At 64.7% G+C, this 57,671-nt stretch carries 49 protein-coding genes (2 of these 49 cut by a window edge); 25 read left to right on the forward strand and 24 right to left on the reverse strand.

Annotation, left to right across the window (positions count from 1 at the left end; genetic code table 11):
- From BN2476_RS12555 to BN2476_RS12580, 6 genes are all read right to left on the reverse strand, one after another.
- Window positions 1-1,414: the 5' portion of a bifunctional diguanylate cyclase/phosphodiesterase gene (locus tag BN2476_RS12555; RefSeq protein WP_087734479.1), read on the reverse strand. 956 nt of this gene lie to the left of the window's left edge; only the first 1,414 of its 2,370 coding nucleotides appear in the window; it begins with the start codon at window positions 1,412-1,414; its stop codon lies beyond the left edge, outside the window.
- Between the two features lie 517 nt (window positions 1,415-1,931).
- Window positions 1,932-2,822, reverse strand: a complete 891-nt coding sequence (locus tag BN2476_RS12560) for a PhzF family phenazine biosynthesis protein (protein ID WP_087734480.1) — start codon at window positions 2,820-2,822, stop codon at window positions 1,932-1,934.
- Window positions 2,823-3,002: 180 nt separating this feature from the next.
- Entirely contained in the window at window positions 3,003-3,467 is a 465-nt protein-coding gene (locus tag BN2476_RS12565; protein ID WP_087734481.1) for a RidA family protein, read from the reverse strand.
- Window positions 3,468-3,511: 44 nt separating this feature from the next.
- Complete coding sequence (locus BN2476_RS12570) at window positions 3,512-4,708, reverse strand: aminotransferase-like domain-containing protein (RefSeq protein ID WP_087734482.1); 1,197 nt, start codon at window positions 4,706-4,708, stop codon at window positions 3,512-3,514.
- Between the two features lie 65 nt (window positions 4,709-4,773).
- Window positions 4,774-5,679, reverse strand: a complete 906-nt coding sequence (locus BN2476_RS12575) for a DMT family transporter (protein ID WP_087734483.1) — start codon at window positions 5,677-5,679, stop codon at window positions 4,774-4,776.
- A 25-nt stretch (window positions 5,680-5,704) separates the two neighbouring features.
- Window positions 5,705-6,385, reverse strand: a complete 681-nt coding sequence (locus tag BN2476_RS12580; protein ID WP_087734484.1) for a VOC family protein — start codon at window positions 6,383-6,385, stop codon at window positions 5,705-5,707.
- A gap of 402 nt (window positions 6,386-6,787) precedes the next feature.
- Here BN2476_RS12580 and BN2476_RS12585 point away from each other — a divergent pair, with 402 nt between their 5' ends.
- Both BN2476_RS12585 and htpG read left to right on the forward strand, forming a co-directional pair.
- The gene (locus BN2476_RS12585; RefSeq protein WP_087734485.1) at window positions 6,788-8,254 is read left to right on the forward strand and encodes an aminotransferase-like domain-containing protein; all 1,467 of its coding nucleotides are present in this window, start codon (window positions 6,788-6,790) and stop codon (window positions 8,252-8,254) included.
- 116 nt (window positions 8,255-8,370) lie between these two features.
- Window positions 8,371-10,263, forward strand: a complete 1,893-nt coding sequence (htpG, locus tag BN2476_RS12590) for a molecular chaperone HtpG (protein WP_087734486.1) — start codon at window positions 8,371-8,373, stop codon at window positions 10,261-10,263.
- Between the two features lie 89 nt (window positions 10,264-10,352).
- Here the strand turns inward: htpG and BN2476_RS12595 are convergent, their stop codons facing one another.
- Complete coding sequence (locus BN2476_RS12595) at window positions 10,353-10,619, reverse strand: hypothetical protein (protein WP_087734487.1); 267 nt, start codon at window positions 10,617-10,619, stop codon at window positions 10,353-10,355.
- Between the two features lie 184 nt (window positions 10,620-10,803).
- Here BN2476_RS12595 and BN2476_RS12600 point away from each other — a divergent pair, with 184 nt between their 5' ends.
- The 6 genes from BN2476_RS12600 to BN2476_RS12625 all read left to right on the forward strand — a co-directional run bounded on the left by BN2476_RS12600 (window position 10,804) and on the right by BN2476_RS12625 (window position 16,454).
- Complete coding sequence (locus BN2476_RS12600; RefSeq protein ID WP_087734578.1) at window positions 10,804-11,502, forward strand: chorismate--pyruvate lyase family protein; 699 nt, start codon at window positions 10,804-10,806, stop codon at window positions 11,500-11,502.
- On the forward strand, window positions 11,502-11,975 hold the full coding sequence (locus tag BN2476_RS12605; protein ID WP_087734488.1) for a DNA-deoxyinosine glycosylase: 474 nt from the start codon (window positions 11,502-11,504) through the stop codon (window positions 11,973-11,975). The genes BN2476_RS12600 and BN2476_RS12605 overlap by 1 nt, the downstream gene beginning before the upstream one ends.
- Complete coding sequence (locus BN2476_RS12610; RefSeq protein ID WP_087734489.1) at window positions 11,972-12,889, forward strand: class I SAM-dependent methyltransferase; 918 nt, start codon at window positions 11,972-11,974, stop codon at window positions 12,887-12,889. Before BN2476_RS12605 ends, BN2476_RS12610 begins: the two co-directional genes overlap by 4 nt.
- Before the next feature lie 406 nt (window positions 12,890-13,295).
- On the forward strand, window positions 13,296-13,523 hold the full coding sequence (locus BN2476_RS12615) for a DUF3311 domain-containing protein (protein ID WP_087734490.1): 228 nt from the start codon (window positions 13,296-13,298) through the stop codon (window positions 13,521-13,523).
- Window positions 13,520-15,073, forward strand: a complete 1,554-nt coding sequence (gene mctP, locus BN2476_RS12620) for a monocarboxylate uptake permease MctP (RefSeq protein ID WP_087734491.1) — start codon at window positions 13,520-13,522, stop codon at window positions 15,071-15,073. Before BN2476_RS12615 ends, mctP begins: the two co-directional genes overlap by 4 nt.
- 151 nt (window positions 15,074-15,224) lie before the next feature.
- Window positions 15,225-16,454, forward strand: a complete 1,230-nt coding sequence (locus BN2476_RS12625; RefSeq protein WP_087734492.1) for an FUSC family protein — start codon at window positions 15,225-15,227, stop codon at window positions 16,452-16,454.
- A gap of 32 nt (window positions 16,455-16,486) precedes the next feature.
- Here the strand turns inward: BN2476_RS12625 and BN2476_RS12630 are convergent, their stop codons facing one another.
- The 5 genes from BN2476_RS12630 to BN2476_RS12650 all read right to left on the reverse strand — a co-directional run bounded on the left by BN2476_RS12630 (window position 16,487) and on the right by BN2476_RS12650 (window position 21,851).
- On the reverse strand, window positions 16,487-16,921 hold the full coding sequence (locus BN2476_RS12630) for a VOC family protein (RefSeq protein WP_087734493.1): 435 nt from the start codon (window positions 16,919-16,921) through the stop codon (window positions 16,487-16,489).
- A gap of 237 nt (window positions 16,922-17,158) precedes the next feature.
- Window positions 17,159-18,112: a transaldolase gene (gene tal / locus BN2476_RS12635; RefSeq protein WP_087734494.1), complete on the reverse strand. Its 954-nt coding sequence runs from the start codon at window positions 18,110-18,112 to the stop codon at window positions 17,159-17,161.
- A 305-nt stretch (window positions 18,113-18,417) separates the two neighbouring features.
- Complete coding sequence (locus tag BN2476_RS12640) at window positions 18,418-19,632, reverse strand: benzoate/H(+) symporter BenE family transporter (protein WP_087734495.1); 1,215 nt, start codon at window positions 19,630-19,632, stop codon at window positions 18,418-18,420.
- A gap of 162 nt (window positions 19,633-19,794) precedes the next feature.
- Window positions 19,795-20,970 (reverse strand): vWA domain-containing protein, encoded by a 1,176-nt coding sequence (locus BN2476_RS12645; protein ID WP_087734496.1) that lies wholly within the window; start codon window positions 20,968-20,970, stop codon window positions 19,795-19,797.
- A gap of 38 nt (window positions 20,971-21,008) precedes the next feature.
- Window positions 21,009-21,851, reverse strand: a complete 843-nt coding sequence (locus tag BN2476_RS12650) for an AAA family ATPase (protein WP_087734497.1) — start codon at window positions 21,849-21,851, stop codon at window positions 21,009-21,011.
- 496 nt (window positions 21,852-22,347) lie between these two features.
- On the opposite strand from BN2476_RS12650, the gene BN2476_RS12655 reads away from it, so the two are divergent.
- On the forward strand, window positions 22,348-22,716 hold the full coding sequence (locus BN2476_RS12655; protein WP_087734498.1) for a c-type cytochrome: 369 nt from the start codon (window positions 22,348-22,350) through the stop codon (window positions 22,714-22,716).
- Window positions 22,717-22,825: 109 nt separating this feature from the next.
- Entirely contained in the window at window positions 22,826-23,212 is a 387-nt protein-coding gene (locus BN2476_RS12660) for a c-type cytochrome (RefSeq protein WP_087734499.1), read from the forward strand.
- A gap of 111 nt (window positions 23,213-23,323) precedes the next feature.
- Here the strand turns inward: BN2476_RS12660 and BN2476_RS12665 are convergent, their stop codons facing one another.
- The 3 genes from BN2476_RS12665 to rsxB form a co-directional block, all read right to left on the reverse strand.
- Window positions 23,324-23,758 (reverse strand): DUF1841 family protein, encoded by a 435-nt coding sequence (locus tag BN2476_RS12665; protein WP_087734500.1) that lies wholly within the window; start codon window positions 23,756-23,758, stop codon window positions 23,324-23,326.
- A 190-nt stretch (window positions 23,759-23,948) separates the two neighbouring features.
- The gene (nth, locus tag BN2476_RS12675) at window positions 23,949-24,593 is read right to left on the reverse strand and encodes an endonuclease III (RefSeq protein WP_087734502.1); all 645 of its coding nucleotides are present in this window, start codon (window positions 24,591-24,593) and stop codon (window positions 23,949-23,951) included.
- Window positions 24,594-24,602: 9 nt separating this feature from the next.
- Window positions 24,603-25,499 carry an electron transport complex subunit RsxB gene (gene rsxB / locus BN2476_RS12680; protein WP_087734503.1) on the reverse strand — a complete coding sequence of 299 codons (897 nt, stop codon included), beginning with the start codon at window positions 25,497-25,499 and terminating at the stop codon, window positions 24,603-24,605.
- Between the two features lie 404 nt (window positions 25,500-25,903).
- Between rsxB and BN2476_RS12685 the strand changes: the two genes are divergently transcribed.
- Window positions 25,904-26,536, forward strand: a complete 633-nt coding sequence (locus BN2476_RS12685) for a TetR/AcrR family transcriptional regulator (RefSeq protein ID WP_087734504.1) — start codon at window positions 25,904-25,906, stop codon at window positions 26,534-26,536.
- Between the two features lie 91 nt (window positions 26,537-26,627).
- Here BN2476_RS12685 and BN2476_RS12690 read toward each other — a convergent pair whose 3' ends face one another.
- Window positions 26,628-27,908, reverse strand: a complete 1,281-nt coding sequence (locus BN2476_RS12690) for a polyhydroxyalkanoate depolymerase (RefSeq protein ID WP_087734505.1) — start codon at window positions 27,906-27,908, stop codon at window positions 26,628-26,630.
- Window positions 27,909-28,138: 230 nt separating this feature from the next.
- Complete coding sequence (locus tag BN2476_RS12695) at window positions 28,139-30,283, reverse strand: glycoside hydrolase family 15 protein (protein ID WP_235850803.1); 2,145 nt, start codon at window positions 30,281-30,283, stop codon at window positions 28,139-28,141.
- A 250-nt stretch (window positions 30,284-30,533) separates the two neighbouring features.
- Here BN2476_RS12695 and BN2476_RS12700 point away from each other — a divergent pair, with 250 nt between their 5' ends.
- Window positions 30,534-30,779 (forward strand): hypothetical protein, encoded by a 246-nt coding sequence (locus BN2476_RS12700; protein ID WP_087734507.1) that lies wholly within the window; start codon window positions 30,534-30,536, stop codon window positions 30,777-30,779.
- A gap of 243 nt (window positions 30,780-31,022) precedes the next feature.
- Here the strand turns inward: BN2476_RS12700 and BN2476_RS12705 are convergent, their stop codons facing one another.
- Entirely contained in the window at window positions 31,023-31,178 is a 156-nt protein-coding gene (locus BN2476_RS12705; RefSeq protein WP_087734508.1) for a DUF3096 domain-containing protein, read from the reverse strand.
- 251 nt (window positions 31,179-31,429) lie between these two features.
- On the opposite strand from BN2476_RS12705, the gene BN2476_RS12710 reads away from it, so the two are divergent.
- Entirely contained in the window at window positions 31,430-32,749 is a 1,320-nt protein-coding gene (locus tag BN2476_RS12710; RefSeq protein ID WP_438942874.1) for a lactonase family protein, read from the forward strand.
- A gap of 54 nt (window positions 32,750-32,803) precedes the next feature.
- Here the strand turns inward: BN2476_RS12710 and BN2476_RS47015 are convergent, their stop codons facing one another.
- On the reverse strand, window positions 32,804-32,959 hold the full coding sequence (locus BN2476_RS47015; protein WP_162497873.1) for a hypothetical protein: 156 nt from the start codon (window positions 32,957-32,959) through the stop codon (window positions 32,804-32,806).
- Between BN2476_RS47015 and BN2476_RS12715 the strand changes: the two genes are divergently transcribed.
- A complete protein-coding gene (locus BN2476_RS12715; RefSeq protein ID WP_235850804.1) occupies window positions 32,958-33,473 on the forward strand; it encodes an antimicrobial peptide resistance and lipid A acylation PagP in 516 nt (171 codons plus the stop codon). The two genes, BN2476_RS47015 and BN2476_RS12715, sit on opposite strands and share 2 nt — an antisense overlap.
- Before the next feature lie 41 nt (window positions 33,474-33,514).
- Here BN2476_RS12715 and BN2476_RS12720 read toward each other — a convergent pair whose 3' ends face one another.
- Entirely contained in the window at window positions 33,515-37,735 is a 4,221-nt protein-coding gene (locus BN2476_RS12720; RefSeq protein WP_087734511.1) for a DNA translocase FtsK, read from the reverse strand.
- Between the two features lie 186 nt (window positions 37,736-37,921).
- Window positions 37,922-38,536, reverse strand: coding sequence for an META domain-containing protein (locus BN2476_RS12725; protein ID WP_087734512.1), 615 nt, complete (start codon window positions 38,534-38,536; stop codon window positions 37,922-37,924).
- Window positions 38,537-38,839: 303 nt separating this feature from the next.
- Between BN2476_RS12725 and purT the strand changes: the two genes are divergently transcribed.
- From purT to BN2476_RS12755, 6 genes are all read left to right on the forward strand, one after another.
- Window positions 38,840-40,054 (forward strand): formate-dependent phosphoribosylglycinamide formyltransferase, encoded by a 1,215-nt coding sequence (gene purT, locus BN2476_RS12730; RefSeq protein WP_087734513.1) that lies wholly within the window; start codon window positions 38,840-38,842, stop codon window positions 40,052-40,054.
- Between the two features lie 61 nt (window positions 40,055-40,115).
- A complete protein-coding gene (locus tag BN2476_RS12735; RefSeq protein ID WP_087734514.1) occupies window positions 40,116-40,307 on the forward strand; it encodes a DUF6726 family protein in 192 nt (63 codons plus the stop codon).
- Window positions 40,308-40,390: 83 nt separating this feature from the next.
- A complete protein-coding gene (locus BN2476_RS12740; RefSeq protein WP_087734515.1) occupies window positions 40,391-40,762 on the forward strand; it encodes an MliC family protein in 372 nt (123 codons plus the stop codon).
- 311 nt (window positions 40,763-41,073) lie between these two features.
- Window positions 41,074-42,726 carry an acetolactate synthase large subunit gene (locus tag BN2476_RS12745; protein WP_087734516.1) on the forward strand — a complete coding sequence of 551 codons (1,653 nt, stop codon included), beginning with the start codon at window positions 41,074-41,076 and terminating at the stop codon, window positions 42,724-42,726.
- Between the two features lie 88 nt (window positions 42,727-42,814).
- Window positions 42,815-44,251 carry an aldehyde dehydrogenase family protein gene (locus BN2476_RS12750; protein WP_087734517.1) on the forward strand — a complete coding sequence of 479 codons (1,437 nt, stop codon included), beginning with the start codon at window positions 42,815-42,817 and terminating at the stop codon, window positions 44,249-44,251.
- A gap of 470 nt (window positions 44,252-44,721) precedes the next feature.
- A complete protein-coding gene (locus BN2476_RS12755; RefSeq protein WP_087734518.1) occupies window positions 44,722-46,179 on the forward strand; it encodes a DEAD/DEAH box helicase in 1,458 nt (485 codons plus the stop codon).
- Window positions 46,180-46,285: 106 nt separating this feature from the next.
- Here the strand turns inward: BN2476_RS12755 and gluQRS are convergent, their stop codons facing one another.
- Both gluQRS and BN2476_RS12765 read right to left on the reverse strand, forming a co-directional pair.
- Window positions 46,286-47,167: a tRNA glutamyl-Q(34) synthetase GluQRS gene (gluQRS, locus tag BN2476_RS12760; protein WP_087734519.1), complete on the reverse strand. Its 882-nt coding sequence runs from the start codon at window positions 47,165-47,167 to the stop codon at window positions 46,286-46,288.
- Window positions 47,168-47,207: 40 nt separating this feature from the next.
- Window positions 47,208-48,080: a sulfurtransferase gene (locus BN2476_RS12765; protein ID WP_087734520.1), complete on the reverse strand. Its 873-nt coding sequence runs from the start codon at window positions 48,078-48,080 to the stop codon at window positions 47,208-47,210.
- A gap of 282 nt (window positions 48,081-48,362) precedes the next feature.
- On the opposite strand from BN2476_RS12765, the gene dnaE reads away from it, so the two are divergent.
- The gene (gene dnaE, locus BN2476_RS12770) at window positions 48,363-51,941 is read left to right on the forward strand and encodes a DNA polymerase III subunit alpha (protein WP_087734521.1); all 3,579 of its coding nucleotides are present in this window, start codon (window positions 48,363-48,365) and stop codon (window positions 51,939-51,941) included.
- Between the two features lie 68 nt (window positions 51,942-52,009).
- Here the strand turns inward: dnaE and BN2476_RS12775 are convergent, their stop codons facing one another.
- The gene (locus BN2476_RS12775; RefSeq protein WP_087734522.1) at window positions 52,010-52,777 is read right to left on the reverse strand and encodes a glycosyltransferase family 2 protein; all 768 of its coding nucleotides are present in this window, start codon (window positions 52,775-52,777) and stop codon (window positions 52,010-52,012) included.
- A gap of 323 nt (window positions 52,778-53,100) precedes the next feature.
- Between BN2476_RS12775 and msbA the strand changes: the two genes are divergently transcribed.
- The 4 genes from msbA to BN2476_RS12795 all read left to right on the forward strand — a co-directional run.
- Window positions 53,101-54,894, forward strand: coding sequence for a lipid A export permease/ATP-binding protein MsbA (gene msbA / locus BN2476_RS12780; RefSeq protein WP_087734523.1), 1,794 nt, complete (start codon window positions 53,101-53,103; stop codon window positions 54,892-54,894).
- 135 nt (window positions 54,895-55,029) lie between these two features.
- On the forward strand, window positions 55,030-56,109 hold the full coding sequence (locus tag BN2476_RS12785; RefSeq protein WP_087734524.1) for a glycosyltransferase family 4 protein: 1,080 nt from the start codon (window positions 55,030-55,032) through the stop codon (window positions 56,107-56,109).
- 265 nt (window positions 56,110-56,374) lie between these two features.
- Complete coding sequence (locus BN2476_RS12790; protein WP_087734525.1) at window positions 56,375-57,502, forward strand: glycosyltransferase family 9 protein; 1,128 nt, start codon at window positions 56,375-56,377, stop codon at window positions 57,500-57,502.
- Window positions 57,499-57,671 carry the 5' portion of an O-antigen ligase family protein gene (locus BN2476_RS12795; RefSeq protein WP_087734526.1) on the forward strand. Its footprint extends 1,096 nt past the window's final position, so the window shows 173 of its 1,269 coding nt (coding positions 1-173); its start codon is at window positions 57,499-57,501; its stop codon lies beyond the right edge, outside the window. The genes BN2476_RS12790 and BN2476_RS12795 overlap by 4 nt, the downstream gene beginning before the upstream one ends.

Raw genomic sequence — 57,671 nt, forward strand, 5'->3', positions numbered from 1 at the left:
CGATTTCGCTTTCGTTCGCCACCGAGTAGAGCGCGATGCCGATGCTCGCATGCAGCACGAACGAACTGCCGCGCACTTCGAACGGCTTCGCGAACACCTCGGAGATCACTTCCGCGAGCATCACGGAGCGCTTCTCGACATCGTCGCCCTTGAGCACGACGACGAACTCGTCACCGCCGATCCGCGAGAGGGCGCCTGCATCGGCGACGGCATCGGCGAGGCGCGCGGCTGTCATTTGCAGCACGATGTCGCCGGCGTTGTGGCCGAGCGTATCGTTGACGGTCTTGAAGTTGTCGAGGTCGATGAAGAGGATCGCGAGGCGGCCGACGTTCATCGTCTGCGCCACGTCGTGACGCAGGCTTTGCAGCGTCGAGTAGCGGTTGCGCAGGCCCGTGAGCAGATCGAACTCGACGAGATGCGTCATCTCGCGCTCGCGTCCGAGCAGCTTGCCGATCAGACCCGTCGCGACCGCGAAGAAGCCGAGCATCGCGAGCGAGATGAAGCTCGCCATCAGCAGATAGACGTTGCGCGTGTGGTTGTAGTCGGCGAACTCTTCGGCCTGCGACAGACCGACTAGCACGCCGAGCGGATAGCCGTCGATATGCCGGTACGACACGATGCGCGTGACGTTGTCGATCGAATCGACGTAGGTGCCCGACACGTGTTCCGAAGTCGGATAGACGCCCGTCGCCGTGAACACGCCCGGCGAGCTTTCTGTGTTGCCTGTGCGGCGCGCGAGCACGGCGCCGCTGTCGGAGATCACGGCGATCACGCCTTCGCGTCCGATGGCTGCGTTGTTGTAGAAGTCGCTCGTGAAGTAGCTCGGATCTTCCGAAACGACCACGACACCCGCGAACGTGCCGTCGGGATGATTCAGGCGGCGCGTCATCTGCAAGGTCCAGTGGCCCGATACGCGTCCGAGCACGGGCTTGCTGATGAAAAGCTGATCGTCGTTCTCGTGCTCGTGAACCTTGAAGTGCTCGCGGTCGGACAGATCGATCGGCTTCGGATTGGTTTCCGATGTGTTCGCGATGAGCTTGCCGTGCTCGTCGATCAGCGACACCTGCACGAGCGTTTCGCTTTGCACGACGCCTTTTTCGACCGTGCTCGAGAGATCGAAACGGCCCGGCGATTTTTCGAATTCGTATTTGACGAAGCGCGTAATCTGATCGACCTGGTGAATGGCCTTCACCGTGTGCTGTTCGAGCGCCGCCGACAAAATAGCGGCCGACGCCATCGCCTCGCGATAAGTCGTTTCCTTCTCAACCGACAGACGCGCGAAAATCACCGTCCACAGCAGCACGAGCACCAGCACGCCGAGCGCGGGAATCGCGAGCAGCGCGCGTCGGCGCGTACCGGCCGGATCGAGACGGTGCCTGACGTCGCGCGCGGAAGAGAGGCGGAGCTGATTCATCGGATAGACCGTGACCCTGTGCGTTGCGGCTGTGCTTGCGTTTCGGTGCTTGCGTTGCGAACGACTGCGCGAATGTTAAAACCGGCTGCATCGAATGGTTGATATGCCGTAACTGCTGCGAGAAGCAGGGGCGTGGTGGCGAGCCAGACCACCCGGTTGGTCATCGGTTACGATTTTGATATTACTGAATGACCAATAATTAAGAAAGGTTTCGCGCATCGGGTATACGCTGGGCTCCGCGGGCATGCGAACGAATCATGTGCGCGTTGCCGCTGCTGGCCTGACAGGCGCGCCGGGCGCGCGTTTGAAAGATTGAGTCGAAAATATCCGGGGTGTCAGGAATCGCGTGAATGGATCGGCAACAGCCATTTTGGCAACGAGGCCATTCATGCAGGCTGCATGAATGGCCTCGAATGCGTGGAAGGGCTTTCTTGTGTCGGCGGGTCCGACCAACGCTTAGAACATCCAGGTGACGCGCGAATGTCAGTTCCGCCAACAACGCGAACGCTTGCGGCGTTTACGGCAGCCTGAAGGTGCCGTCGACGATCGTCATGGATGCGCCGCCAATCCAGGTCTTTCCCACAGCATCGTCGTAGCGAACGTAGACATCGCCTGCACGGCCAAGCGCCGTGCCCTGGCGCACCGTGTATTGCGCGCCGGGCCGGCGGTTCTGCTGCGTGAGCAGGCCTGCCAGCGCAGCGTTCGCGCTTCCCGTCACAGGGTCTTCCCCAATGCCGAGGCCGCCGCCAATCATCAGGCAGCGCAACTCGAAGGTCGCGGAACCGTTCGGATCGTGCGGGCCGTAGGCCGCGATGCCATGCGCGCCGACCGTCTTCGCGACACGCTCGAACAGCGCGGCATCCGGCTCTAGCGCGAGACACGCACGCGCGGAATTCATACGGACGACGAGCCATTGCGGGCCGTTGTCGACGCCGCAGGGCTGTGCCGTGTAATCGATTGCATCGCTGCGCAACGCTTGAGCGAGCGCCGGGTATTCGCTTTCGGCGAGCGGCGTCACGCGTGCGGGCGGCGCGGCGAAAGCCCACACGTTGTGTTGGCTGTCTTCTTCCGTCAATTCGATCAGGCCCGCAGCGCATTGCTGGACCATGCGTCCCGGCTGCTTCGGCCGGTTGCCGGCCTCGCGCCACGCGTGTGCGGTGCCGAGCGTCGGATGGCCGGCGAACGGCAACTCGCCGCGCGTCGTGAAGATGCGCACGCGATAATCGGCCGACGGGTCGGTCGGCTTTAACAGGAACGTTGTCTCCGACAGATTCGTCCAGCGCGCGATTGCCTGCATCTGTTCGGCGTCGAGTCCGTCCGCGTCGAAAACCACGGCGAGCGGATTGCCTTTGAACGGCACCGACGTGAACACATCGACCTGCTTGAAGCGAACGGTTTTTTCTTGCATCGTCTGTTTCCTGTTCGGTGTTTTGCCTGGTTGCTTGTGCAGCGATGTGCACCGTTCCATGTTGTGAGGGCACAACGTCAACTGCACGCAGCCCGCGCGACGGCGAAGGCACAAAAAAACGCCGCCGAACCGGCGATGAAGGCGCTCGCAACGAGCGCCTATACATGCAGTACGCGCCGCTTATTGCACCTCGGCGATCAGCTCGATCTCGACACACGCGCCGAGCGGAATCTGCGCGACACCGAACGCCGAGCGCGCATGCTTGCCGCGCTCGCCGAACACATCGGCGATCAGTTCCGATGCGCCGTTCGTCACGATGTGCTGCTCGGTGAAATCGAGCGTCGAGTTGACGAGGCTCATCAGCTTGACGATGCGCGTCACGCGGTTCAGATCGCCGACATGCGCGTGCAGCGTCGCGAGCAGATCGATCGCGATCGAGCGCGCCGCGGCCTTGCCTTCTTCGGTGCCCAGCGTGTCGCCGAGCTTGCCCGCCCACACCTTGCCGTCCTTCTTCGCGATGTGTCCGGACAGATACACCGTGTTGCCGCTTTGCGCGCTCATCACGTAAGCGGCGGCGGGCGCGCCTGCTACGGGCAGTTCGATGCCCAGTTCCTTCAGCTTGTCATACACATTCGATTGAGCCATGACGTGTCCTCGTCGGTGAATGGAAAGAGTGGTTCGCGATGCGCTTACATGCGCGCGCGAATCAGTTCAGCGAGACGCGCAATGCCTTCGTCGATCTTCGCGGGCGGCACGGTCACGAACGACAGGCGCAGCGTGTTGTGCTGCGCCTCGTTCGCGAAGAACGGACCGCCCGGCACGAACGCGACATTTTGCGCGACGGCTTCTTCGAGCAGCTTCATCGTGTCGATATGCTTCGGCAGCGACACCCAGACGAACATGCCGCCCTCCGGGCGGTTCCACGTAACGCCTTCGGGCATGTAGCGTTCGAGCGAACCGAGCATCGCCTCGCACTGGTCGCGATACAGCGCGCGAATCTTCGGCACGTGCGTATCGAGGAAGCCGTCCTTCACGACTTCGTGCACGATGCGCTGCGTGAAGCTCGGCGTATGCAGGTCGGTGGCCTGCTTGGCCTGCACGAGCTTGAAGTGCAGTTCTTCGGGCGCAATGATGTAACCGATGCGCAGACCCGGCGCGAGCACCTTCGAGAACGAACCGAGATGCACGATGTGATCGGGCGCCATCGACAGCATCGTCGGCAGCGGCTCGCCCTTGTAGTCGAGCGCGCCGTACGGATCGTCTTCGATGACGGGGAAGGGCGCTGACTTCGCGAACTCCGCGAGCGCGCGGCGGCGCTCGACGGGCAGGCGGCGTCCCGTCGGATTCTGGAAGTTCGGCTGCGCGTACAGAAGGCGCGCGCCCTTCGTCAGTTCAGGCGTGAGACCTTCGGGGATCAGGCCGTCGGCGTCGGTCGGCACTTGCACGTAGCGCGGCTCGTACATCGAGAACGATTGCAGCGCGCCGAGGTACGTCGGCGTTTCGACGAGCACGGGGCTTTCCGGGCACACCAGCACCTTGCCGAGCAGATCGAGCGCCTGTTGCGAGCCTGTCGTGATCAACACCTGCGACGGACGGATTTGCGCGCCGTTCACCGAGTAGCGTTGCGCGACCCATTCGCGCAGCGGCATGTAGCCTTCCGTCGCGCTGTACTGAAGCGCGGCGGCGGGCGAGTCGCGCAGGATGCGGTCGGCGGCCGCGCGCATTTCCTCGGCCGGGAACGTGGCCGGCGAAGGCAGACCGCCCGCGAACGAAATGACCTCGGGCCGCTCGGTGACCTTCAGGATTTCGCGGATCGCCGAGCTGGTCAGCTTGCGAGCGCGTTCGGACAATTGCCAGGTCGGGGCATTGAGGTCGCTTTGATTCATGGGTCTCCTCGTCGGTATGGCTTGAACAGGTGGTCGGTCAAAAAAAGGATTATCGCGCGAACTCGTCAGGCGGCGCGAACGGGCCGCGCGGCCGTGCGCACGGCAGTCTTGCGGCCGAGCATCACAGTGGCGATCACGGCGGCAGCGAAGATCCACGTGATGGGCGCGACATCCTCGCCGAAGAAGAGCGCGGAAAAGGCCATCGTGAAGAAGATCTGCATCAGCTGAACCTGGCCCACGCGCGCGATGCCGCCCATCGCGAGGCCCGCGTACCACGCGAAGAAACCGATGAACTGCGAGAACAGCGTCACGTAGCCGAACGCGAGCCACGTCTTCAACGCGACGGGGCCGGGATGCGTGACGTGCTGCTCCCAGCCGAGCCACGCAACGGGAATCAGCAGGAACGGCGCGGACACGACGAGCGCCCAGCAGATCACCTGCCAGCCGCCCATCTGCCGCGCGAGCCGTGCGCCTTCTGCGTAGCCGAGCGCGCCGATGCCGACGGCGACGAGCATCAGCAGGTCGCCCGCCTGGAATGCGCCGCCGCCCGCCTGCAACGCAAACGCGACGACGATCGCGCTGCCCGCGACGGCGCTCGCCCAGAACGCCTTCGACGGCCGCTCGTGCGACAGCCACGCCGCGTAGATCGCGACGCACAGCGGCTGCAAGCCGTTGACGACGGCGCCATGCGACGCGGGCACGCTCTTCATCGCCCACGCCGAGAACACGGGAAACGCGATGATCACGCCGAGCGACACGACGGCGAGAGCCTTGAGCTGCGGCCAGGTCGGCAGCTTTTCGCGGCGGATCGCGAGCAGCACGGCGGCGGGAACGGAAGCGGCGAGCGCGCGCCCCAGGCCGTTCAGCAGCGGGCTGAATTCGGCGACGACGATGCGGGTCATCGGCAGTGTCAGGCTGAAGATCATCACGCCGATCAGGCCGAGCAGCATGCCTTGGGTTTCGCGCTTCATTGTTTCCGTCTCTCCATGCGTGTGGTTATTTGAGCGTGCGCAGGCCGCTCGGGGTTTCGATTTCGGCGCCGAGCGCAGGTGCGCCGTCCGTGCTTTCGAGCGCGATCAGCGCTTCCGCGCCGAGCCACTGCAGCTGCTGCGCGACCAGATCCACTCGCGGATGCCAGCCCTTCAGCGACTTGAGCAGCAAGCCTGTTTCCGGCAGCACCGTCGACGGATGGCGCGGCGTGTCCCATTGAATCAGCGACGGCACGATGCCATCGCCCGCGCCTTGCCATGCGGGGAACGCACCGTCGTCGGCGACGGTGAGGCTCCACGTGAAATCGCCGCGCGTCATCGGCACGACGGTCGGGATGCGCTGCGGATACTGCTGTTGCCACAGCGCGAGATTCTTCGGCCGCTCGACGCGCGCGACCCAGTGCGACAGATACGGACCGTTCGCGAGCCGCGCGTGCGTCGCGGGATCGTCGAGTGCGAACAGGCGTGGCCGCGCGTTCGCGGTGTCCTGCGCGTCGGGATCGATCGCGATGACTTCCAGATACGCGCCGCCCCACAGATTGAGCAGCCGGTTGTGCGTGCGCATCGACGGATGCGCGCCGCCGCCCGATGGCGCGATGCCGAGCGTATCGGCGACGTATTGCGTGCCTTCGTCGAGCGTGCGGGCGGAAACAACGAGATGGTCGAGTCGTAGCGTGTGTGCGGTCATGGGTGCAAGGGGACGGTCGGTCGGCTGGAAGCCGCTACGGCAGGCAACTGTCTGCCGGATGCCGGGCCACCAGGGTTAATCGGTAAGAATAACCATTCGGCGCGGCCGGACCATGCGCAGTGCGGCAGGGCCGGTATCGGCGGGCTTTGCGCCGCCGTCGGGTGAAGCGGGCAATGGGAAAACAGCAGCAGCGTCGATTCAAATGTACCGGCAGTGACCGGCACAGTAACGGTACAATCGGCTCGATACTGTTCGGTACAGTTGTTCGGTCACATCGCCATCCGTTCGACCGTGCATGCCGTTCAGCGGCGGCGGCCTCGCTCGCGTCGCCACGCCGGCCGTCGTGCCTGTTTCCGTTGCCGTTTCCGACGTTGCCCTTGCAGCGCATAGCTGGAGTCCGCCATGTCCGTCCCGCTCGATCTGATTCCCGCACCTCACGACGCGTCGGCGCTTACGCTCGTCGATCAGCTTGTCCAGTGGGCGCGCCGTCGCATCGAAGAGCGCGTGTTCCGTCCCGGCATGCGCATGCCGTCGATCCGCAAGCTTGCGCTCGACAAGGGCGTGTCGCGCTTTACGGTCGTCGAGGCGTACGAGCGGCTCGTCGCGCAGGGCTATCTGGATTCGCGCCGCGGCTCCGGCTTCTACGTGCGCGAGCGTCTTGCGGGGCCCGCGCCCGTCGAGCGCCGTCTCTCTTCCAATGCCGCGTCCGATGCGGCGCCCGCGCCGAGCACGATCGACGTCGTCTGGCTGTTGCGCAACATGCTGCACACATCGACGCGGCCCGAGCGCGGACCGGGCCTCGGTTATCTGCCGTCGCGCTGGCTCGACGGCGAGCTGATCACGGGCGCGCTGCGCACGCTCGGCCGGCAAAGCGGCGCGCAGATGCTCGGCTTCGGCACGCCGCAAGGCTTCCTGCCGCTGCGCCAGCAGTTGCAGACGCGGCTCGAAGAGCTGGAGATCGGCGCGTCGCCGGAACAGATCGTGCTCGTGTCCGGCATCACGCAGGCGATCGACCTGATCGCGCGGCTCTACGTGCAGCCGGGCGATTCCGTGATCGTCGGCGATCCGGCGTGGTTCCAGATGTTCGGGCGCTTCGCTTCGCAGGGCGCGCGTCTTGTCGGCATGCCGTACACGCCGGACGGCCCCGATCTCGACGCGCTCGAAACGCTCGTGCAGACCTGGCGCCCGAAAATGCTCGTGATCAACTCGGTGCTGCAAAACCCGACAGGCACGTCGCTGACGGCGGCGCAGGCCTTCCGCATTTTGCGGCTCGCGGAAGAGCACGACTTCATCGTCGTCGAGGACGACATCTACGGCGACCTGTGCCCGCCGGGCTTTGCGGCGACGCGCCTCGCGAGCCTCGACCAACTGCGGCGCGTCATTTACCTTGGCAGCTTCTCGAAGACGCTCGCGGCGAATCTGCGGGTCGGCTTCATGGCGTCGTCGCTGGATGTGGCGAAGGCCGTCACGGACCAGAAAATGCTCGTCGGCATGACGACGCCAGAACTGAACGAGCGCGTTTTGTACAAGATCCTGACGGAAGGGCACTACCGGCGGCACGTCGAGCGGCTGCGCGCGCGGCTCGACGGCGTGCGCGACAAGTCCGTGCGGATGCTCGAAAAAACGGGGCTGCGCATGTTTCAGACACCGGCGGCGGGCATGTTCGTGTGGGCGGATACGGGCGTCGACGCCGATGCGCTTGCGGCCGCCGGCCACGAGGAAGGCTTTTTGCTCACACCGGGAAGCCTGTTCTCGCCGCAGCAGTCGCCGACCACGTGGATGCGCTTCAACGTCGCGAATTGCGGCGATCCCGCGCTGCCGGCATTTTTGTGCCGCTATCTGGACAGCGTCGCGCGCCGCGCTTCATGACGCCTCTTGAATCGGCGGCGCGCGACCCCATCTGAGCGCGCAACGTCCGTGTCGCGCGCCGCCGGCACGGACATCGTCTGCTTCGAATCAACCTGCAACAGAAAGGGAAACCGACCATGGCACAAGAAACCATGAGCTTCCAGGCAGAAGTGAAACAGCTTCTGCACCTGATGATCCACTCGCTGTACAGCAACAAGGAAATCTTCCTGCGCGAGCTGATCTCGAACGCCTCGGACGCCTCGGACAAGCTGCGCTTCGAAGCGATCGCGAACAACGCGCTGTATGAGAGCGATCCGAACCTGCGTATCCGCGTGTCGTTCGACAAGGCGGCGCGCACCATCAGCATCGACGACAACGGCATCGGCATGAGCCGCGACGAAACGATCTCGCACCTGGGCACGATCGCGCGCTCGGGCACGAAGGAATTCTTCGGCAAGTTGTCGGGCGATCAGCAGAAGGATGCGGCGCTGATCGGCCAGTTCGGCGTGGGCTTCTACTCGGGCTTCATCGTCGCGGACAAGATCACGGTGGAGACGCGCCGCGCCGGCCTGCCGGCCTCGGAAGGCGTGCGCTGGGTGAGTTCGGGCGAAGGCGATTTCTCGGTCGAAGCGATCGAGCGCGCGCAACGCGGCACGACGATCACGCTGCATCTGCGCGCCGACGAAGACGAACTGCTGTCCACGTGGAAGCTGAAGTCGATCATCCAGAAGTACTCGGATCACGTCGCGCTGCCGATCCTGATGCAGAAGGAAGAGTGGGACGCCGAGAAGAGCGAGATGGTCGCGAAGGACGAGGACGAGACCGTCAACCAGGCGAGCGCGCTGTGGACGCGCGCGAAGAGCGACATCAGCGACGAGCAGTACAAGCAGTTCTATCAGCACCTGTCGCACGATCACCAGGACCCGCTGACGTGGACGCACAACCGCGTCGAAGGCCGCAGCGAGTACATTCAGTTGCTGTACGTGCCGGCGCATGCGCCGTTCGATCTGTGGAACCGCGATCATCGCGGCGGCCTGAAGCTGTACGTGAAGCGCGTCTTCATCATGGACGACGCCGAGCAACTGCTGCCCGCGTATCTGCGTTTCGTGAAAGGCGTCGTCGATTCGAGCGATTTGCCGCTGAACGTGTCGCGCGAACTGCTGCAGGAAAGCCGCGACGTGAAGGCGATCCGCGAAGGCGTGACCAAGCGCGCGCTGTCGATGCTCGAAGAGCTCGCCAATTCGGAAGAAGCCGCCGGCAAGGAAAAGTACGCGACGTTCTGGACGGAATTCGGCCAGGTGCTGAAGGAAGGCATCGGCGAGGACTTCTCGAACAAGGAGCGCATCGCGAAGCTCGCGCGTTTTGCGTCGACGCATAACGACTCGCCGGAGCAGAACGTGTCGCTGACGGACTACGTCGCGCGCATGAAGCCGGAGCAGACGAAGATCTACTACGTGACGGCGGATACGTATCAGGCCGCGAAGAACAGCCCGCATCTCGAAGTGTTTCGCAAGAAGGGCGTCGAAGTGCTGCTGCTGACGGATCGCGTCGACGAATGGATGCTGTCGTTCCTTCAGGAATTCGACGGCAAGCCGCTTCAAAGCGTCGCGCGCGGCGACCTCGATCTCGGCCAGCTGAACGACGAAGAAAAGCAGGCGCAGGAGAAGGTCGGCGAAGAGCTGAAGCCGCTCGTCGAGCGCATGAAGGAGACGCTCAAGGACAAGGCGAAGGACGTGCGTCTGACATTCCGCCTGACCGATTCGCCGTCGTGCCTCGTCGCCGACGAAGGCGAGATGAGCGGCTACCTGCAGCGCATGCTGAAGGCCGCGGGTCAGAACGCGCCAGCGTTCCATCCGATTCTCGAAGTGAATCCGGAGCATGCGCTCGTGAAGAACCTCAGCGCCGACAACGCGAACTTCGACGACTGGTGCCATCTGTTGTTCGATCAGGCGTTGCTGGCCGAAGGCGGTTCGCTCGAAGACCCGGCTAGCTTCGTGAAGCGAACGAACACGCTGTTGCTGGCGCGCTGATGCGCGTTGCCTGATAAGGGGCGGAAAGAGGAAATGCGCTGCTTCGGCAGCGCATTTTTTTTGTGTGGCTGTCGTGTGTCGATTGACTGTCAGCGCTGTGGCGACCCGCCATTCAGCTTGCGCACCTGAGCGAGCACCGACCCCTCGAGTTCCTTCGATTCGGCGCATGCATGCGCGTCGCCGAGTACATGCGCGGCGGCCTTGCCGATGGCCGCGCTCGTGTGCTTCGTCGTGTGATGCTGCGCGAGCGCGGAGGCGGCGAGTTCCTTTTCGATCTTCGATGCGGCGGAACGCTTGAGAACGATCGCGGCGAGATGCGCGACGCGGTCCGACGTGGCTTTGTCATGAGCGGTCAATTGAAGCTCCCTGGTTTGTGGATAAAAGGCCGCGCAAGTGCGCGGCGCTCGCCGGCTATCTTCATCGTTCGGCCGGCACTTTGAACGGTGAACGGTCCGAACCGAGTGCCGGAATGGTCGGCGAATTCATGCGGACATGCCGCCTCGAAGGCCTGCTTTTTCTGGCGACCCTATAATGCCGCCCATGTCTATTCGTTTCGATGCTGTCGACGCCCATTGGCGCGTCGCGCCCCTTCCAGGTTTCTCGACCGATCAAAAAGACTGGCTCACGCGTGGTGGCTCGCTGACTGCGCATCTGCGCACGCTCGGCGCGGTGGTCGTGCGCGTGACGCGCGAAGCTGTCGATCTGCCCTATGAAGACGAGTACGCCGCGCTCGGCATCGCGTCGCGCACGCCCGTGTGGGTGCGCGAAGTGGCGTTATCGGTGGACGGCACGCCTTTCGTCGCCGCGCACAGCATCGTGCCGCTCACGGCGAGCACGGGCGTCTGGCAGGCGATGCGGCGTCTGCGCACGCGGCCGCTCGCGGAGCTGTTGTATAGCGACAGCAGCGTGTCGCGTTCGTCGCTGGTGAGCCGGCGCGTGACGGCGCGGCATCCGCTGTATCGGCTCGCGTCGAAAGAAACGGGCGATGCGCGCGCACATGCGCTCGTCGCGCGGCGCTCGGTGTTCGAGCGCTATGGCGAGCCGCTGATGGTCACCGAATGCATGCTGCCCGCGCTGTGGGCGAAGCTCGCGATGCGCGGCGACGGGCGCGCGCGCGGGCAGATCGCGCAGCCCGTGCCGCGCGATCATGGCCAGGCGCTCGATCACACGGCGTCGCGTGCCGACGCCAACGCAAAACGCGTCGACAGGCGCGTCGACAAACGCGAGGCGGCACGCTGATGTTGCGCGGCTTTCCTCCCGTCGTCGCCGAGAGCACACATACGCTGATACTCGGCAGCTTTCCAGGCGAGGCATCGCTCGCGGCGACGCAGTACTACGCGCATCCGCGCAATCAGTTCTGGCGATTGCTCGGCGCAGTGATCGGCGAACCGCTGGCCGAGCTCGATTACCCCACGCGTCTCGAGCACGTGTTGAAGCATGGCGTCGGCGTGTGGGACGTGCTTGCCGCGTGCACGCGCGAGGGCAGTCTCGATGTGGCGATCCGCAATGCGACGCCCAACGATTTCGCGTCGCTGCGCGAGTACGCACCGAAGCTCGCGAAGGTCTGCTTCAACGGCAAGACGGCGGGCCGCTTTGCGACCGTGATCGCCGCAGCCGGCTACGAAACCCTCGTGCTGCCGTCGTCGAGCCCCGCGAATGCTATGCTCTCGTTCGACCAAAAATTGCGCCTGTGGCGCGACATCCTTACATGACGAAACTGATCAAGCGCGCTTCGGCCGAGGCGCGTGCTTTCCGCAACAAAGAATCCGCAGTCTCGAAGCAAAGAATCTCGCGCGCGAAAACACGTGCCGCGCGTGACGAAGACGACTTCGCCGATGTCGCGAAGGCCTCGATGATCGAAGCGCCGCGCAAGCCGCGTTTTGCGCCCGTCACGTTCTCGGAAGAGGGCGGCGTGCGCTATCTGCACTTCGGCACGGAATGGGTGCAGGGCGCGATGCGCTTGTCGAAGCCCGATCACATCGAACTCGAATACGCGCAGCAGATGATGGCCTGGCTGCTGTTCCTCGAAACGCCGAAGCGCATCGTGCAGCTCGGACTCGGCACCGGCTCGCTGACGAAGTTCGCGCACCGCTTCCTGAAGCGCGCGCAGGTCGAAGCCGTCGAATTGAATCCCGCTGTCGTGATCGCGGCGCGCACGATGTTCGGCCTGCCCGCCGACGACGCGCGTCTCAGCGTGCGCGAGACGGACGCATGGGAGTTCGTCAACGATCGCGCGAATCACGGCACCGTCGGCGCGTTGCAGATCGATCTGTACGATGCGACGGCGCGCGGTCCCGTGCTCGACAGCGTCGCGTTCTATCGCGCCGCGCGCGCATGTCTCGCGCAAGCGGGCATCGTCACGGTCAACCTGTTCGGCGATCATCCGAGCTTCGTGCGCAACATGAAGCGGCTGAACGAAGCCTTCGACGGACGCGTCGTCGCATTGCCGGAAGTGCACGACGGCAACCGCATCGCGATCGCGTTCTCGGGGCCCGCCATCGACGTGCCGTTCACGCAGTTGCAGGCGCGCGCGAAGCTGCTCGAAGCGCGGCTCGCGTTGCCGGCGCGCAAGTGGGTCAAGGGCTTGCAGGAGTCGACGGGCCAGAACGGCACATTCGCGGTCTGACGCGCGTCGGCAATCGAACGCAAGTAGGGACGCGGCAGGCGAAGCGACATGCGACGCTTTCACGAACCACACACATGCCTCGCGCTGGTGCAACGCCAGCGCGCAACCGCTGTGCCATGGACTGCACGGCGGAATCGAATCGACCACAGCCCGTTCTGATCGAAAGGGCATAACGCAGCCCGTCCGACGAAGCGGCAAAATTCTCCGCTTTAGTCTCCCGTCCCACACTCCCGACGATTCTCCTATTGACAACACCGTTGCGTTTAGGGTCAGCCCTGCTTGACCGGTCGTTCGCCACTCCGATACTCTTTCGATGCTTTCGGGGAGCCCAAGCTGTTATCCGCAGCCGGGTCCATCTGCCCGCCCAACGCGGGCCACAATTCAATAAAAGGAAAGAGGAGACGTCATGGCTCACGACGCCGCCGCCAACAAGGCCAGCAAGCACTGGCTCTGGCTGTTGCTGCTGCCCTGGATCGCGATGATCTGGGTGCCGTCATACAACAAGGTCGAACCGCAACTGTTCGACTTCCCGTTCTTCTACTGGTATCAGCTACTGTGGGTGCTGATCAGCGCCGTGATCACCGCGCTGGTGTACTTCAAGACGAAGACCCGCTCGAAGGGAGGCGCACGATGAATGCAATCGCAACCTTCGTCTTCGTGCTGTTCTTCATTGGCGTCACGATTCTCGGCTTCGTCGCGGCCCACTGGCGGCGCGGCGACCTCGCGCATCTGGAAGAGTGGGGCCTCGGCGGCCGGCGCTTCGGCACGGTCGTCACGTGGTTCCTGCTGGGCGGCGACCTTTACACTGCCTACACGTTCATCGCCGTGCCGGCGCTCGTGTTCGGCGCGGGCGCGACGGGTTTCTTCGCGCTGCCCTATACGATCCTGATCTATCCGTTCGCGTTCGTCGTGTTCCCGAAGCTGTGGAGCATTGCGAAGCGTCATGGCTATGTCACGTCCGCTGACTTCGTCAACGCGCGTTACGGCAGCCGCACGCTGGCGCTCGTCGTCGCCGTGACGGGCATCGTCGCGACGATGCCGTACATCGCGCTGCAACTGGTCGGCATCGAAGTGGTGATCGGCGCGCTCGGCTTCGACACGACGGGCTTCGTCGGCGATCTGCCGCTGATCATCGCCTTCGCGATCCTCGCGGCTTACACGTACACGTCGGGCCTGCGCGCGCCGGCGATGATCGCCGTCGTCAAGGACGTGCTGATCTACATCACGATCGCCGCCGCGATCATCGTGATTCCGCCGCAACTCGGCGGCTTCGGCCACATCTTCGGCGCGGTGCCGCCCGCCAAGCTGCTGCTGAAGGCGCCGGACGTGGCGAGCCTCAACGGCTATAGCGCATACGCGACACTGGCAGTGGGATCGGCGCTCGCGCTCTTCCTGTATCCGCACTCGGTGACGGCGATTCTGTCGTCGTCGTCGGGCAATACGATCCGCCGCAACATGGCGATGCTGCCTGCGTACTCGCTCGTGCTCGGCCTGCTCGCGCTGCTCGGCTTCATGGCGCTCGCAGCGGGCGTGAAGGACATGCCTGAGTTCGCGCCGTACTTCAAGGCCTTTGGCCCGAACTTCGCGGTGCCGGCGCTGTTCCTGCACTTCTTCCCGTCGTGGTTCGTCGGCGTCGCGTTTGCGGCCATCGGCATCGGCGCGCTGGTGCCCGCCGCGATCATGTCGATTGCAGCGGCGAACCTGTACACGCGCAACATCCACAAGGAGTTCGTCAACCGCAACATGACGCACGAGCAGGAAACGAACATCGCGAAGCTGGTCTCGCTGATCGTGAAAGTGGGCGCGGTCGCGTTCATTCTCGGCCTGCCGCTGACGTACGCGATCCAGCTGCAACTGCTCGGCGGCATCTGGATCATCCAGACGCTGCCCGCGATCGTGCTCGGCCTCTATACGCGTGTGCTCGACTATCGCGGTCTGCTGCTCGGCTGGGCGGCGGGCATTGCCGTCGGCACGTGGATGGCGATCTCGCTGAAACTCGCGGGCTCGATCTATACGATCCACATCGGCGGAATGGCGATTCCGGGTTACGCGGCCGTGTGGTCGCTGGTCGTCAACCTCGTCGTGTCGATCGTCGTCAGCTTCGCCGTGCGCGCAGCGGGCATGAAGCACGCGGAAGACCGCACGAATCCGGAAGATTATCTGGACCACCCGGTCGAAAGCTGATCGCGCCGTTTGCGCGGTCCGCATCACACGAAGCCCGCAGCAGATGCTGCGGGCTTTTTTGTTGGCGCGGCGCGGCCTGGCCGTCTCCGTGCCGACGCCGCTCACATCGTTTATGCTCATCCGGTGGCTTCGACCCAACGTGAGATAACCGATGGCTTTAGCCGACCCGCATTCGAATCCGCCACGCAAGCGCAGCGGCACGCCGCCCGTCTCGAACGACGCCGTCGCCGCGCGCCTCGCGCCGCGCCGCACGCGCGTCGGACGGATCGCGCACGCGATCACGTCGCCGTACTATCGCTACCGGCACGCGAAGTTCTTCCATAGCCTGCGCGTCGGCCTCGCAATGCTCGTGTCGATTCTCGCGACGACGGGCATCGACATTCCGCATGGCATCTGGGCGTCGGTGACGCTGCTGGTGGTGATCGGTGGACTGCAGCATCACGGCAATATCCGCAAGAAGGCGGCGGAGCGCGCGGCGGGCACGCTGCTCGGCGCGGCGCTCGGGCTTGCGCTGATCCTTCAGCAGAACCTGTTCGATTCGCTGCCGCTCACGTATGTGCTGATGTCGGTGATTGCCGCCGTCTGCGCGTGGTTCGCGATCGGCACGGCCGGTTACGTCGCGCTGCTGACGGCCATCACGATGTGCATCGTCGCGGGCCACGGCGACAACATGATCGACACGGGCCTGTGGCGCACGCTTAACGTGCTGATCGGCATCGTGATCGCGCTCGCGTTTTCGTTCGCGCTGCCGTTGCACGCAACCTATTCGTGGCGCTATCTGCTCGCCGACAATCTGCGCGAGTGCGCGCGCCTCTACACGCGGATGATGACGGGCGTGCCCGTCGGCAGCGACGAGCAGGTGGCCGCGTTCATCCGCATGGGCAAGCGGCTCGTGCAACTGCGCTCGCTGATGCCGTCGGTGGCGAAGGAAATCGACTTGCCGATCGCGCGGCTCGACGACATCCAGCGTCTGCATCGCTCGATGCTGAGCGCGCTGGAAATGCTGTCGACGGGCACGCTCGCGCACGCTGAAATACGCGAAGCGTTTGCGCACGAGTGCGGCGAGGAGACGAACGCGGTGCGCATGACGCTGCTTGCGAGCGCACGTGCGTTGCGCTTCGCGGGCGCGATGCAGTTCAGGATGCCGGAGGAGGTTTCGGCTGAGACGCTCGCTTGCCCGCCTGCTGACGCGACGGCACAAAGCGAAGAAGATTCGACGGGCGCGCAGGCTTCGCGCAAAGAAATGGCCCCTGAATTGCAGGGGCCATATTGGCTTGCACAGCGCTTCACGGAACAGGTCGAGCGCATGCGCACGTTGCTGGCTGCTGCCGAGCCGAACTGGAACATCGAAGGCGGAGATCGCGAGCAAGCTGCGCGCTGATCCGCTTGCCGGCTCGATATTCGGGGTTGGTATCAGCTCGGGTGCTTGTCGCCTTCGTGCGGGTTCGTGACCATCCACATCACGCCGAACTTGTCGATGGCCATACCGAAGCCGCTGCTCCAGAACGTCGCCTGCCACGGCATCACGACGTTGCCGCCTTCCGAAATCGCCTTGAACGTCTTTTCGCCCTGCGACGGATCGTCGACGGTGATCGACAGGCTGTAGCCCGAGTGCGTAACAGGCGTTCCATCGCAATTGCCATCCGACGCCATCAGTTCCGTCGAACCGATCTTGATCGTCGAATGCATGATCTTTTCTTCCGTGCCAGGGCGGATAGGCTGCTCGGGGCTCGGCGGCGCGTCTTTGAAACGCATCTGGAACAGCACCTGCGCGCCGAGCTTCTCGCCGTAGAACTTCAGCGCTTCTTCACAGCGGCCATTGAAAAACAGATAGGGTTGGACTTGCATCGATGTCTCCACTCAATTGACATGTCGTTCCATGCGAACGCGCAGCGACGCATTCGTGTCAACGATTGTAGTCGTCGCAGGAGCGTCGGATGTGAAACTGTGTTGACGATGGCAACGTGCGTGACGCGCTGACGGCGTGAGAGGAACTCGCAAGAAAGCAGGCGCAAAAAGCACATAAAAAAAGCGCGCAGCCTTGCGGGCCGCGCGCTCTTGCACAGAGAAGAAATACGGAGCAGATCAGCGCAGCGCGTCGATCACCTTTTCGAGCTTGATCGCGTCCGCTGCGAACACGCGGATGCCTTCCGAAAGCTTTTCGGTCGCCATCGCATCTTCGTTGACGAGGAAGCGGAACGACGGCTCATCCGTCGGCACGCGCGCGATCTCGGCGTTCTTGCTGGCTTCCGGCGACAGCTTGCGCTCGAGCTTGTCGGTGCTGTCGTGCAGCTTTTGCAGCAGATCCGGGCTGATCGTCAGCAGATCGCAGCCTGCCAGTTCGGTAATCTGGCTCGTCGTGCGGAAGCTCGCGCCCATCACTTCCGTCGGGTAGCCGAACTTCTTGTAGTACGCATAGATGCGGCGCACCGACTGCACGCCCGGATCGTTCGCGCCGCCGTCGCGCGCTTCGTCCCAGTTGCTGCCGGCGCTCTTCTTGTACCAGTCGTAGATGCGGCCGACGAACGGCGAGATCAGTTGCGCGCCCGCTTCCGCGCACGCGACGGCTTGCGGCAGCGAGAAGAGCAGCGTCATGTTGCACTTGACGCCTTCCTTCTGCAGCACTTCGGCTGCGCGGATGCCTTCCCACGTCGACGCGAGCTTGATCAGCACGCGCTCGCGGCCGATGCCTTGCGCTTCGTACAGCTTGATGAGTTCATGCGCCTTGTCGATCGACGCTTTCGTGTCGAACGACAGGCGCGCGTCGACTTCCGTCGATACGCGGCCCGGGACGATCTTCAGGATTTCGGTGCCGAAGGCGATCAACAGGTGGTCGATGATTGCGCTGACGGGCTTCGATGCGTGGTCGCGTACCGTCTTTTCGAGCAGCGGCTTGTATTCGTCCTTCTGCACGGCCTTCAGGACCAGCGACGGATTCGTCGTCGCGTCCTGCGGCTTGTATTGCGCGAGTTGCTGGAAGTCGCCGGTATCCGCGACGACCTTGGTGTATTGCTTGAGTTGATCGAGTGCAGTAGTCATGTCGAGCCTTCGCTTCGGGGCGCACGCGCGCCATGGTCCAGGGAAATAATGACGCCGCGCGGAGCCTCCGTCAGCACGCAAACGGCCACGCATCAGCGCGTCATCGGCAGTGTCCACGTTGCAAGCCGGGAATGTTACCGTGGAACGCCACCCGATACTTCTATTCTATGGCGGATTGGGTGATGCTGGTTTGACAGGTACACCCCTCCGTCCGTTCGCGCCATGGCGCCAGGCACATTCCGCCTTTGGAACTGGCTGTCGTCCGACCACGCGGTCTTTCGTGTCCGCGCATCGGGCGGGCGCCGTCATGCGCGCCGCGCGTTCAGCACGAATTGCGTGAACAGGCCCGCGACGAGCCCCCAGAACGCCGAACCGATCGACAGCAGCGTGAGACCCGAGGCGGTCACCATGAACGTGACGAGCGCGGCTTCACGCTGTCGCGTGTCCTGCATCGCGTTCGTGAGCCCGCTCATGATCGAGCCGAACAGCGCGAGCGCCGCGACGGACACCACGAGCGCTTTCGGCAGTGAGCCGAAGAGGGCCGCGATCGTCGCGCCGAAGATCCCCGCGATCAGATAGAACAGGCCGCACCAGACGGCGGCCATATAGCGCTTCGAGCGGTCTTCGTGCGCTTCGCGGCCCGTGCAGATCGCGGCCGTGATCGCGGCGAGATTCACGCCGTGCGAGCCGAACGGCGCGAGCAGCAGCGACGCGACGCCCGTCGTCGCGATCAGCGGCGCGGACGGCGTCTGGTAGCCATCCGCGCGCAGCACGGCGATGCCGGGCACGTTCTGCGAAGCCATCGCCACGATGAAGAGCGGAATGCCGATGCTGATGACGGCCGACAGCGAGAACGCGGGCACAGTCAGCACGGGCACGGCGAACGCCACGCGGAAAGCGCTGAAGTCGAGCAGACCGAGCGCGCCTGCAACGGCCGTGCCGACCACGAGCGTCGCGGGGATCGCATAGCGCGGCGCAAAACGCTTGACCGCGAGGTAGGTGAAGAACATCGCCAGCACGAGCGCCGTCTGGAATTGCGCGGCGCGAAAAATCTCGATGCCGATTTCGAACAGGATGCCCGCCAGCAGCGCCGACGCGATGCCCGCCGGAATCTTTTTCATCAGCGTATCGAACCAGCCCGTGAGGCCGACGAGCGTCAGCAGCAGCGCGCAGACAATGAATGCGCCGATCGCTTCGGAATACGCGACGTGCGGCAGCGACGACACGAGCAGCGCCGCGCCCGGCGTCGACCACGCGATCACGATGGGCGCGCGAAAGCGCAGCGACAGTCCGATTGTGCACAGCGCCATGCCCACAGACAGCGCCCAGATCCACGACGAAATCTGCGCATCGGTCAGATGCGCGGCGCGGCCTGCCTGGAACATCAGCACGAGCGAGCTTGTGTAGCCCGTCATCATCGCGACGAAGCCGGCGACGAGCGCGGACAGCGACGTGTCGGCGAACGGCTTGAGCGGTGCGCGCGCGGCCGTGGAGAATTCGGGGGAAGAAGGGGTGGTCATCCTGCGTGTCTCTTATCGTGCGTTATGGTGGTGCGCAATGGGTGGTGCGTGGGTGTTGCGTTCTCGCGGCGCCGTTGCCGCGCGGCGTGCAAACGACGAGCGAGCGGGCACGGTGCGTCCGCTATCGTGGTCCCGCGTTCGGACGGTGAAGATCGGTGGAGTTTACTTGCTCAGCACGCGCATCGCGGTTTCGAGCCCGGCGAGCGTGAGCGGGTACATCCGGTGGCCGAGCACTTCGCGGATCACCGAAACTGACTGCCGATATTCCCACAAGCCTTCAGGCTCGGGATTGAGCCATGCGTGATGGGGGAAATGATCGGCGATCCGGCGCAGCCACACGGCGCCCGCTTCGGCGTTGTTGTACTCGACCGAGCCGCTCGGCTGCAGCACTTCGTACGGGCTCATCGTCGCGTCGCCGACGAAGATCAGCTTGTAGTCGGGTGTGAACTTGTGCAGCATGTCCCACGTCGCGAGCCGCTCGACGTGCCGGCGGCGGTTGTTCTTCCACAGGAAGTCGTAGACGCAGTTGTGGAAGTAGTAGAACTCGAGGTGCTTGAACTCGGCCTTCGCGGCCGAGAACAGTTCTTCCGTGCGCTTGATGTGATCGTCCATCGATCCGCCGACGTCGAGCAGCATCAACACCTTCACGTTGTTGTGCCGCTCGGGGACCATCTTCAGGTCGAGCCAGCCGGCGTTCGCGGCCGTGCTGCGGATCGTGTCGGGCAAGTCGAGCTCTTCGGCGGCGCCTTCGCGCGCGAAGCGCCGCAGGCGGCGCAGCGCGACCTTGATGTTGCGCGTGCCGATCTCGACCTGATCGTCGTAATCGCGGTACGCGCGTTGATCCCACACCTTCACGGCCGTCCGATTGCCCGACGAGTCGCCGCCGATGCGAATGCCCTCAGGGTTGTAGCCGCCGTTGCCGAACGGCGACGTGCCGCCCGTGCCGATCCATTTGCTGCCGCCTTCGTGACGGCCTTTCTGTTCGTCGAACAGTTCCTTCAGGCGCTCCATCAGCTTGTCGAGGCCGCCCATCTTTTCGATCTGCGCCTTTTCTTCTGCGCTCAGCTCGCGTTGCAGCTTCTTCTTCAGCCAGTCGAGAGGGACATCGAACGCGAGATCGGACTTCTGCGCGACGCCGTTGAAGTACGCGCCGAATGCCTGATCGAACTTGTCGAAGTACTGCTCGTCCTTCACGAGCGTCATGCGCGCGAGGTAGTAGAACTCGTCCAGCGACGGCTGGATTACGCTGTCCTTCAGCGCTTCGAGCAGCGTCAGGTATTCCTTCACGGAGACGGGCAGCTTCGCGGCGCGCAGCGTGTAGAAAAAGTCGATCAGCATGCCGTCGTCTCCGGGGTTTTCCGCGTCGATGCCTTCTATCAGCGGTTGTTGCGGTTCATGAACACGAGCCGCTCGAAGAGGCTCACGTCCTGCTCGTTCTTCAGCAGCGCGCCGTGCAGCGGCGGCACGATCTGCTTCTGATCCTTCGAGCGCAGCGCTTCGGGCGGAATGTCTTCGGCGAGCAGCAGCTTCAGCCAGTCGAGCAGTTCGGAGGTGGACGGCTTCTTCTTCAGGCCCGATACGTTGCGCAACTCGAAGAAGCTTTCCATCGCGGCGCGCAGCAGGTCCTGCTTGATGCCGGGATAGTGGACTTCGACGATCTGCTGCATCGTCGCGGGATCGGGGAACTTGATGTAGTGGAAGAAGCAGCGGCGCAGAAACGCGTCGGGCAGCTCCTTCTCGTTGTTCGACGTGATGATGACGAGCGGACGGTGCTTCGCCTTCACGAGCTCGCGCGTCTCATACACGTAGAACTCCATGCGGTCGAGCTCGCGCAACAGGTCGTTCGGAAACTCGATGTCGGCCTTGTCGATTTCGTCGATCAGCAATACGGATTGCTGCTCCGACTCGAACGCCTGCCACAGCACGCCCTTGACGATGTAATTGGCGATGTCCTTCACGCGCTCGTCGCCGAGCTGCGAATCGCGCAGACGCGAGACGGCGTCGTATTCGTACAGACCCTGTTGCGCCTTCGTCGTGGACTTGATGTGCCACTGCAGAAGCGGCATGCCGAGGGCCGCCGCGACTTCTTCCGCGAGCATGGTCTTGCCTGTGCCCGGCTCGCCCTTGATGAGCAGCGGGCGCTTGAGCGTCATCGCCGCATTGACCGCGAGCTTGAGATCGTCGGTGGCGACGTATTGCGATGAGCCTTCGAAACGCATGACTGGACGCCCGTTCGGGAAAAATTCCAGTATAAGTCAGAAGCCCTGTTGTGCTGAATCGCGCTCCCGTATGGTGTCAGCCGCGTCGCACGACGCGCAGAACGCGTGCCCTGACCCTCGGGCGATGTGGCGTAAGGTGTCGTGTGCGGTTCGCCGCGATGCCCGAAAAAGCGGCAGATTTGTGGTCGAGGCGCAGGCGGATTGGCGCTTGAACCTGTCCGCGCAGCCTACGTGGGCCGCCCATTCGGACTGCGGCAATGTGCCGCGCCCGAGAGCGCTTCAAATGCGGTAAAGCGCCTGAGGCGTATGCTGCGCGCCGCTCGCTGCGGTGCTTTCGCGGCAAAGGGCGCGGGCTCCCGTCGGGTGGACGCCCGGCGCGGCGTCGCGGTACAATTGGGCCGATTTTTTTGGCCTGCGTGGCAACCCGACAAGTAAAACGGCGCAGGCCGTTGCCTTTTCGGGCGCCCGTTTCCCCTCAAGCCAGGTTAGAAGAGCTATGAACAAATTCGTCGGCAAACATGTCGTGATCGCAGCGATGTCGGTGCTCGCGGGCTTAGCGTCAACTGTGCAGGCAGCGGATATCGTCGGCAATGCCAAGGCGGGTCAGGGCAAGGTCGCGATGTGTATCGGCTGTCACGGTATTCCTGACTATCGTACGGCGTACCCCGAGGTGTACCGGGTGCCGATGCTGGGCGGCCAGAATCAGACCTACCTCGAAAACGCGCTGCACGCGTACAAGAAGGGCGATCGCCATTTCGAAACGATGCACGCAGTCGCGACGTCGTTGTCCGATCAGGACATCGCCGATATCGCCGCGTACTACGCGTCGCAGACTTCCTCTTCGAAGAACAATCCCGACAAGTGATCGTCGTCCCGACCAAGGCGGCTCATTTGCTCGTCCGGTTCGCGGATCGCAATCAGATTGCAAGGGACGGAAGCAAGCGCCAAAGCGCCCCGTCGACACAGGAGAATTCATGAAGAAGCACCCCCACGCACTTCATACGGTGGTCAAGGCTGCATGCGCGACGCTCGCGCTGGCCGGTTTCGTCGTCGCTTCGAATGCGGCGCACGCGGCGGATGCCGGCAACGGCAAGGTGCTCGCGGAGAGCCACAATTGCGCGGCCTGCCACGGCCCGAATCTGAACAAGCCGGTGAGCCCCGAATATCCGAAGCTCGCGGGCCAGCATGCCGACTACATCTACTGGGCGCTGCGCCAGTACCAGATGGGCAACGGCAATCCGCATCTCGGCCGCAATAACGCGATCATGCAGGCGCAGGTGCAAAGCCTGTCGCAGAACGACATGAAGGATCTCGCGGCCTACATCGAATCGCTGAATGGCGATCTCGTGCAGAAGAAGTAATCGGCACGCGACCTGCTGACGGTTCACGACAAACACCCCGCATGCGCGGGGTGTTTGCTTTGGTGCGACGGAGGTTGCGCGTGACGGATGCGGCGCGTGCGCGTCAGGCGTTCAATCGCGCGACGCGCGGCGCTCGATACGCTGCAGATAGGCGTCCGTATCGGGCGGCGTGTTCGTGCGCTGCGCTTCCCAGATCGTTTCGCCGAGGCATTCCATGATCGCGTGCTGCGCGTCGTGCGTCGAGCCGAGGCGCGCGGCAAGGCGGTCGTGCGCGGCGCGGATGCCGGGCGGCTGATCGATCGACAACTGCTCGCTGATGGCGAGATGCATCGACAGATGCAGGAACGGATTGGTCTGTCCGCGCTCGGGCGAATAGTCCTGTGCCGACGCGGCGTCGGGGTCGGCGAGATCGGCGTGATATTCGGGGTGCTCGACGATCCAGTCGGCGGCGATTGCTTCGAGCGGCGTCAGGATTTCACCCGCGCGCTGCTTGCGCCAGGTGTCGGTGAAAAAACGGCGGACTTCGTCGCGGCTGGGATTGAACATCGATGGACTTCGGGCGGTAAGAGCGGGTGGAGCCGGATGCGGCGCGGCGCGCGTTGCGGGCCGTCGACGACGGACCGCGCACGCGAGCGCACATTTTACGCCGTGACCGAGCTGCCCGCTGGCGGGCGGCTCGGGGAGGCAGGGCGCGGCGCGGTTGCAGCGAAATACGCTCGCGGCGACACGCGGAAGCTCAAAGATCGGGCGGCGGCGTCTTCTGCTTGAACTCGCACAGCGGCTCGATCACGCAGTGCCAGCACTCCGGCCGGCGTGCCTTGCACACATAGCGCCCGTGCAGAATCAGCCAATGATGCGCGTCGTGCCTGAATTCGGCGGGCGTGAACTTTTCCAGCGCCAGTTCGACGGCGCGCACGTCCTTGCCGGGCGCAAGCCCCGTTCGGTTGGCAACCCGAAAGATGTGCGTGTCGACGGCGATTGTCGGATGACCGAAGGCCGTGTTCAGAATGACGTTCGCCGTCTTGCGGCCGACGCCCGGCAGACTCTCCAGTGCCTCGCGATCCTCCGGCACTTCGCCGCCGTACTGATCGAGCAGGATGCGGCACGTCGCGATCACGTTCTTCGCTTTCGTGCGGTAGAGGCCGATCGTCTTGATGTAATCGGCGACGCCTTCTTCGCCCAGGTCGAGTACCTTCTGCGGCGTATTCGCGACGGGAAACATCCGGCGCATCGCCTTGTTCACCGATACGTCCGTTGCTTGCGCGGACAACATCACGGCAATCAGCAACTCGAATGGCGTCGAGTATTCGAGCTCTGTCGTCGGGTGCGGATTCAGGCTCTGAAGGGTCTCGTAGATCGCGCGTCGTTTGTTCGCATTCATTCGGCGAGGTCAGGGCTTTTTAGGTTGATCGTTGTCTGGCTTGGATGCCGATTCGGAGTTGTCCTGCCCAATGCCAAGCCGACGACGACGCGCTTCAGCCTCATCGATCTGCGCCTGTATTTCAGCGCTCACGTTCGTCGTGTTCTTCGGACCCAGGCCTTGAGTTGCGTTTTCTTCCTTCTTCTTTCGCGCGCGTTCGAGCGCGGCCTGGATGATCGCGCGTTTTTTCGCTTCCGCGTCGGCGGCGGGGGTATGTGCAGGTGTTGGCGCGGCGGCGGCTTCCGTTGCTGCCGCTGGTGCTTCTGTTGGGCGCGAGCCAACGGTCGGTGCTGGCGATTCGCCGGCAGCCGCTGCACTCGACGCGCGCCGTGCCGCAGCGCGCGCTTCGGCCGCATCGCGTTCGGCGTCGAGGCGTGCCTGGCGACGGTCGTGGCGCGCGCGTGCCGCGTCGGCCTGTTGGTGCGTCCACGCGTCCCAGCCCGTCTTGTCGCCCGTGACGGGGATCATCGCGATGCAATCGACGGGGCAGGGCGGCACGCACAGATCGCAGCCCGTGCACAGTTCGGCGACCATCGTGTGCATCTGCTTCGGCGCGCCGACGATGGCATCGACGGGACACGCCTGCATGCACAGCGTGCAGCCGATGCACAGGTTCTCATCGATGAATGCGACGGGGCGCGCTCGCTCGACGCCGTTCTCGGGATTGATCGGGATCACCGGCTTGCCGAGCAATGCGGCAAGCCGCGCGACGCCTTCGGCGCCGCCTGGCGGGCACTGGTTGTAGTTCGCTTTGCCGTCCGCGATCGCTTCGGCGTAAGCGCGGCAGTCCGGATAGCTGCACTTCGTGCACTGCGTCTGCGGCAGTAAGTCTTCGATGCGGTCGGCGAGTGTTCGGGAATGTGTCACGGTGGAGACGTGGGACTTCGTGGGGCTTGCTGTCGCCGATTGCTCGCATTGCTGTCACGCGCGCGCCGATGGGTGCGACTTCAACGGTGCAGTCGCATCAGAATCGCGCGCTGCAATTCAGACAATGCGAGAGCATAGATCGTGCGCAGACCGCGTCAATGTTCTCAATAGTGTTCTCAATAATGAGAGCGTCGCGGCGAGTGCAATGGGCAATCGGTCAAAAGCACATTATCGCCGATTTCCCCAGTTGTTATTACTGAAGCATGTGCCATAATCAAAACGCTTTTTAGTATGACCGCAGGAGGGTGTTTCCACCAACCAGCCCGCGCAGTGCCGCCGTTGCAAGGCCATGCGAGAGGACGGCGGGCGATCCGGATAACGCGGCTCACAAAGCACATGCCACCATGAATCAGCCGAAAATCAAAAGAGATCCTGAAGGCACCCGTCGCCGCATTCTGCTCGCGGCGGCCGAAGAGTTTGCGAATGGTGGGTTGTTCGGCGCGCGCGTCGATCAGATTGCCCGCCGCGCGGAGACCAATGAACGCATGCTCTACTACTACTTCGGTAGCAAGGAGCAGCTATTCACGGCAGTCCTCGAGCACGCATTCAGCGCGCTTACGGAAGCAGAGCGCACATTGGACCTCGCAGGCGTTGCGCCTGTCGAAGCCGTGACGCGTCTCGCGCATTTCGTGTGGGACTACTATCGCGACCATCCCGAACTGCTGAGGCTCGTGAACAACGAGAATCTGCACGAGGCGCGGTATATGCAGAAGTCCACGCGCATCCGTGAAATGATCTCGCCGATTGTCGCCACGCTGGGCTCGATCCTGGAACGTGGGCAGCGCGCGGGGCTCTTTCGCACCAGCGTCGATCCGCTGCGCTTTTACGTGACGCTCTCGGGCATGGGCTACTACATCGTTTCGAATCGCTTCACGCTCGAAGCGACGCTCGGCCGCGACTTCAGCTCCGCTGGCGAGCGCAGCGAAGTCATTCAGATGAATACCGAGATCCTGCTCGCGTATCTGATGCGGCGTTAAGCTCCGTCCCAACGAAAAACGGCCTCGTGAGAGGCCGTTTTGCTATCTGCCCGCATCCCGCCAACCGGCAGAATGCAGGCGAACCGTCGCGTCAGGCTTCGACGTGCTCTTCCGTCTTGCGCGCACTCCTCGCGCTGTGTTCGAGGATGAAGTCGCGCAACTGCGGATAGATGATCGTGCGCCAGCGGCGGCCCGAGAAAATGCCGTAGTGTCCGCACTTTTCCGCCGTGAAGTGGCGGCGGTTCTTCTCGGGAATACCCGTGCACAGATCGTGCGCGGCGCGCGTCTGGCCGTCGCCGGAGATGTCGTCGAGCTCGCCTTCGATCGTGAAGAGGGCCGTCTTCTTGATGTCCTGCGGACGCACCGGTTCGCCGTCCACGACCCACGTGCCCTCGGCAAGACGGAATTCCTGGAACACGACCCTGATCGTCTGCAGATAGTACTCGGCGGCCATATCGAGCACCGCGTTGTATTCGTCGTAAAAACGGCGGTGTGCTTCGGCATCTTCTTCGTCGCCGCGCAGAAGGCTCTGATAGAAGTCCCAATGCGACGCCGCGTGACGTTCCGGATTCATCGCGACAAAGCCGGTGTGCTGCAGAAAGCCCGGGTACACCTTGCGGCCGAAGCCCGGATAGTTCGAAGGCACGTTATAGATCACGTTGTTCTCGAACCATTCGTACGAATGCTGGGTCGCGAGCGAATTGACGGACGTGGGGCTCTTGCGAGCATCGATCGGGCCACCCATCATCGTCATCGTGCGCGGCGTGTCTTCGCCGCGGCTCGCCATCAGCGAGATGGCAGCGAGCACGGGCACCGTCGGCTGGCACACGGAGATCACGTGCAGGTTCTTCGCGCCGATGTGGCGGATGAATTCCTGGATGTACGCGATGTAATCGTCCAGATTGAACGAGCCGTCTTCGAGCGGCACCATGCGCGCGTCGATCCAGTCCGTGATGTACACCTTGTGGTCCTGCAGCAGTGTGCACACGGTGTCGCGCAGCAGCGTCGAATGGTGGCCCGACAGCGGCGCGCACACGAGCACGACGGGCTCTTCCTTCAGTTGCGTGACGGCGTCGCTGTCGTCGGAATAGCGCTTGAAGCGCAGCAGGCGGCAGAACGGTTTTTCGATGATCGTCTGTTCGACGATGGGAATGTTGCGACCGTCCTTGACGATCTGATGCAGGTTGAACTCGGGCTTTTCGTAATCCTTGCCGAGGCGGTACAGCAACTCGTAGCCAGCGGACAGGCGGGTGGCGCCTGGCACATAGGCGAACGGACTGGCCGGATTCGCAAACGATTTCGAAGCAGCCTGAGCCCAGGCGGTAAGCGGGCTGAGGAGTGCCCGCTGGAATTCGTGAAATTGGTAGAGCATGGGGGCTCCGGCGTTAAGCGGTTCGCGCACGGCGGCGTGTTTTGGAGCGCGGCGACGAGGCGGGCCGTTTTTGGTTACGTGTGAATTTGTTAGTGGCGAATGGCGACGATTATCGGCCGTCTGCTTCATTCGATGATATAGAAGGCATACGATTTGTGCAATGCAACAACAGTTCGTTGGCGCACGTACCGGATGTCATATCCACGTCATCGTCAAAGCGGGTGTTTTCTTTAGACGACAGGTGACGATTCCGTATCAGCATCTGCCGTGCCAGCCGGTGGTTCCCGGCCTTGTCCGTCGTGGGGCGGCTGGCCCGCCGCGCTTGCCATCCCTTGCTCGTGCTTCATCAGGTTGAGCCCGGTATGAACGAGGGCCACATGGGAAAACCCCTGTGGAAAATTACCGACAAGCCGCGCGGACACGGGGTCGTATTCCTCCGCGAGCAGCCCGACATCGTTGGCCAGCGCGAGCAGCCGCTCGTACATCTCGCGCGCTTGCTCGACGCGCCCCTGCAGCGCCAGGTTGTCGACCATCCAGAAGCTGCACGCGAGAAACGTCCCTTCGCCGGGCGGCAGGCCGTCGTCGACTTCCGTCGTGCGGTAGCGCAGCACGAGACCGTCGTGCAGCAGATGCTTTTCGATCGCGTCGACGGTGCCCGCGACGCGCGGGTCCGACGGCGGCAGAAAGCCGAGCAGCGGCATCAGCAGCAGGCTTGCGTCGAGCTCGTCGCCGCCGTAAGTCTGGGTGAACGCGTTGAGCTTCGGGTTCCAGCTTTTCGCGCAGACATCCGCGTGAATGCGCGCACGCATCTCACGCCAGTGCTCGAGCGGCGCGGGCAGATCGAACGCTTCCGCCGATTTGACCGCGCGATCGAACGCGACCCATGCCATCACCTTCGAGAACGTGAATTGCTGACGGCCGCCGCGCGTTTCCCAGATGCCTTCGTCAGGCGCTTCCCAGATCGTTTCGAGGTGCTTGAGCATCGCGCACTGCACGTTCCACGCCGTCTCGTCGGCCTGCAAGCCGCCGATGCGCGCCAGATGCAGTGCGTTCATCACTTCGCCATAGACGTCGAGCTGCAGCTGGCCGACGGCGTTGTTGCCGACGCGCACGGGCTTCGAGCCCTCATACCCCGACAGCCAGTCGAGTTCGAACTCCGGCAGGCGGCGTTCGCCTCCAAGTCCGTACATGATCTGCAGCTGCTCGGGCGAGCCCGCCATCACGCGGCCGAGCCACGATCGCCATGCGCGCGCTTCGTCGTAGTAGCCGCCGCGCATCATCGCGAGCAGCGTGATGGTCGCGTCGCGCAGCCAGCAGTAGCGGTAGTCCCAGTTGCGCGAGCCGCCCATCCGCTCGGGCAGCGAGGTCGTGGGCGCGGCGACGATGCCGCCCGTCGGCTCGTAGGCGAGCGCCTTCAGCGTCAGCAGCGAGCGGCGGATCGCGGAAGCGTATTTGCCTTCGACGGTGCCGCGCGCGGACCATTCGAGCCAGTAGTTCTCGGTGCGGGCGAGCGCCGTGTGCGGATCGCGCGCGGGCGGAACGCGCAGATGCGATGCCGAATACGTGAGCGAGAACGGCACGCGCTCGCCTTCGGAGACGTTGAACTCGGCGACCGTTTTCATGTTCTCGCCGCGCAGATCGACGGGTGTGCGCAGCGCGACGGTGTCAGGGCCGGCGATCGCCTTGATGCCGCTGTCGTGCGTGAGGCGGCTGACCCATGGAATCGAAAAGCCGTAGTCGAAGCGCAGCACCAGCTCCATGCGCATCTTCACAGTCCCACGCTTGCCGACGACGATGCGGATCATCTCCGACCAGCCGTTGCCGGGCGGCATGAAGTCGATCAGCGTGACGGCGCCTTCCGGCGTCTCGAAGTCGGTTTCGAGGATCAGCGTTTCGCCGCGATAGCGGCGGCGTGTCGAGCGCGTGTAGCCGGGCTGGCGCGGCGTGCTGTCGTCGCCCTGGTGCTCTTCGCGGGTGCGCCGCGCCGCTGTGCTCGTGCGCCGTGCCGCTGCCTTCGAGCGGGCTTTGCCGCCTTCGCTTCCGGCTGCTTGCGCGGGAGGCTTTTCGGCCTGTCTCGGGACGGGTTTTGCGTCGGGATTCGGCTGTCCGCTCGCGTCCGATTTCGCGCCGTCCGAATCTTCTTCGTGCTGTTGCGCAGCGGCATGCGTGTCGTTGTGGGCGGCATCGGCAGCATCCGTGTCCGCTGCCGGCGCGATCAGCCAGCGGCCGTTGTCCTCGGTGCCGAGCAGGGCGGCGAAGCAGGCGCCGGAATCGAAACGCGGCCAGCAAAGCCAGTCGACGGAGCCATCGCGGGAAACCAGCGCGGCCGTGTGGCCGTCGCCGATGAGTGCATAGTCTTCGATACGTGCGGGCATGATAAAGCGTCTATAGCGGTCGGTCAGCGTGTAATAAATACGCCCCCGCACAGCGCCAGACGGTGCGCGAGCGTCGTTGTTACCTGACTCGCGCGATGCGTTTTGGTTCGTACACCAGCGAGCATTTCGAGTATTGGCAATCCGCGTTCTTGCTGCTTACAATCGATTCGAATGTGACTTCCGACAAATCGCAGCCCACCGGCGCCAGGTGTTGCAGCAAGCACAGTGCCGATTTCGAGGAAATATAGCCATGCTGAACCCGTCGAAATCCGACTGCATCACGATCCTCTCCGCCGCGAGTCAACTGCCTGACGACTCGCTCCTGCCACTCGACTTCCGCACGCTCGGCCTTACGCGCAACGGGATGGAAACGGCCGCGGCATTTCTGATCGAACGCGCCTGCTTCAAGCGCCATAGCGAAGCCGACGGTCATTATGCCGTCGGTGGCCTGTCATTGCAGGGGCGCTGGCGTCTCGACCAACTCTCGAACGGTTGACGCACGCTAGCGCCCATCGTCCGACGTTCGGTGATCGCGCCGCTGCGCTGCGGCGAATGACATGCGACAGGCATCCGGACCGTGCAACAGGCGGTCCGTGCGTCGACACGCGTGTCGATGCGCCGCGTCTGCATCTAGCGTGCGATTCTCTCCAGCCGCGCGCGCTTGCAGCGACGCATGCGCGCGGCCTCACGCATGCTCGCCATCGGAGCGAATCGCTCCGCATGGGCGCCTGCGCGCGTGTCAGAAGTGCATGGTGCCGCCGACGCCGAACAGCCCGATCAGGCCGATGATGATCAGATACAGCGCAACGATGTAATTGAGCAAGCGTGGCACGATCAGGATCAGAATGCCGGCGATCAGCGCGACGAGCGGGCCAAGGGTGACATGGATGTTCATGGCGACTCCTTTGTTGGACTTGACTGCTGTGAGCGACAACCTGCGCGCGCCCGCGTGACTGTGCGATCGCGAGCAACGCTTCTATACTTGCCCCAACTACGACATCGACGACCAGCCCCCGTCACGAGGGCGCGCAGCGCGACGGCCGCCGTCGCCATGCAACCGTCACGATAACGGCACGCTTCGATCGAGCCGCGCGGCAGACCAGCGACACGCACAATCCGAATAATCCGTCTCGCCAGGAGGTCGTCATGCAGCGTCGTACACGAGGAGTAGCGTGTGCCGTGCCACAGTCTTTCAATTGCCGGGTTTCCCCTCGTTCGGCCGGCTCTCGCTCCCGCCCCGCACTACGTTCGATGATAAGAGGTTTGACACTCATGGTATCGATTGCCTCGCTTGCCTCGCTTGCCTCGTTTTCCTCGCTTGCTGGTATGCAGGCCTTCGCGCAAGGCACGGCCGCCGCGCCTGCCGACGGCGTCTACGATCTGATCGTCGGCACCTACACCGGGCCGAAAAGCGAGGGCATCTACGTCTATCGCTTCAATACGAAGTCGGGAGACGCGACGCAGGTGTCGTCGATCAAGACAGACAATCCGTCGTATGTGATCGCAACGCGCGATGGCCGTCATGTCTATTCCGTCAACGAGCAGCCGGGCGACAACGGGCCCGCGACCCAGCGCGGCGGCATCAGCGCGTTCGCCTTCGATGCGAAGAGCGGGCAGCTTACGTTCCTGAACCGCGTATCGTCGGATGGCAACGATCCTTGCTATCTGAGCATCTCGCCCGACGGCAAATATCTGACGACGGCCAATTACTCCGTCGCCGCAAACCCCGGCGGCAGCTTCGCCGTCTTTCCGCTGGAGGCGGACGGCCAGGTCGGCGCCCCCGTGCTGACCGTGCATCACGAGGGCGGCGGTCCCGTGAAGGGACGCCAGGACAACGCGCACGTGCATTCGACCGTGTTCTCGCCCGACGGCAAGTATCTGTTCGCGCAGGATCTCGGCACCGACAAGCTCTATTCGTACCGCTACGCACCCGACGGCAGCCGAGGCCTGTTCGGCCCCACCGGGAAGCGCTATACCGACGTGAAGGCCGGCTCCGGTCCGCGGCATCTCGTGTTCGGCGCGGACGGCAAATACGCGTATCTGACGAGCGAGCTGAATGCCACCGTCACCGTGTTCCGTTACGACGACGGCAAGCTCGCGCAGCTGCAAGTCGTGCCGATGACCAGGCCCGGCTTCAAGGGGCAGGTGGCGGCGGCCGCGATCCATCTGTCGCCGGACGGGCGCTTTCTTTACGCCAGCAACCGGGGCGACGCGAACGAAATCGTCATCTACGCTGTCGATCCCGGTAGCGGCCATATCCGCGAGGCAGGCCGTCAGTCGACTCTCGGCAAGGCGCCGCGCGAGTTCTCGATCGACCCGACGGGGCAGTGGCTGATCGTGGGCAACCAGAACAGCGACACGGCCTATGTGTTCCGCCGCGATCAGCAAAGCGGCTTGCTGGAAGCGAATCCGAAACGGATCGAGCTCGGATCGCCCGTCGACTTCAAATGGGTGTTGCCGTCCTGATTGCCGCGCCCTGAGCGATCCGGACGAGTCCGCCGGCAATGTCGCCGGTTGTCGTCAGTCGTGCTGCCGGCGGACACGAACAAGAACGGAACGCACGATGAGAACGACGTTAACCAGCACAAGACCGAGGCCGAGGACAAAGACGAGGACGAGCGCCGCGCTCGTCGCAGCGGGCGCGATGTGCGGCGCGTGCAGCGGGTTCTTCAGCATGCCTGCGTTCGCGGACGCGAGCTGCAGCTATTCGACTGAATGGCTCGCGGGCGCCTGCAGGCGCATCGAGCGCGTCGCGCAACAGGGCACGTGGGATCTCTACGTGACGGGCTACGGCTGGCACATCAACGGCTATTCGGAAGAGGAGCGCAAGTCGCTCAATGCGCAGTCGTGGGGCGGCGGCGCCGGCAAGCACTTCACCGACGAAAACGGCAACGAGGACATCCTGTTCGCGTTCGTGTTCCTCGATTCGCACGAGAACGCGGAGCCGATCGGCGGCTGGGCGAGACAGTGGTACACGAAGCCCGTGGCCGGCGGCCTGTCGCTGGGCGGCGGCTACTTCGCGGGCTTCACGGCGCGCGAAGACGTCGCGAATTACCTGCCCGTGCCGCTGGTGTTACCTGTCGGCTCGATCCGCTATCGCAAGGCATCGGTGATGGGAACGTTCATCCCGCGCATTCCCGGGGTCACCAAGGGCGATGTCGCGTTCTTCTGGAGCCGCTACGAGTTCTGACGCAGCCGGGGCTCGCGAAGCAGTCGTCGCCTGTGGGCCGCTTACTCGGCAGGCCCCGGCGCGAGCACTTCGCGGCTGCCGTTGATGCCCATCGCCGACACGAGGCCCGCCGTCTCCATCTGCTCGACGAGGCGCGCCGCGCGGTTATAGCCGATGCGCAGCTGCCGCTGCACCGCCGAAATCGACGCGCGGCGCGTGCGCACGACGAACGCGACGGCTTCGTCGTAGAGCGGATCGGCTTCCGCATCCGGCGTCTCGCCGAACAGGTCCTGACCCGCGCCGCCGCCTTCCGTTGCCGGGCCGTCGAGAATGCCTTCGACGTATTCCGGTTCGCCGAACTGCTTCAGATGCTCGACGATGCGATGCACTTCCTCGTCGGCGACGAACGCGCCGTGCACGCGCTGCGGGTAGCCGGTGCCGGGCGGCAGGAACAGCATGTCGCCTTGGCCGAGCAGCGATTCCGCGCCCATCTGGTCCAGAATCGTGCGCGAGTCGATCTTCGACGACACCTGGAACGCGACGCGCGTCGGAATGTTGGCCTTGATGAGGCCCGTGATCACGTCGACGGAAGGGCGCTGCGTCGCGAGAATCAGATGGATGCCCGCCGCGCGCGCCTTTTGCGCGAGACGCGCGATCAGTTCTTCGATCTTCTTGCCCGCAACCATCATCAGGTCGGCCAGCTCGTCGATCACGACGACGATCAGCGGCAGTGGCGACAGCGGCTCGGGCGCGTCGGGCGTCAGCGAGAACGGGTTGCCGATCTTCTTCTCTTTTGCCTCGGCGTCGCGGATCTTCTGGTTGAAGCCTTGCAGATTGCGCACGCCGACTGCCGACATCAGCCGGTAGCGCTTCTCCATTTCGCCGACACACCAGTTGAGTGCGTTCGCGGCGAGCTTCATGTCGGTGACGACGGGCGCGAGCAGATGCGGGATGCCTTCGTACACGGAAAGCTCCAGCATCTTCGGGTCGATCATGATGAGGCGCACGTCTTCGGGCGTCGCCTTGTAAAGCAGGGAGACGATCATCGCGTTGATCGCGACCGACTTGCCCGAGCCCGTCGTGCCCGCGACCAGCATGTGCGGCGCCTTCGCGAGATCGGTGACGACAGGGTGCCCCGTGATGTCCTTGCCCATCGCGAGCGTCAGATTCGACGCGGACTTCTGGTAGACGTCGGCTTGCAGGATTTCGGAGAGACGGATCGTTTGCCGCTTTGCGTTCGGCAGTTCGAGACCCATGCAGGTCTTGCCGGGAATCGTCTCGACGACGCGAATCGACGTCAGGCCGAGGCCGCGCGACAGGTCCTTCATCAGCCCGACGATCTGGCTGCCTCGCACGCCGAGCGCCGGGTCGACTTCGAAGCGCGTGATCACGGGACCCGCCGATGCGCCGACGACCGTCACGGGCACCTTGAATTCCTGCAGGCGCTGCTCGATCAGCGCGCTCGTTTCGGCGAGCTTTTCTTCGCTGACTGGCTCGGCGTCCGCCGATGCGGGCGCGAGCAGATCGAGGCTCGGCAACTCGATGTGCGAGGCCGAGGGCGCGTGGAACTCGAACGAGGGACCGCTGTGGCCGCGTACGCCAGGGCGGGGCGCGGGAGCTTGTGGCGCGTCTTCGGCGTTGGGTGTCTGGGTTGGTGTCGGCGCTTCGTCGTACAAGGGCGCCGGGTGCGCGAGGCTGACGGCGGCGTGCTGGACGGGCGCTTGCGTCGGCGCGACGGGCGCCGCGACGGGGAAGCGGACGATGTTCGATGCTACGTGCGCCTGGGGCTCCTCGTTCGCAAAGTCAGCCGGTTCGACGTCGGGCGGGTTGCCGGCGATGGTAAGCGGACCGGTCGGATGCAGCGGCGCGATGGGGTCGTCGTACGCCGACGCGTTCGATACGGGCGCGCGGTCATGGCTGGAAGCGGCCCGCAGCAGCGTCACGGATTGCGTGATCGCGTCCCATGGCGCGAGCCTGGAGGCGGCGGCTTCGTGTGCCTGCGCGTGTTCGCGTTGCTGCCCGGCTATTTCTGTCGATGATTCGGTTTCTTCGTCGGCCGTGTGTGAATGAGCCGCAGCCGGATGATTGCGTTGCGGGTCGAGTTTGTTCGATGCCGCTACTTGGTCGGTCGTAGGCGCATGGTCGGCGGAGGGCGTCGCCGTTGCCGTCGATGATGCGGTTGCACGCGCCGTATCCGCTGGCTCATGATCGACGTGGGCTGCCGGGATTTCGTTCGCTATGGACGATGACGGTGTCGTGCAAGCCGGTTCGATGGCTGGCTCTGCCGTTTGACTTTGCGTCTTGACGTGCGCAGTGCCGACGTGCGGTTGGGGCTCGACACTCGAAATAGCGTTGTCGCCGAGTGGCGCCGATTCGGGCGTCGTAACGTTCGCCTGTTGGGTATCAGCGACCACGTTCGCAGTCGTCGGCGCGCGCGGCGCCTCGTTGCGCGTCGCGGCGTCTTCGTTCGTTTCTTCCAAAGCCGCCGCAGCCGCTTCCGAATGCGCGACAGACTCAGCTGCGCGCGAAGCATCCGGGCTTTGTCCAGCCGTCGAATCGCTTGCTTCAGCCGATAGGGGAGGGGACGCGGCTGGCGTATCGGCTTTGTGAGCGGTCAAGCTTGCCGCTTCGACCGCAGCATTCGCTGTGCTCGCTCGCGGCTCGTCTTCGGAAGCGGAACCCTGGACGGCGGCCAAGCCCGTAGCCGTGGCGGCGTTCGCGACAGCAGACGGCTGCACGGGCGCAATCGCATCGGCTGCGTCGGACTGCGGCGCGACCGTCGACGCATCGCCGGCATGACGGGCGCCGATGGCCGCTTCGAGCGCCGACACGGCCTGATCGACGGCGGTGACGGCGGCGGCGTTAGCGGCCACACCGCTGCCCGTGGTACTAGCCGCCGCATTCATGCCCGTCTGCGGAACGGGAGCCACGAACGCCACTGGCGCGGCAACGGGCGGCGTCTGCACACCGGCAGCCTGATCGACGGCAGTTGCCGAAGGCCGCGTCTCGGCGATCCGCGTTGGATCTCCCGCCGAGCGCCGCGCGAGACTCGCGCCCGCGAGTGTCGTCCAGCGCGCGGCGTTTTCCTCGATGCTGCGCAACGTTTCCTGAACGCTCGTCGTGGGCGCGGCAGGCTGAGCCGCCGGATTCGCCCGCGTATAGGCAGGCGCGCGGAACCCCGACATGTCACGGCGCGCGGTCGGCAGACCCGGCGGGCTTGCAGGACGCGTCGTCTGGGCCGATGAAGAAGGCACGGTCGAAATCGATTGACGGCTCTGCGACCGGCCGCTCTGTGCGAGCGTGGCCGCGCGCAAAGATGCCGCGCGCGCCGACGACACGGCGGGATTCACCGACACGCCGCGCCCGGCCGCCTGGGCCGCCGCCGCTTTCGACGATTGCAGCGCCGCCGTGCTGCCGAACACGGTCGGCGGCGTGGCCGCGACGCGCGCGCTTTCCATCGACGCCGGGGTGCTCGCGCGCGAATGCGGGCGCTGCGCGTCGGCGCTGAGCCAGCCGGCGGGTGCCGTGGGCTCGGCTGGCGTCCACGGCGTCGGGCGGCTCGGCTGACGGCCGGCCGCGCGGCTTCCCGCGACGCCGCCCGTCATTCCGCTCGCTGTCCCACTCGTCGTCCCGCTCGCTGTGCCGCGCCCGACGCCAACAGCCACCGTACCGGACGACGACCCCGCCGACGCGCCCGAAGGCATCCCCATCGCCTCTTGCGCCGCAGCCGCGCCCGCAGCACCAGCCGCCGCCGCGCCTGCGCCACGCGTCGTCGAAGGCGGCCGCCATACGGTTGGCCGCGCATAGCGTCCGTTGTTCTTCGGCGCCATCGTGTTGATGGGCGCGCTGCTATGCGCTGGGGCTGTATCGGCGACGGCGCGTTGATGGCTGCGCGGCTCGTCGTCGTGCGCGCGCTTCGACAGGCCAAGTCCGAATGCGTCATTCGCCCACGCGACGAACGACGACCATCTGAATCCGATCAGCCACGGCAGCGCGAGCCCGAGCAGGCCGAGCATCACGATCGGCGTCGCGACGCGCCCCATCAGGCGCGTCAGTCCCGCCGCCAGTGCGTGACCGAACGCATCGAGCCCCTGCGCGTCGATCAGCGACGCCTCCAGCGTGCAGCTCGCGACCAGCACGCAGACAAAGCCGAGCCACAGCCTGATCGTGCCCGGACCGCGCAGCCCCGCGCCGCCCGGCAGCACGGACTTCACGAGACGCCATATCAGGGGAAGGAACCAGACGGCGGAGGCGCCGAACCAGCCGAAAACTACCGTTTGCATGCTAGACATCAACGAATGACGGGCGCGCATTCGCGCAACCCGTCGAGTTTAATCGGACGAAGCATTGTGCTTCGAAGGCCGGCGTCGCGTGCGGCGCGCGGGCATCGGCACGTGATGCCGCAGCAACGCGCGAGCGGGCGCCTCGACGCGCATCGTGCGCAGTGCGGACGCTCGCCGGCCGCGCCGTCATTGGCCGCGCCGCGCGAACACGAGCGTGTCGCCGTTGTCGAGGATCAGTTGCAGTTGCTGCGGCTTGCGCATGTCGACGCCCGAGTGCTCGACATGCGCAAGCGCATCGAGGTACGCGGTTTCGATCTTGCCGCCCGGCGTCGCGCACGCCATGCGCGTGCCTGCGAGCGGGCCGAAGCTGAGCTTGCCGTCCTTCAGCATGTAGGTGCCCGTATAGCGGTTGCAGCCCGAGAAGCCGCTCGCGCGGCGCAGGCCGCTTTCCGTCGACAGCACAAGCGTGATCGGTTCGCCGCTCGCGCTGCCCGGCACGTCGCGCGTGCCGCCGCCGGACACCTTCCAGCCGCTCAGTTGCCAGTCGGTGTTGTCGAGCAATTGCGTCGCCGCCGGGTTGAACGGGTCGGGCGGCGCGGCTTCCACGTCGGGATGCTTCGGCATTGCGCAGGCGCCGAGCAGCGCGGCCATCGACACGGCGGCAAGCAGGGCCCGCGTGGTCGTCGCGTGTCCCGTGCGGCGTCGGAACGATGCCCACGATGCAGCGCCCGGTGCATTCGACGATGCGCCGGATGTTGCGTTCGAGCGTGCGTCGCGTGGCGTGGCGGACGTGGGCTGCATGTCGTCGTTCCTCTCTAAACTGGCGAAGGCGTAAGGGTATCGCACTACGCTTGCCGCATGCGAGTGCAAACGCGCGCGGCGAAACGCAAAGGCGCGCATAGGCGCGCATAGGCGAAATGCCCGGCGGCGCGGATGCATCCATGCACGATGCATCGCGTACAGCCGTTGCAAAACGCCGGCTCGAAGCGCGGCCCGCGGACGGTTTATCGGCATGTGCGGCGCGCAGGCGCAGGGGCCGCGCATGTTAACATCGGCGCAGTCATTCATTCCACACGCAGTTCGTAAAAATTCTCTGGAGTTTCCATGCAGATCGGCCAACGCATCGGCACACCGCTTTCGACTTCCGCCACGCGCGTCATGCTGCTCGGCGCGGGCGAACTGGGCAAGGAAGTGATCATCGCGCTGCAACGGCTCGGCGTTGAAGTGATCGCGGTCGATCGTTACCCGAACGCGCCGGGCCATCAGGTCGCGCACCGTGCGCACGTGATCGACATGACCGATGCGACGGCATTGCGCGCGCTCGTCGAACAGGAGCGCCCGCATCTGATCGTGCCGGAAATCGAGGCCATCGCCACCGACGCGCTCGCCGCGATCGAAACCGATGGCGTGGCCGAAGTGATCCCGACGGCGCGCGCGACGCAGCTGACGATGAACCGCGAAGGCATCCGCCGCCTCGCTGCCGAGGAGCTCGGCCTGCCGACTTCGCCCTATGCGTTCGCCGATTCGCTGGACGAACTGAGGGCGGGCATCGCTAAAGTCGGCTATCCATGTGTCGTGAAGCCGGTGATGTCGTCGTCGGGCAAGGGGCAGTCGGTGCTCAGGAGCGACGCGGACGTCGAAGCGGCATGGCAGTACGCAATGGCGGGCGGACGCGTGAACTACGGGCGCGTGATCGTCGAAGGCTTTATCGACTTCGAGTACGAGATCACGCAGCTGACCGTGCGCGCAATCGACCCCGCCACGCAGCGGACCTCGACGTACTACTGCGATCCCATCGGCCATGTGCAGGTGGCGGGCGATTACGTCGAATCGTGGCAGCCGCAGCCGATGAGCCCGCTCGCGCTCGAACGCTCGCGCGAAGTCGCGCACAAGGTGACGGCGGCGCTCGGCGGCCGGGGCCTGTTCGGCGTGGAACTTTTCGTGCGCGGCGATGACGTATGGTTTTCGGAAGTGAGTCCGCGTCCGCACGACACGGGGCTCGTGACGCTCGCGTCTCAACGTCTGTCCGAGTTCGAGTTGCATGCGCGCGCGATTCTCGGTCTGCCCGTCGATACGTCGCTGCGCGCGCCGGGCGCATCGGCCGTGATCTACGGCGGGCTCGACGAAGCGGGCATCGCGTTCGAAGGCGTCGCGCAGGCGCTCGCCGTGCCGGATGCGGATCTGCGCCTGTTCGGCAAGCCGGAGAGCTTCGTCAAGCGCCGCATGGGCGTGGCGCTCGCGACGGGGCGCGATATCGGCGAAGCGCGTCAGCGCGCGAAGCAGGCCGCGGCGGCCGTGAAGCCGGTGTCGGCGAAGTAGCAGGCAGGTAGATCCGGCGCAGGGTGAGGAGCAGCACGTGAAAGCGAAACGGGCAGATGGTGTGCAACGCGGCGGACTCGCGCGGCGTGCCGCGCTGCTCGCATCGGCCGTCGCGTTGATGGCGGCGCTGAGCGGCTGCGGTCTTGCTGCCGCGCCATGCCGGATTGCGTCGGCGGGGCTGAAGATCGTGCCCGTGGTCGGCCATGCGGCCGCCGCGCCGACGGACGCTTGCGCTGACGTGATCGATCCCTGAGCCGCGCTCGTTGCCGGCCGCGTGAAATGGCCGCAACAGCGGGAACAGCGGTGTCGATACTTCATCCAGAAACGAGGCTTTCGATGAGCATGAGGCAGTATGCGTTGACGGGCGTGCTGACGATCGCCGCTGTGTCGGGCGCGGCCCGCGCTGCGGACTTGATGCCGTTGCCGGACATCAGGACCACTCATCGCGTGACGCAGAAATACACCTGTGCGACGGGTCGCATTCTGAATGTCACGTATCTGAACACCACCAACGGTCAGAGCTTCGCGATCCTGCCCGTCAAGGGCAAGCAGATGCTCTTCGTCAACGTGCTGTCGGGGTCGGGCGCGAAGTATCAGGCGGCGAGCTATACATGGTGGACGAAAGGCCCTCAGGCCACGCTATACGACGCGATGCTCGGAGAGAATGCGCCGCCGATGCTGTCCGATTGCGTGACGATCGTGCGCTGATGTTCTGCTAACGCGTTGCCGATGCCACTGGGCGCGGCACTTGCCAGTGCCGGGCCCGACCCTCGTTCTTCTTCAGATTCCCTCGTGCGTCTCAACGCGCACGCTCGTCGCGCGCGGCCTGGCACCGGCATCGCCCACGCGCATCGTGCACGCACGCCGACACGATTTCCCCACCCGGAGTAAGCTGTCTGCCACGCACAAGCCGCGCCTCCATCTGATGCCATTGCGCGGCTGTCATCGTTTTCGATCATCCTTGTCCGCGTGCCGCGACGGCGGCCCGGTCCGCGTTCGTTCGTCAAGCGAGACTTCCCATGAAAGCATCGGATCTGTTCGTCAAATCGCTGGAAGCGGAAGGCGTCGAGTACGTGTTCGGCATTCCCGGCGAAGAAAATCTCGATCTCCTCGAATCGCTGCGCCGCTCCCGGATCAAGCTCGTCCTTACCCGCCACGAACAGGCGGCTGGCTTCATGGCCGCGACCTATGGCCGCCTCACGGGCCGCACCGGCGTCTGCCTGGCAACGCTCGGCCCGGGCGCGACCAACTTCGTGACGGCGGCAGCGTATGCGCAGCTCGGCGGCATGCCGATGCTGATGGTCACGGGCCAGAAGCCGATCAAGTCGAGCAAGCAGGGCCACTTCCAGATCGTCGATGTCGTGCGGATGATGGAGCCGCTCACCAAGTACACGCGGCAGATCGTGTCGATCGGCAATATTCCCGCGTCGGTGCGCGAGGCGTTCCGCCAGGCCGAAGAAGAACGCCCGGGCGCCACGCATCTCGAACTGCCCGAGGACGTCGCGCATGAAGAGGGCGACGGCAAGCCGATCCCGAAGAGCTACAGCCGCCGGCCCGTCGCCGAAGAGAAGGCCGTCGAGCGCGCGGTGAAGGCCATCGCGGACGCGAAGCATCCGATCCTGATGATCGGCGCGGGCGGCAATCGCAAGACCACGCGCAAGATGCTGCGCGAATTCGTCGACCAGATCGGCATTCCATTCTTCACGACGCAGATGGGCAAGGGCGTGATCGACGAATCGCATCCGTTGTGGCTCGGCAACGCGACGCTGTCGGACGGCGACTTCGTGCACCGCGCGATCGATCACGCGGACTGCATCATCAACGTCGGCCACGACGTGATCGAAAAGCCGCCGTTCTTCATGCGCGGCGCCGATGCGGGCGAGAAGACGGTGATTCACGTCAACTTTCTCGGCGCGGAAGTGGACCCCGTGTACTTCCCGCAGATCGAAGTGGTCGGCGATATCGCCAACGCCGTCTGGCAGATGAAGGAGGCGTTGCAGGGCAAGGGCGAGCATTGGGACTTCGCGCGCTTCAAGGAGATCAAGGAGCATTTCGAAGCGCATCTCGTGAAGGGCCAGCACGACGACCGCTTCCCGATGTACCCGGTGCGCATCGTCAACGACGTGTACGAGACGATGCCCGTCGACGGTGTCATCTGTCTCGACAACGGCATGTACAAGATCTGGTTCGCGCGCTACTACCGCGCGCACGAGCCGAATTCGCTGCTGCTCGACAACGCGCTCGCGTCGATGGGCGCGGGGCTCCCCTCGGCGATCGCGACGAAGATCGTGCTGCCCGAGCGCAAGGTGATGGCCGTGTGCGGCGACGGCGGCTTCATGATGAACTCGCAGGAGATCGAGACGGCTGTGCGCCTGAAGCTCGACCTCGTCGTGCTGATCCTGCGCGACGATGCGTTCGGCATGATCCGCTGGAAGCAGGAGAACATGAATTTTCCCGACTACGGGATGACGCTCAAGAACCCCGATTTCGTCGACTACGCGAAGAGCTATGGCGCGCAAGGACACCGGATCGCGTCGGCGGCCGAGTTCGCGCCGCTCGTGCGCGAGTGCTTCGCGACGCCTGGCGTGCATGTGATCGACGTCCCCATTGATTACTCGGACAACGAGCGCGTGCTCAATCGCGAAATCAAGCGGCTGTCGGCGCAGCTTTGACATGTCGCCGCATTTCCCCGGCGCGCGGCGCGGCGGATGCGGAACGGCCGTTGCTGCGCTCCTTTGATCGGATCAAGGAGAACGTGTCATGTTGCAGAAGAGTTACCCGTACTACCTCGCGAACGTTGCGGTAGCCGCGAACACCGATCTCGAAGTCACCGACAAGTTCAGCGGCGAAGTCGCGACGCGCGTCGCGCTCGCCGATGCGGCAGCGATCGACAAGGCCATCGGCCTCGCCGTCGCCGCGATGCCCGAGTTGCGCGCGTTTGCGCCGTTCAAGCGCCAGGCCGTGCTCGAACATTGCGTGAAGCGCTTTCGCGAGCGCTTCGACGAACTCGCGATGGCGCTGTGCATCGAGGCAGGCAAGCCGATCAACGATTCGCGCGGCGAAGTCACGCGCCTGATCGATACATTCAAGGTCGCGGCGGAAGAATCGGTGCGCATCGACGGCGAGATCGTCAACCTCGAAATCTCGCAGCGCGCGAAGGGCTATCACGCGTATGTGAAGCGCGTGCCCATCGGGCCGTGCTCGTTCATCTCGCCGTTCAACTTCCCGCTGAATCTCGCCGCGCACAAGGTCGCGCCCGCTCTGGCCGCCGGCGTGCCGTTCGTGCTGAAGCCGGCGAGCCGCACGCCGATCGGCGCGCTGATCATCGGCGAGGTGCTCGCGGAAACCGATCTGCCGAAGGGCGCGTTCTCGATCCTGCCCGCGCATCGCGACGGCGCCGATCTCTTCACCACCGACGAGCGCTTCAAGCTGCTGTCGTTCACGGGCTCGCCCGCCGTCGGCTGGGACCTGAAGGCGAAGGCGGGCAAGAAGAAGGTGATCCTCGAGCTGGGCGGCAACGCGGCCGCGATCGTCGATGGCGATCAGCGCGACAAGCTCGATTACGTCGTCGACCGGCTCGCGTTCGGCGCGTTCTATCAGTCGGGGCAAAGCTGCATCGGCGTGCAGCGGATTCTCGCGCATGCATCGCTGTACGACGCGCTGCGCGAGAAGCTGATCGCGAAGACAAAGTCGCTCAAGATGGGCGATCCGAAGGACGAAAAGACTTTCGTCGGGCCGATGATCTCCGAATCGGAATCGCGCCGGCTCGCGGGCTGGATGGACGGCGCGGTGAAGGCAGGCGCGAAGATCGTCGCGGGCGGCAAGGTGGACGGCGCGATGTTCGAGGCGACGCTGCTCGAAAACGTCGGACGCGACACCGATCTGTACCGGAAGGAGGCGTTCGGGCCTGTCGCGATCCTCGAAAAGTTCGACGATTTCAAAAGCGCGCTCGCGACCGTCAACGACAGCGACTTCGGATTGCAGGCGGGCGTCTTCACCGATTCGCTCGCGCACGCGCATCAGGCGTGGGACGAACTGGATGTGGGCGGTGTGGTCATCAACGATGTGCCGTCGTTCCGCGTCGACAACATGCCGTATGGCGGCGTCAAGGACTCGGGGCTCGGACGCGAGGGCATCCGCTACGCGATCGAGGACATGACGGAGCCGCGCCTGATGGTGATGCGCGAGACGTGGTGAGATTGGGAGAGCAAGGGCGGGGCGCTGGCCGATGCGGCGGCGCGCCGGGTCATGCGCATGTCAGGCGGCTGTCACCGGATTGACTCGTTCGCCGTCTACGCTGCCCGCGTCGGATACGGGCCGTCCCCGCTCGATACGGCCGTCGCGCCGGACGAAGGGGCGGCCGTCCCCAAGGCGACGCGGGCCGGTGTCGTGCAAGAACAGGTCGGAGGCCGAAGTGCTACAATACCGGCCTTTCCGGCGGATGTTTCCGTCGGCTGGAGCCGGCCGCATGCCTGCCGATTTCTGGCAATACCAGAGACCAGAGCGGATCTTGTGCGGGACGCCGTGGCTCCGCCTTCATCCTGATGCCCTCCGCGGCCCCGGCCGCTGCAGAAGAAGCTGCAAGAGAGTTTGAGCGGACGCCCGGGCGCCCGCCTTTGGCAACGCGCAAGCGGTTCCGCCCAAGCGCATTTTTAGCGAAAGCCACCATGTCCGACACAGCAACCACGCCCAGCACCGTGACCTTCGACCAGTTCGGTCTCCACGCCGACATCCTCAAAGCCATCGCGGAACAGGGGTACACGACGCCGACGCCGATCCAGGCCAAGGCGATCCCCGTCGTGCTGGACGGCCGGGACGTGATGGGCGCCGCGCAGACGGGCACAGGCAAGACGGCGGGCTTCTCGCTCCCGATCATCCAGCGCCTGCTGCCGCTCGCGAACACGAGCGCATCGCCGGCCCGTCACCCCGTTCGCGCGCTGATCCTCACGCCGACGCGCGAACTCGCCGACCAGGTCGCCGCGAACGTGCAGTCGTACGCGAAGCACACGGCGCTGCGCAGTGCCGTCGTGTTCGGCGGCGTCGACATGAACCCGCAATCGGCGGAACTGCGGCGCGGCGTCGAAATCCTGATTGCAACGCCAGGACGCCTGCTCGACCACGTGCAGCAGAAGACGGCCAATCTCGGCCAGGTGCAGATGCTCGTGCTCGACGAGGCGGACCGCATGCTCGACATGGGCTTCCTGCCCGACCTGCAGCGCATCCTCAACCTGTTGCCGAGCGAGCGCCAGACGCTGCTCTTCTCGGCGACTTTTTCGCCCGAAATCAAGAAGCTCGCGTCCACTTATCTGCGCAACCCGCAGACGATCGAAGTCGCGCGCAGCAACTCGACGGCGACCAACGTCACGCAGATCGTCTTCGAAGTGGCCGAGGGCGACAAGACGGGCGCGGTCGTGCAACTGATCCGCGAACGCAGCCTCAAGCAGGTGATCGTGTTCTGCAACAGCAAGATCGGCGCGAGCCGTCTCGCGCGCCAGCTGGAGCGCGACGGCGTGGTGGCGACCGCGATTCACGGCGACCGCACCCAAAGCGAACGGATGCAGGCGCTCGACGCGTTCAAGCGCGGCGAAATCGAAGCGCTGGTGGCGACGGATGTAGCGGCGCGCGGTCTCGACATCGCGGAACTGCCGGCCGTGATCAACTTCGATCTGCCGTTCAACGCCGAAGACTATGTGCACCGGATCGGCCGGACGGGCCGCGCGGGCGCATCGGGCGATGCGCTGTCGCTGTTCAGCCCGAACGAGCGCAAGCAGCTCGCCGACATCGAAAAGCTGATCAAGCGTCCGCTGGACGTGCAGCGTCTCGCCGTCGACACGCCCGTGCGTCACCATCACGACGAGCGCGGCTCGCGGCGCGACCGCGACGACCGCGGCAGCCGCCGTCGCACGACGGGCGCGCACGAGCGTCCGTCGCATGGGGCGCATCATCGCCAGCAGCCCATCGACGATTTCTTCCTGAAGCCGTACGAGCCGTCGCCTTCGGCCGTGTCGGCTTCCGCCAAGCGCGAAGAGGCGCCCGCCGCGCCGCAGAAGCCCGCTTCGAAGCAGCCGCTCGCTGCGCTGCTGGGCGGTTTCGGAATGCCGCGCAAGACGACTTCTTCGAACTGAATCGCTTGAACGCCAGCGGCGGCACGCTGAGCGGCGAGACTAGCTGAAAAACGGCGCCATTGCTGGCGCCGTTTTCGTTTCTGTTCATCGCGCCGCGCTGGACGCTTCAGCGTTTCATGCGCTCGGACCACGCCCCGATTGCTTCCGCGTAAAACGCTTCTCGCGACAGCGCAGCCGTCCCGCTCAGCGTCAGCCCCAGATGCAACGCCGCGTCGTTGAGTGCGACGAGTGGCCGGCTTGCGTCCAGCGCGAGCGCACCCGTCTGCTTGCTGAGCTTTTCTCCGTCGGCATTTGTGACGACGGGCACGTGAAGATAAGAGGGCGTGGGCACGCCCATGCACTGTTGCAGATAAATCTGGCGCGCTGTCGAGTCGAGCAGGTCCGCGCCACGCACGACATGCGTGATGCGCTGATCCACATCGTCGACGACGACGGCCAGTTGATACGCCCACTGATCGTCGGCCCGGCGCAAGACGAAATCGCCGACTTCCGTCGCGAGATTCTGCGTCTGCGGGCCTTGCCAGCGATCGTCGAAGGTCACGATGGCGGCATCGCCGTCGGGAACACGCAATCGCCATGCGCGCGCGGGCTTGCCGTTCAGGCCGTTGCGGCAGGTGCCGGGATACGCGAGCGTCGTATGGCGCGCATGCGCATGCACAAGCGAATCGGCGATCTCCTTGCGCGTGCAGCCGCACGGATAAACGAGCCCCGTCGATCGCAGGCGCTCGAATTCCTGCTGATACAGCGACATGCGCCGGCTTTGCCAGGCGGGCGGCTCGTCGGCCACCATGCCGAAGCGCGCAAGGGTTTCGACAATATCTTCTGCCGCGCCGGGGACGGTGCGCGGACCGTCGATGTCTTCGATCCGCACGAGCCACGTACCGCGATGCGCGCGCGCATCGAGCCAGCTTGCGAGCGCGCTGACCAGCGAACCGAAATGCAGCGGGCCGGTCGGCGAGGGGGCGAAACGTCCGCGATAGGTCGTCATGCTGCGAACGTCAGCATTGGACCATCCGTGATCGTGCGCGTTACGCGGCGCGCGCCGCGCTGGCGTGTTGCGCTTGCGGATGGCAGGCGGCGCAGGTCTTGCCCGGCACGTAGAACGGCGACTTCTGGTCTTCCGGCGTGACGACGGCGCGGCAGCCGAAGCACTGCACGGTGGCCGTCGGCTGCAGATTCGGATCGAGCGAGGTGCGATAGTCGAACACGAAGCACTCGCCGTTGTAGTGCGCGCCGCCCACTTCCTCGAAGTACTTCAGAATGCCGCCTTCCAGCTGGTAGACGTTTTCGATGCCGACATCCTTCATGTGGATCGCCGCCTTCTCGCAGCGAATGCCGCCCGTGCAGAACGACACGACCGTCTTGCCTTCGAGGTCCGTGCGGTTCTGCTCGATCACGTCCGGAAACTGGCTGAACTTCGTGATGCGGTAATCGAGCGCGTTGTCGAACGTGCCGACATCGACTTCGAACGCGTTGCGCGTGTCGAGCATCACGACGGGGCGGCCTGCGTCGTCGTGACCGCGGTCGAGCCACATCTTGAGCGTGCGCGCATCGACGGCGGGCGCGCGGCCCAGTTCCGGCTTGATGGCCGGCTTCTTCATCGTGATGATTTCGCGCTTGAGCTTGACGAGCATGCGTCGGAACGGCTGCTTCTCCGACAGGCTTTCCTTGAACTGAAGCTCCGCGAATTTGCCCTCGAACAGAGGATCGCGACGGATGTAGTCGATGAACTCGCGCACTTGCGGGATTTCACCGGCGATAAACAGGTTGATGCCTTCCGGTGCGAGCAGGATCGTGCCGCGCAAGCCGAGTTCGTTGCAACGGGCGGTGACGAGCGGCCGCCATTCGACGGTCTTGTCGAGCGTCGAGAACTGGTAGGCCGAGAGATTCAGAATATTCATGCTGGTCCAGCGATAAAGCGCCGTGCCCCGGCGCGCATCGATGGCGGGCGCAGCACGTGTACGGCAGGGAAATGGTTCGAGCCCGTATTATCCCTCATCCTGCGGATCGCTTCGCAATCTGCCCGTCGGCATATTGACTTGCGCGCGAATAGCCCAAATGGCCGACCCCAATGCGCGCGCATCGCCGCCGTAAATGCCTCGCGTGCGAGCCCGCCTGGCCGGATGGCCAACGGGCTGGTTCAGGGCCGTTTTGCGGAAAATTTTCGGGAGGGCGGGGTTACAATGTCGCCCATGTCAGATCCCCGCTTCGTCCATCTCCGCGTTCACTCCGAATTCTCGATTGCCGATGGCATCGTGCGTCTCGACGACGTCGTCGTCGCCGCTGCCAAAGACGGTCAGGGCGCGCTCGCGCTCACCGATCTCGGCAACGCATTCGGTCTCGTCCGTTTTTACAAGGAAGCTCGTGACAAAGGGGTCAAACCCATTGCGGGCTGCGATGTCTGGATCACGAATCCCGACGACCGAGACAAGCCTTCGCGTCTTCTGCTGCTGGTCAAGAACAAGACCGGATATCTGAATCTGTGCGAACTGCTGTCGAAGGCGTGGCTCACGAACCAGTATCGCGGACGTGCGGAAGTCGAGGCAGCGTGGCTCGAAAGCGGCCTCGCCGAGGGACTGCTTGCGCTGTCGGGCGCGCAGCACGGCGACGTGGGCATTGCGCTCGCAGCGGGCAACGAGGAAGCCGCAAAGCGCAATGCATCGCGTTGGGCGAAAGTCTTTCCGAACGGGTTCTACATCGAACTGCAACGCAGCGGGCAGCCGGGCGCCGAAACGTACGTGCAGCAGGCGGTCGCACTGGCCGCTTCGCTGAAGCTGCCTGTCGTCGCGACGCATCCGTTGCAGTTCATGACGTCCGACGATTTCACCGCGCACGAAGCGCGCGTGTGCATTTCCGAGGGCGACATTCTTGCGAATCCGCGTCGCCAGAAGCGCTTTACGACGGACCAGTATTTCCGCACGCAAGACGAGATGGGCACGATGTTCGCGGACATTCCGTCCGCGCTCGCGAACACTGTCGAAATCGCGAAGCGCTGCAACCTCACGCTTGAGCTCGGCAAGCCGAAGCTGCCGCTCTTTCCGACGCCCGACGGCATGTCGCTCGACGACTATCTGGTGCAGTTGTCGAAGGAAGGGCTTGAGAAGCGTCTCGAGCAGCTGTACCCCGATCAGGCCGAACGCGACGCGCAGCGCGAAACGTACTACGCGCGTCTCGATTTCGAATGCGGCACGATCATCAAGATGGGCTTCCCCGGTTACTTCCTGATCGTCGCGGACTTCATCAACTGGGCGAAAAACAATGGCGTGCCCGTGGGGCCGGGCCGGGGCTCGGGCGCGGGCTCGCTCGTCGCGTACGCGCTCGGCATCACCGACCTCGATCCGCTGCGCTACAACCTGCTGTTCGAACGTTTTCTGAATCCGGAGCGGGTGTCGATGCCCGACTTCGACATCGACTTCTGCCAGCACGGCCGCGATCGCGTGATCCAGTACGTGAAGGAGAAGTACGGTGCGGACGCCGTGTCGCAGATCGCGACGTTCGGCACGATGGCCGCAAAGGCGGCCGTGCGCGATATCGGCCGCGTGCTCGATCTCGGCTACATGTTCACCGACGGCGTCGCGAAGCTGATTCCGTTCAAGCCGGGCAAGCACGTGACCATCGCCGACGCGATGAAGGAAGAGCCGCTGCTCCAGGAGCGCTTCGACAACGAAGATGAAGTGCATCAGCTGCTCGAACTCGCGCAGCGCGTGGAAGGCCTGACGCGTAACGTCGGCATGCACGCGGGCGGCGTGCTGATCGCGCCCGGCAAGCTGACCGACTTCTGTCCGCTCTATACGCAGGGCGACGAAAGCGGCGTCGTGAGCCAGTACGACAAGGACGACGTCGAAGCCGTCGGCCTCGTGAAGTTCGACTTTCTGGGTCTGACCACGCTGACGATTCTCGACTGGGCCGAGCGCTACATTCGGCGCCTCGATCCGTCGAAGGAGAACTGGTCGCTCTCGCAAGTGCCGCTCGACGATCCCGCGTCGTTCTCGATCCTCAAGAAAGCGAATACCGTCGCCGTGTTCCAGCTGGAAAGCCGCGGCATGCAGGGCATGTTGAAGGACGCGCAGCCCGACCGCTTCGAGGACATCATCGCGCTCGTCGCGTTGTACCGTCCGGGTCCGATGGATCTGATTCCGAGCTTCTGCGCGCGCAAGCACGGACGCGAGACAGTGGAGTATCCGGACCCGCGCGTCGAGCCTGTTCTGAAAGAGACCTACGGCATCATGGTCTACCAGGAGCAGGTGATGCAGATGGCGCAGATCATCGGCGGCTATTCGCTGGGCGGCGCCGACCTGCTGCGCCGCGCGATGGGCAAGAAGAAGCCCGAGGAAATGGCGAAGCATCGCGAGATCTTCGCCGAGGGCGCCGCGACGAACGGCCTCACGCGCGAGAAGTCGGACGAGATCTTCGACCTGATGGAGAAGTTCGCGGGCTACGGCTTCAACAAGTCGCACGCTGCGGCCTACGCGCTGCTCGCGTACTACACCGCGTGGCTCAAGGCGCATCATCCCGCCGAATTCATGGCGGCCAACATGTCGCTCGCGATGGACGACACGGACAAGGTCAAGATCCTGTTCGAAGACTGCCTCGCGAACAAGATGGCCGTGTTGCCGCCGGACATCAATCTGTCAGCGTATCGCTTCGAGCCGGTTGCCGAAAGCGATGGCAAGCGCTCGCGCACGATCCGCTATGGCCTTGGCGCGATCAAGGGCAGCGGCCAGAACGCAATCGAAGAAATCCTGCGCGCGCGCGAAGACGGTCCGTTCGTCGATCTCTTCGATTTCTGCAACCGTATCGATCGCCGCATCGTCAACCGCCGCACGATCGAGGCGCTGATTCGCGCGGGCGCGTTCGATTCACTGCACCCGAACCGCGCGCAACTGCTCGCGTCGGTGTCGCTCGCGATGGAAGCCGCCGATCAGGCGAGCGCCAACGCGATGCAGGCGGGTCTGTTCGACATGGGCGATGCGCCGTCGCAAGGCCACGAGCTCGTCGACGAGCCGGTGTGGCCGGACAAGCGCCGCCTGCAGGAAGAAAAGACGGCGCTCGGCTTCTATCTGTCGGGCCATCTGTTCGACGCGTACAAGGACGAAGTGCGCCGCTTCGTGCGGCAGAAGATCGGCGAGCTGAAGGAAGGGCGCGACAAGCTGGTGGCGGGCGTGATCGTCTCGCTGCGCACGCAGATGACCCAGCGCGGCAAGATGTTGATCGCGTTGCTCGACGACGGCACGGGCCAGTGCGAAGTGACCGTCTTCAACGAGCAGTTCGAGGCGCACAAGCAGCTCTTCAAGGAGGACGAACTGCTCGTCGTGCAGGGCCAGGCGCGCAACGACGCGTTCACGGGCGGCATCCGTTTCACCGTCGATACGCCGATGGATCTGGGCCGCGCACGCACGCGCTATGCGCAGGCGGTGAAGGTGCGGATGAACGGCAACGCGGACGCCCATGCGCTGCGGCGTGTGCTCGAAGCGCATTGCGCGAAGCCGGAAGATGCCGAAAGCGCAGCGCCCGCTGCCGCGCCGAGCCGCGGCGGCCGTGGCGGTCAGTATGGGCAGAACGGTCAAGGTGCTGACATGGGCCGTGGCCAGCGCCCGTCCGCGCCGATGCCGAACGGTCTCGCCGTGCAGATCGTCTATCGCAGCGACAACGCGGAAGGCGAGGTGCGGCTCGGCGATGCATGGCGCGTGAAGCCGACGGACGAATTGCTCGCCGCGTTGCGCAACGAGTTTTCAGGCAGCGCAATCGAGATCGTGTACTGATCGATCGGCAGATCGATCGGGTGATCGAACGAGAGAGGCCGGCTCGCGTGGGCGGGCCTCGGCTTCGTTCACCGGCCCGACGCGTCCTTGCGCCCCAACTGCGCGAGCTTCACGAACCGGTAGTACACGGTTTCCGCATTGAACATCGCGATCATGAAGCCCGCGCGTCCATCGAGAAACCCGCGCCGCAGCAGGTACGTCCGCACGAACGCCCACGCGCCTCTTGCGACGGCCTTGCCGAAGCTGCCGCGCTGGCCAGCCGCGTGACGCTGCTGCGCGCCCAGCGTCGAATACGCGTCGAGCTTGCGCAACACCGTCTCAAGGTCCTCGTACGAGTGATGCAGCAGCTTGCCTTCGAGGCGCTTGGCGGGCGTGTCGAACACGAGCCGCTCGTGCACGAGATCGTCGGAAAAGCGCGCGGCGCCGCGTTTGAAGAGGCGCGGAATCCAGTCCGGATACCAGCCGCTGTGGCGCACCCAGTGGCCGCAAAACGCCGACAGCCGGTCGATCGCGTAGACATCCGCGGCGGGCGCGGCGAGCGCGCTCGCGATCGAGACGGCCAGTTCGGGCGTCACGATTTCGTCGGCGTCGATCGACAGGACCCACGTCGTGTCGAGCGCGTCCAACGCGCGGTTCTTCTGCGGGCCGAAACCCGGCCAGTCGGCGTGCGTGAGCACGCGGGCGCGATGCGCGCGGGCGATCTCGACGGTGCCGTCGGTGCTGCCGCTGTCGACGACGACGATCTCGTCGGCGAACGCGACGGCCCGCAGGCATTCGTCGAGCCTGCGCGCGGCATTCTTCGTGATGATGGCGACGCCGAGCGTGGGTTGTGTCATGCGAGTCGAAAGCGGGAGGGAGGGCGCACGGCGCACGCGGTCTGCTGCTGAAGCGCCGCCGGGGCCCAGCGAAAGTTGCGCAAGTATACACAGCACGGCGCACGCCACAGCCCGTGTGCCCGAAAAGACCCGCCGCAAGCAAGACGAGGCGCGAAACCCGCTTGCCTGGCCAATCCGCCAATGCGGGCTTTTACCGGTCATTTGGCCGACCCCGGGATAGCAACCCGGACGGTTTACAATGTCGCATTTGCAAATCCGCCCGAGGGGCGGTTGATGGACGCTGCGGGACGCCGCGAAGCGCGTCCGCATTTCCAGAGGATCTCTTGAGCGCCAAGCCAACGTTAAGCAAGCCCATCGGCTCGGGTGAAGTGTCGTCGACAGTCGTCGTGCTGCGCCGTCTGTGGCCGTATGTGAAGCCGCTCATCTGGACTGTCATCGCCGCCATCGCGACGATGGGCGCCGTTGCCGCCACCGAGGCCGGCATTCCCGCGCTGCTCAAGCCGCTGCTCGACCATGGCTTCGGCACGCACAGCAGCGACAGCGCGAAATGGTACGTGCCGCTCGCCGTGATCGGCCTCGCGCTCGTGCGCGGGGTCGCGCAGTACGCGTCGGGCTATCTGCTGTCGTATGTGTCGAACCGGATTCTGCTCGATCTGCGGCTCACGATGTTCAACCGGATGATCCACGGCAGCGTCGCGTTCTTCCAGCGCGAGACGGCAAGCACGGTGATCAACGCGATCGTCTTCGAAGTCAACCAGATCCTGAACGTGCTGACGGGCGTGATGGTCACGCTCGTGCGCGATTCGCTGACGGTCGTGTTCCTCCTCGGCTATCTGTTCTATCTGAACTGGCGCCTGACGCTGATCGTCGCCGTGCTGCTGCCGGGCATCGGCTGGCTCGTGGGCAAGATCAACCGGCGGCTGCGGCGCCTCAACCGAGAGCATCAGACCCTCACGAACGAGCTGTCGTACATCGTCGAGGAGACGGTGGGCGGCTACAAGGTCGTCAAGGTCCACAACGGCGAGCAGTACGAAATCGACCGCTTCACGCAGATGAGCAAGCGCCTGCGCGGCTACTCGATGCGCATGACGGTGTCGGGCGGTCTCGCGCAGCCGCTCACGCAGTTCCTCGCGTCGATCGCGCTCGCTGTCGTGATCACGATTGCCGTCGTGCAGTCGTCGCACGATCAGACGACGGTCGGCGGCTTCGTCGCGTTCGTCACGTCGATGCTGCTGATCATTTCGCCCCTCAAGCACCTGATGGACGTGAACCAGCCGCTGCAACGCGGCATGACGGCGGCAGAACTGATCTTCGGGTTGATCGACGAGCCGTCGGAGCCGGAGGGCGGCGGGCGCAAGCTGGAGCGCTCGAACGGCGAGGTCGAATTCCGCGACGTGTCGTTCATGTATGGCGCGAGCGGCCCGATGCAACGGCAGACGCTCGACAGCGTGTCGTTCAAGGTCGCGCCGGGCGAGATGGTCGCGCTGGCGGGCCCGTCGGGCAGCGGCAAGACGACGCTCGTGAACCTGCTGCCGCGCTTCTTCGATCCGAGCGGCGGCGCGATTCTCGTCGACGGCGTCGCGCTGCCCGAGTACGGCCTTCACGAACTGCGCAGCCAGATCGCGATGGTGAGCCAGGACGTCGTGCTCTTCAACGACACGATCGCGAACAACGTCGCGTATGGCCAGACGGCCGACGCCGAGCGCGTGAAAGCGGCGTTGCACGCGGCCAATCTGTGGGACACGGTGGCCGCGATGCCGAACGGCATCGACACGCTGATCGGCGACAACGGCATGATGCTGTCGGGCGGCCAGCGGCAGCGGCTTGCGATCGCGCGCGCCGTCTACAAGGACGCGCCCATCCTGATTCTCGACGAGGCGACGTCGGCGCTCGATTCGGAATCCGAGCGCCATGTGCAGGCCGCGCTCGAAACGCTGATGAAGGGCCGCACGACGCTCGTGATCGCGCACCGCCTGTCGACCATCGAACGCGCGGACCGCATTCTCGTGCTCGACGCGGGGCGCATCGTCGAGCGCGGCAGCCATCGCGAACTGCTCGCGCAAAACGGGCTGTACGCGCATCTGCATCGGATCCAGTTTCAGCAGCATGCGGCGTGAGCGGATGCGCGCGCGCATCGCTGATCGCGCGGCGCGGACCGTCCCGCCCGCGCCCGCTGCCGCCGACGTGCCCCCTTCGCACCGCACGCGCGGCGCTCATGTCCGTTCGATCGACGCTCCGGCAAATCCCCTTCAATGCTAAAAATCGGAATCTCCGCCAACGCGCTCAAGTACAGCGGCGGCCTCGAGCGCTACGCGATGGACCTCGTGCGCGGATTCGCCGGCATCGGCATCGAGCCTGCGTTCTTCGCACGGCGCTTCGACATGACGGTGCCGGAAAGCGGGCTCGTCGAGCGCCATCGAATTCCTGTTTCGCTCCTGCCGGGCAAATGGCGCGATGCATGGTTTTCGGCCCGTCTGCGCAGGGCGCGCCGCGCCGCGCGCGTCGACGTGCTGATCGGCTGCAACCGAGTCGATTCATCGGATATCGCGATTTGCGGCGGCACGCACATTGGCTTTCTGCGAGCGACGCGCCGCGCGACGAAGCGTTCCGATCGCCGGCAGATCGAACTCGAAAAGCGCCAGTACGAACGCTCGGCGGTGATCGTCGCGCATTCCGACCTGATGCGCGACGAGCTGATCGAACTGTACGGCGTCGACGAAGCGAAGATCGAAGTGATCTATCCGCCCGTCGACGCAACGCGCTTCACGCCCGTCGACGCCACGACACGCGCGGCGCTGCGCAAGCGTTACGGCTTTGCCGACGACGAAATCGTGCTGCTGTTTCCGTCGAGCAGCCATCAGCGCAAGGGCTTGCCGCTGATCGAAGCCGCGCTGCGCGAGATCGATCCGCGCGTGGTCGTTGCCGTCGCGGGCCGGCCGCTGGACAGGCCGGCAGAGCGCATCCGGCATATCGGCTACGTACGTGAAATCGAAGACTGCTACCGGGCCGCGGACTTCACGATCCTCGCATCCGGATACGAGCCTTTCGGTCTGGTCGGCGTCGAGTCGGTGATGTGCGGCACGCCCGTCATCTTTCCATCGACGATCGGCTGCTGTTCGGCGATTGCCGGGCAGGCGAAGTTCGTTTTCGCACACGGCGACGTGGCCGCGTTGCGGGTGGCGATCGAGCGCGCAGTGACGACGTCGTCGTCGCAAGCGCATGCCACTGGCGGGCCGCGCGTACCCGCTGGCTCCGTGCTCTACGACACGAGCGTGGCGGCCCACGTCGCGACGCTTTTGAAGCTGGCGCAGCGCGTGAGCCGCGCCCGTTAGCCGTTTGCGGGACTGGCATTGGGGGGCCACATGGTAAAATCAGGCGCTTCTGATGCAGATTATTCGTCGAACGATCGCGTATTGCGGATGACGGGCAACGGAAGTCATTGCGCGCTTTTTTTGCGATAAGAGTTGCGCTCACGTATCAGCGGGCATCAGAAATGACACCGTCGGAAATGTTTTGTATGAGAAAAGAGCGGCCTGCTGCCACCAGGGTGAGCGGCAGACGGGAATCGCTGGAGAGGGCCAACGCGGCGATCACCCAATGAGTCGACTGTCCGGACGTATCCGAATTTTTGCGCGCGCCGTTCCGCGGCTCGCGCTCAAGCCATTGCGCCGCAGGCCCGCCGCACCCGCGCGCATCCTGATTGCCCACCATCTGCTGCTCGGCGACACGCTGCTGCTCACGCCGTTGCTGGCGAAGCTGCGCGCGCAGTATCCGCACGCTGACATCGTGCTCGCGTGCCCGAAGCCGATCGTGCCGCTGTATGCCGCGCGGCCGTTCGACGTCACGGCGTTGCCGTTCGATCCGCGCGATCTGTCGACGGTGCAGGGTGTGTTGCGCTCGGGCCCATATGATCTGGGCATCGTCGCCGGCGACAACCGGCACAGCTGGCTTGCGCTAGGCGCGGGCTGCCGCTGGATCGTTGCGCATGCAGCCGATGTGCCCGCATGGAAGAACTGGCCCGTCGACGAACACATTCCGTATCCGTCGAAGCCGGCCGCCTGGGCCGATCTCGCGACGGAACTGGTGGACGGCGGGCCGCCGCGTCACTACCGGACGCAGGATTGGCCGGCGCCCGCCGCTTCAGCCTCGTTGGACGAACGGCTCACGCAACGGCCGTACGTCGTGCTGCATCCGGGCGCGAGCACGGCCGTCAAGCGCTGGCCGGACGCGCGCTGGCGCGAAGTCGCGGATTACGTTGCCGGCCTCGGATACATGCCCGTATGGAGCGGCGGCCCCGGCGAAACCGATCTGATTCGCCGCATCGATCCCGATCCCGAGCACCCGAATCTGGCGGGGCGGCTCGGGCTCGGCGAACTGTGGCATCTGTTTGCCGGCGCGCGTGCGGTGGTGTGTCCCGATACGGGCGTTGCGCATCTGGGGCGCCTCGTCGGCGTGCCGACGATTGCGCTCTTCGGTCCCGGCAATGCGCTGATTCACGGCGCCGGTCAATACTGGAGCGACGTGCGGTTCGTGCCCGTCACGATCGCCGATATGCCATGCCGTAACGAGCCGTTTATTTTTCGCCGCGAGGTGCCGTGGGTCCGCCGTTGCGACCGCAACGCCGAGACTTGCGTGGACTGGCGCGGCGATCACGCTGCGTGCATGGGTCGCCTGACGGTCGATTCCGTCTGCCGGGCGTTGAGCGATGCACTGGGAGTCTCATGAAAAACTTGGCGGCGCGCGGAGAGCGCGTGCTTTGGGTTGCCTGCCCGATCATCCTGTTTGCGGTCATGTTCGGACACATGACCGCGATCGTCTATAACGGTCTCGCGCTGCTGGCCATCGGCACGCTGTGCGCCGCGTGCGCATCGGATGCGACGGCGCTGCGCCGCTG

It is taken from the genome of Paraburkholderia piptadeniae (assembly GCF_900007165.1).
GTDB classification, from domain to species: domain Bacteria; phylum Pseudomonadota; class Gammaproteobacteria; order Burkholderiales; family Burkholderiaceae; genus Paraburkholderia; species Paraburkholderia piptadeniae.

Coding starts and splice junctions, on each gene's coding strand:
- BN2476_RS12560 (WP_087734480.1), bottom strand. CDS start 2,822: ATGCAAGAAAAAACCGTTCGCTTCAAGCAGGTCGATGTGTTCACGTCG.
- BN2476_RS12565 (WP_087734481.1), bottom strand. CDS start 3,467: ATGGCTCAATCGAATGTGTATGACAAGCTGAAGGAACTGGGCATCGAA.
- BN2476_RS12570 (WP_087734482.1), bottom strand. CDS start 4,708: ATGAATCAAAGCGACCTCAATGCCCCGACCTGGCAATTGTCCGAACGC.
- BN2476_RS12575 (WP_087734483.1), bottom strand. CDS start 5,679: ATGAAGCGCGAAACCCAAGGCATGCTGCTCGGCCTGATCGGCGTGATG.
- BN2476_RS12580 (WP_087734484.1), bottom strand. CDS start 6,385: ATGACCGCACACACGCTACGACTCGACCATCTCGTTGTTTCCGCCCGC.
- BN2476_RS12585 (WP_087734485.1), top strand. CDS start 6,788: ATGTCCGTCCCGCTCGATCTGATTCCCGCACCTCACGACGCGTCGGCG.
- htpG (WP_087734486.1), top strand. CDS start 8,371: ATGGCACAAGAAACCATGAGCTTCCAGGCAGAAGTGAAACAGCTTCTG.
- BN2476_RS12600 (WP_087734578.1), top strand. CDS start 10,804: ATGTCTATTCGTTTCGATGCTGTCGACGCCCATTGGCGCGTCGCGCCC.
- BN2476_RS12605 (WP_087734488.1), top strand. CDS start 11,502: ATGTTGCGCGGCTTTCCTCCCGTCGTCGCCGAGAGCACACATACGCTG.
- BN2476_RS12610 (WP_087734489.1), top strand. CDS start 11,972: ATGACGAAACTGATCAAGCGCGCTTCGGCCGAGGCGCGTGCTTTCCGC.
- BN2476_RS12615 (WP_087734490.1), top strand. CDS start 13,296: ATGGCTCACGACGCCGCCGCCAACAAGGCCAGCAAGCACTGGCTCTGG.
- mctP (WP_087734491.1), top strand. CDS start 13,520: ATGAATGCAATCGCAACCTTCGTCTTCGTGCTGTTCTTCATTGGCGTC.
- BN2476_RS12625 (WP_087734492.1), top strand. CDS start 15,225: ATGGCTTTAGCCGACCCGCATTCGAATCCGCCACGCAAGCGCAGCGGC.
- BN2476_RS12630 (WP_087734493.1), bottom strand. CDS start 16,921: ATGCAAGTCCAACCCTATCTGTTTTTCAATGGCCGCTGTGAAGAAGCG.
- tal (WP_087734494.1), bottom strand. CDS start 18,112: ATGACTACTGCACTCGATCAACTCAAGCAATACACCAAGGTCGTCGCG.
- BN2476_RS12640 (WP_087734495.1), bottom strand. CDS start 19,632: ATGACCACCCCTTCTTCCCCCGAATTCTCCACGGCCGCGCGCGCACCG.
- BN2476_RS12645 (WP_087734496.1), bottom strand. CDS start 20,970: ATGCTGATCGACTTTTTCTACACGCTGCGCGCCGCGAAGCTGCCCGTC.
- BN2476_RS12650 (WP_087734497.1), bottom strand. CDS start 21,851: ATGCGTTTCGAAGGCTCATCGCAATACGTCGCCACCGACGATCTCAAG.
- BN2476_RS12655 (WP_087734498.1), top strand. CDS start 22,348: ATGAACAAATTCGTCGGCAAACATGTCGTGATCGCAGCGATGTCGGTG.
- BN2476_RS12660 (WP_087734499.1), top strand. CDS start 22,826: ATGAAGAAGCACCCCCACGCACTTCATACGGTGGTCAAGGCTGCATGC.
- BN2476_RS12665 (WP_087734500.1), bottom strand. CDS start 23,758: ATGTTCAATCCCAGCCGCGACGAAGTCCGCCGTTTTTTCACCGACACC.
- nth (WP_087734502.1), bottom strand. CDS start 24,593: ATGAATGCGAACAAACGACGCGCGATCTACGAGACCCTTCAGAGCCTG.
- BN2476_RS12685 (WP_087734504.1), top strand. CDS start 25,904: ATGAATCAGCCGAAAATCAAAAGAGATCCTGAAGGCACCCGTCGCCGC.
- BN2476_RS12690 (WP_087734505.1), bottom strand. CDS start 27,908: ATGCTCTACCAATTTCACGAATTCCAGCGGGCACTCCTCAGCCCGCTT.
- BN2476_RS12695 (WP_235850803.1), bottom strand. CDS start 30,283: ATGCCCGCACGTATCGAAGACTATGCACTCATCGGCGACGGCCACACG.
- BN2476_RS12700 (WP_087734507.1), top strand. CDS start 30,534: ATGCTGAACCCGTCGAAATCCGACTGCATCACGATCCTCTCCGCCGCG.
- BN2476_RS12705 (WP_087734508.1), bottom strand. CDS start 31,178: ATGAACATCCATGTCACCCTTGGCCCGCTCGTCGCGCTGATCGCCGGC.
- BN2476_RS12710 (WP_438942874.1), top strand. CDS start 31,430: ATGCAGCGTCGTACACGAGGAGTAGCGTGTGCCGTGCCACAGTCTTTC.
- BN2476_RS12715 (WP_235850804.1), top strand. CDS start 32,958: ATGCCTGCGTTCGCGGACGCGAGCTGCAGCTATTCGACTGAATGGCTC.
- BN2476_RS47015 (WP_162497873.1), bottom strand. CDS start 32,959: ATGCTGAAGAACCCGCTGCACGCGCCGCACATCGCGCCCGCTGCGACG.
- BN2476_RS12720 (WP_087734511.1), bottom strand. CDS start 37,735: ATGCAAACGGTAGTTTTCGGCTGGTTCGGCGCCTCCGCCGTCTGGTTC.
- BN2476_RS12725 (WP_087734512.1), bottom strand. CDS start 38,536: ATGCAGCCCACGTCCGCCACGCCACGCGACGCACGCTCGAACGCAACA.
- purT (WP_087734513.1), top strand. CDS start 38,840: ATGCAGATCGGCCAACGCATCGGCACACCGCTTTCGACTTCCGCCACG.
- BN2476_RS12740 (WP_087734515.1), top strand. CDS start 40,391: ATGAGCATGAGGCAGTATGCGTTGACGGGCGTGCTGACGATCGCCGCT.
- BN2476_RS12745 (WP_087734516.1), top strand. CDS start 41,074: ATGAAAGCATCGGATCTGTTCGTCAAATCGCTGGAAGCGGAAGGCGTC.
- BN2476_RS12750 (WP_087734517.1), top strand. CDS start 42,815: ATGTTGCAGAAGAGTTACCCGTACTACCTCGCGAACGTTGCGGTAGCC.
- BN2476_RS12755 (WP_087734518.1), top strand. CDS start 44,722: ATGTCCGACACAGCAACCACGCCCAGCACCGTGACCTTCGACCAGTTC.
- gluQRS (WP_087734519.1), bottom strand. CDS start 47,167: ATGACGACCTATCGCGGACGTTTCGCCCCCTCGCCGACCGGCCCGCTG.
- BN2476_RS12765 (WP_087734520.1), bottom strand. CDS start 48,080: ATGAATATTCTGAATCTCTCGGCCTACCAGTTCTCGACGCTCGACAAG.
- dnaE (WP_087734521.1), top strand. CDS start 48,363: ATGTCGCCCATGTCAGATCCCCGCTTCGTCCATCTCCGCGTTCACTCC.
- BN2476_RS12775 (WP_087734522.1), bottom strand. CDS start 52,777: ATGACACAACCCACGCTCGGCGTCGCCATCATCACGAAGAATGCCGCG.
- BN2476_RS12785 (WP_087734524.1), top strand. CDS start 55,030: ATGCTAAAAATCGGAATCTCCGCCAACGCGCTCAAGTACAGCGGCGGC.
- BN2476_RS12790 (WP_087734525.1), top strand. CDS start 56,375: ATGAGTCGACTGTCCGGACGTATCCGAATTTTTGCGCGCGCCGTTCCG.